48 protein-coding genes and 1 pseudogene (2 of these 49 cut by a window edge) are annotated in these 57,671 nt (G+C 48.9%); 23 read left to right on the top strand and 26 right to left on the bottom strand.

Features of this window, described 5'->3' with window-relative positions; translation table 11 throughout:
- A protein-coding gene (msbA, locus tag ACO6UX_RS07845; RefSeq protein WP_422446461.1) for a lipid A export permease/ATP-binding protein MsbA crosses the window boundary here: on the bottom strand, positions 1-409 show its 5' end (the start). 1,406 nt of this gene lie to the left of the window's left edge; only the first 409 of its 1,815 coding nucleotides appear in the window; the start codon lies at positions 407-409; its stop codon lies off the left edge, out of view.
- A gap of 329 nt (positions 410-738) precedes the next feature.
- Here msbA and ACO6UX_RS07840 point away from each other — a divergent pair, with 329 nt between their 5' ends.
- Together ACO6UX_RS07840 and ACO6UX_RS07835 are read left to right on the top strand one after the other, a co-directional pair.
- A complete protein-coding gene (locus ACO6UX_RS07840) occupies positions 739-1,014 on the top strand; it encodes an AbrB/MazE/SpoVT family DNA-binding domain-containing protein (protein WP_422446459.1) in 276 nt (91 codons plus the stop codon).
- 2 nt (positions 1,015-1,016) lie between these two features.
- Positions 1,017-1,403, top strand: coding sequence for a PIN domain-containing protein (locus tag ACO6UX_RS07835; RefSeq protein WP_269673177.1), 387 nt, complete (start codon positions 1,017-1,019; stop codon positions 1,401-1,403).
- Between the two features lie 19 nt (positions 1,404-1,422).
- On the opposite strand, the gene ACO6UX_RS07830 is transcribed toward ACO6UX_RS07835, so the two are convergent.
- Both ACO6UX_RS07830 and ACO6UX_RS07825 read right to left on the bottom strand, forming a co-directional pair.
- Positions 1,423-3,237: an anthrax toxin-like adenylyl cyclase domain-containing protein gene (locus ACO6UX_RS07830; RefSeq protein WP_422446456.1), complete on the bottom strand. Its 1,815-nt coding sequence runs from the start codon at positions 3,235-3,237 to the stop codon at positions 1,423-1,425.
- Positions 3,238-3,575: 338 nt separating this feature from the next.
- Positions 3,576-4,829, bottom strand: coding sequence for a hypothetical protein (locus tag ACO6UX_RS07825; RefSeq protein WP_422446454.1), 1,254 nt, complete (start codon positions 4,827-4,829; stop codon positions 3,576-3,578).
- A gap of 348 nt (positions 4,830-5,177) precedes the next feature.
- On the opposite strand from ACO6UX_RS07825, the gene typA reads away from it, so the two are divergent.
- A complete protein-coding gene (gene typA / locus ACO6UX_RS07820; protein ID WP_422446452.1) occupies positions 5,178-6,995 on the top strand; it encodes a translational GTPase TypA in 1,818 nt (605 codons plus the stop codon).
- Positions 6,996-7,050: 55 nt separating this feature from the next.
- Here the strand turns inward: typA and ACO6UX_RS07815 are convergent, their stop codons facing one another.
- Positions 7,051-8,025 carry a hypothetical protein gene (locus tag ACO6UX_RS07815; RefSeq protein ID WP_422446451.1) on the bottom strand — a complete coding sequence of 325 codons (975 nt, stop codon included), beginning with the start codon at positions 8,023-8,025 and terminating at the stop codon, positions 7,051-7,053.
- Between the two features lie 334 nt (positions 8,026-8,359).
- Here ACO6UX_RS07815 and pip point away from each other — a divergent pair, with 334 nt between their 5' ends.
- Together pip and dtd are read left to right on the top strand one after the other, a co-directional pair.
- Positions 8,360-9,313 carry a prolyl aminopeptidase gene (gene pip / locus ACO6UX_RS07810; RefSeq protein ID WP_422446449.1) on the top strand — a complete coding sequence of 318 codons (954 nt, stop codon included), beginning with the start codon at positions 8,360-8,362 and terminating at the stop codon, positions 9,311-9,313.
- 38 nt (positions 9,314-9,351) lie between these two features.
- Positions 9,352-9,789 carry a D-aminoacyl-tRNA deacylase gene (dtd, locus tag ACO6UX_RS07805; protein WP_422446447.1) on the top strand — a complete coding sequence of 146 codons (438 nt, stop codon included), beginning with the start codon at positions 9,352-9,354 and terminating at the stop codon, positions 9,787-9,789.
- Positions 9,790-9,854: 65 nt separating this feature from the next.
- Here the strand turns inward: dtd and ACO6UX_RS07800 are convergent, their stop codons facing one another.
- Complete coding sequence (locus tag ACO6UX_RS07800; protein WP_422446445.1) at positions 9,855-10,451, bottom strand: hypothetical protein; 597 nt, start codon at positions 10,449-10,451, stop codon at positions 9,855-9,857.
- Between the two features lie 144 nt (positions 10,452-10,595).
- A complete protein-coding gene (argS, locus tag ACO6UX_RS07795) occupies positions 10,596-12,338 on the bottom strand; it encodes an arginine--tRNA ligase (RefSeq protein WP_422446443.1) in 1,743 nt (580 codons plus the stop codon).
- Between the two features lie 193 nt (positions 12,339-12,531).
- Between argS and ACO6UX_RS07790 the strand changes: the two genes are divergently transcribed.
- The 6 genes from ACO6UX_RS07790 to ACO6UX_RS07765 all read left to right on the top strand — a co-directional run bounded on the left by ACO6UX_RS07790 (position 12,532) and on the right by ACO6UX_RS07765 (position 16,221).
- Positions 12,532-13,125, top strand: a complete 594-nt coding sequence (locus tag ACO6UX_RS07790) for an SPOR domain-containing protein (protein ID WP_422446441.1) — start codon at positions 12,532-12,534, stop codon at positions 13,123-13,125.
- Between the two features lie 104 nt (positions 13,126-13,229).
- A complete protein-coding gene (gene hslV / locus ACO6UX_RS07785) occupies positions 13,230-13,772 on the top strand; it encodes an ATP-dependent protease subunit HslV (RefSeq protein ID WP_422446439.1) in 543 nt (180 codons plus the stop codon).
- A 28-nt stretch (positions 13,773-13,800) separates the two neighbouring features.
- Entirely contained in the window at positions 13,801-15,141 is a 1,341-nt protein-coding gene (gene hslU / locus ACO6UX_RS07780; RefSeq protein WP_422446437.1) for an HslU--HslV peptidase ATPase subunit, read from the top strand.
- Positions 15,142-15,217: 76 nt separating this feature from the next.
- Positions 15,218-15,595, top strand: coding sequence for a DUF971 domain-containing protein (locus ACO6UX_RS07775; protein ID WP_269673216.1), 378 nt, complete (start codon positions 15,218-15,220; stop codon positions 15,593-15,595).
- Between the two features lie 75 nt (positions 15,596-15,670).
- Positions 15,671-15,901, top strand: coding sequence for an antitoxin MazE family protein (locus tag ACO6UX_RS07770; protein WP_422446434.1), 231 nt, complete (start codon positions 15,671-15,673; stop codon positions 15,899-15,901).
- On the top strand, positions 15,898-16,221 hold the full coding sequence (locus tag ACO6UX_RS07765; RefSeq protein ID WP_422446432.1) for a type II toxin-antitoxin system PemK/MazF family toxin: 324 nt from the start codon (positions 15,898-15,900) through the stop codon (positions 16,219-16,221). The genes ACO6UX_RS07770 and ACO6UX_RS07765 overlap by 4 nt, the downstream gene beginning before the upstream one ends.
- Here ACO6UX_RS07765 and ACO6UX_RS07760 read toward each other — a convergent pair.
- Entirely contained in the window at positions 16,156-18,909 is a 2,754-nt protein-coding gene (locus ACO6UX_RS07760) for an ankyrin repeat domain-containing protein (protein WP_422446430.1), read from the bottom strand. The two genes, ACO6UX_RS07765 and ACO6UX_RS07760, sit on opposite strands and share 66 nt — an antisense overlap.
- Before the next feature lie 344 nt (positions 18,910-19,253).
- Here ACO6UX_RS07760 and ACO6UX_RS07755 point away from each other — a divergent pair, with 344 nt between their 5' ends.
- The 3 genes from ACO6UX_RS07755 to ACO6UX_RS07745 all read left to right on the top strand — a co-directional run bounded on the left by ACO6UX_RS07755 (position 19,254) and on the right by ACO6UX_RS07745 (position 26,593).
- Positions 19,254-21,203: a hypothetical protein gene (locus ACO6UX_RS07755; RefSeq protein ID WP_422446428.1), complete on the top strand. Its 1,950-nt coding sequence runs from the start codon at positions 19,254-19,256 to the stop codon at positions 21,201-21,203.
- Between the two features lie 239 nt (positions 21,204-21,442).
- Entirely contained in the window at positions 21,443-22,795 is a 1,353-nt protein-coding gene (locus tag ACO6UX_RS07750; protein ID WP_422446426.1) for an ankyrin repeat domain-containing protein, read from the top strand.
- A gap of 123 nt (positions 22,796-22,918) precedes the next feature.
- On the top strand, positions 22,919-26,593 hold the full coding sequence (locus ACO6UX_RS07745; protein ID WP_422446424.1) for a DUF1601 domain-containing protein: 3,675 nt from the start codon (positions 22,919-22,921) through the stop codon (positions 26,591-26,593).
- Between the two features lie 67 nt (positions 26,594-26,660).
- On the opposite strand, the gene ACO6UX_RS07740 is transcribed toward ACO6UX_RS07745, so the two are convergent.
- From ACO6UX_RS07740 to ACO6UX_RS07730, 3 genes are all read right to left on the bottom strand, one after another.
- Positions 26,661-26,885, bottom strand: a complete 225-nt coding sequence (locus tag ACO6UX_RS07740) for a hypothetical protein (RefSeq protein ID WP_422446422.1) — start codon at positions 26,883-26,885, stop codon at positions 26,661-26,663.
- Positions 26,858-27,172 carry a hypothetical protein gene (locus ACO6UX_RS07735; RefSeq protein WP_422446420.1) on the bottom strand — a complete coding sequence of 105 codons (315 nt, stop codon included), beginning with the start codon at positions 27,170-27,172 and terminating at the stop codon, positions 26,858-26,860. Before ACO6UX_RS07735 ends, ACO6UX_RS07740 begins: the two co-directional genes overlap by 28 nt.
- 75 nt (positions 27,173-27,247) lie before the next feature.
- Entirely contained in the window at positions 27,248-27,541 is a 294-nt protein-coding gene (locus tag ACO6UX_RS07730) for a hypothetical protein (RefSeq protein ID WP_422446418.1), read from the bottom strand.
- Positions 27,542-27,951: 410 nt separating this feature from the next.
- Here ACO6UX_RS07730 and ACO6UX_RS07725 point away from each other — a divergent pair, with 410 nt between their 5' ends.
- A complete protein-coding gene (locus ACO6UX_RS07725) occupies positions 27,952-28,677 on the top strand; it encodes a hypothetical protein (protein WP_422446416.1) in 726 nt (241 codons plus the stop codon).
- Between the two features lie 561 nt (positions 28,678-29,238).
- Entirely contained in the window at positions 29,239-29,820 is a 582-nt protein-coding gene (locus tag ACO6UX_RS07720; protein ID WP_422446414.1) for a hypothetical protein, read from the top strand.
- A gap of 132 nt (positions 29,821-29,952) precedes the next feature.
- Here ACO6UX_RS07720 and ACO6UX_RS07715 read toward each other — a convergent pair whose 3' ends face one another.
- The 7 genes from ACO6UX_RS07715 to ACO6UX_RS07685 all read right to left on the bottom strand — a co-directional run bounded on the left by ACO6UX_RS07715 (position 29,953) and on the right by ACO6UX_RS07685 (position 39,819).
- Positions 29,953-31,548 (bottom strand): WD40 repeat domain-containing protein, encoded by a 1,596-nt coding sequence (locus ACO6UX_RS07715; RefSeq protein ID WP_422446412.1) that lies wholly within the window; start codon positions 31,546-31,548, stop codon positions 29,953-29,955.
- A 240-nt stretch (positions 31,549-31,788) separates the two neighbouring features.
- Positions 31,789-32,031, bottom strand: coding sequence for a WD40 repeat domain-containing protein (locus tag ACO6UX_RS07710; RefSeq protein ID WP_422447899.1), 243 nt, complete (start codon positions 32,029-32,031; stop codon positions 31,789-31,791).
- Positions 32,032-32,168: 137 nt separating this feature from the next.
- Complete coding sequence (locus ACO6UX_RS07705) at positions 32,169-34,364, bottom strand: hypothetical protein (protein WP_422446410.1); 2,196 nt, start codon at positions 34,362-34,364, stop codon at positions 32,169-32,171.
- A 14-nt stretch (positions 34,365-34,378) separates the two neighbouring features.
- A complete protein-coding gene (locus ACO6UX_RS07700; protein ID WP_422446408.1) occupies positions 34,379-34,705 on the bottom strand; it encodes a hypothetical protein in 327 nt (108 codons plus the stop codon).
- Between the two features lie 242 nt (positions 34,706-34,947).
- Positions 34,948-36,021, bottom strand: coding sequence for a hypothetical protein (locus ACO6UX_RS07695; protein WP_422446406.1), 1,074 nt, complete (start codon positions 36,019-36,021; stop codon positions 34,948-34,950).
- Entirely contained in the window at positions 36,002-37,837 is a 1,836-nt protein-coding gene (locus ACO6UX_RS07690; RefSeq protein ID WP_422446404.1) for an F-box protein, read from the bottom strand. The genes ACO6UX_RS07695 and ACO6UX_RS07690 overlap by 20 nt, the downstream gene beginning before the upstream one ends.
- Before the next feature lie 785 nt (positions 37,838-38,622).
- Positions 38,623-39,819, bottom strand: coding sequence for an ankyrin repeat and protein kinase domain-containing protein (locus ACO6UX_RS07685; protein WP_422446402.1), 1,197 nt, complete (start codon positions 39,817-39,819; stop codon positions 38,623-38,625).
- Between the two features lie 384 nt (positions 39,820-40,203).
- Here ACO6UX_RS07685 and ACO6UX_RS07680 point away from each other — a divergent pair, with 384 nt between their 5' ends.
- Both ACO6UX_RS07680 and ACO6UX_RS07675 read left to right on the top strand, forming a co-directional pair.
- Complete coding sequence (locus ACO6UX_RS07680; RefSeq protein WP_422446400.1) at positions 40,204-40,458, top strand: hypothetical protein; 255 nt, start codon at positions 40,204-40,206, stop codon at positions 40,456-40,458.
- Positions 40,459-40,874: 416 nt separating this feature from the next.
- The gene (locus tag ACO6UX_RS07675; RefSeq protein WP_422446398.1) at positions 40,875-42,860 is read left to right on the top strand and encodes a hypothetical protein; all 1,986 of its coding nucleotides are present in this window, start codon (positions 40,875-40,877) and stop codon (positions 42,858-42,860) included.
- A gap of 257 nt (positions 42,861-43,117) precedes the next feature.
- Here the strand turns inward: ACO6UX_RS07675 and ACO6UX_RS07670 are convergent, their stop codons facing one another.
- From ACO6UX_RS07670 to ACO6UX_RS07655, 4 genes are all read right to left on the bottom strand, one after another.
- Positions 43,118-44,194, bottom strand: coding sequence for a class II aldolase/adducin family protein (locus ACO6UX_RS07670; RefSeq protein ID WP_422446396.1), 1,077 nt, complete (start codon positions 44,192-44,194; stop codon positions 43,118-43,120).
- A gap of 147 nt (positions 44,195-44,341) precedes the next feature.
- Positions 44,342-45,526: an amino acid permease gene (locus tag ACO6UX_RS07665; RefSeq protein WP_422446394.1), complete on the bottom strand. Its 1,185-nt coding sequence runs from the start codon at positions 45,524-45,526 to the stop codon at positions 44,342-44,344.
- Between the two features lie 337 nt (positions 45,527-45,863).
- Positions 45,864-46,229, bottom strand: a complete 366-nt coding sequence (locus ACO6UX_RS07660) for a hypothetical protein (protein WP_422446392.1) — start codon at positions 46,227-46,229, stop codon at positions 45,864-45,866.
- Positions 46,211-46,468 (bottom strand): hypothetical protein, encoded by a 258-nt coding sequence (locus ACO6UX_RS07655; RefSeq protein WP_422446390.1) that lies wholly within the window; start codon positions 46,466-46,468, stop codon positions 46,211-46,213. Before ACO6UX_RS07655 ends, ACO6UX_RS07660 begins: the two co-directional genes overlap by 19 nt.
- A gap of 308 nt (positions 46,469-46,776) precedes the next feature.
- Between ACO6UX_RS07655 and ACO6UX_RS07650 the strand changes: the two genes are divergently transcribed.
- The 4 genes and pseudogenes from ACO6UX_RS07650 to ACO6UX_RS07635 all read left to right on the top strand — a co-directional run.
- Positions 46,777-47,646, top strand: coding sequence for a hypothetical protein (locus ACO6UX_RS07650; RefSeq protein ID WP_422446388.1), 870 nt, complete (start codon positions 46,777-46,779; stop codon positions 47,644-47,646).
- Complete coding sequence (locus ACO6UX_RS07645) at positions 47,630-47,773, top strand: hypothetical protein (RefSeq protein WP_422446386.1); 144 nt, start codon at positions 47,630-47,632, stop codon at positions 47,771-47,773. Before ACO6UX_RS07650 ends, ACO6UX_RS07645 begins: the two co-directional genes overlap by 17 nt.
- A 78-nt stretch (positions 47,774-47,851) precedes the next feature.
- Positions 47,852-48,832 (top strand): transposase, encoded by a 981-nt coding sequence (locus tag ACO6UX_RS07640; protein WP_422446384.1) that lies wholly within the window; start codon positions 47,852-47,854, stop codon positions 48,830-48,832.
- A 401-nt stretch (positions 48,833-49,233) separates the two neighbouring features.
- A pseudogene (locus ACO6UX_RS07635) lies at positions 49,234-49,431 on the top strand (chorismate synthase); the annotation flags it as partial.
- Between the two features lie 69 nt (positions 49,432-49,500).
- Here the strand turns inward: ACO6UX_RS07635 and ACO6UX_RS07630 are convergent.
- Complete coding sequence (locus ACO6UX_RS07630; RefSeq protein ID WP_422446382.1) at positions 49,501-51,210, bottom strand: choice-of-anchor I family protein; 1,710 nt, start codon at positions 51,208-51,210, stop codon at positions 49,501-49,503.
- 373 nt (positions 51,211-51,583) lie between these two features.
- Between ACO6UX_RS07630 and ACO6UX_RS07625 the strand changes: the two genes are divergently transcribed.
- Complete coding sequence (locus tag ACO6UX_RS07625) at positions 51,584-52,186, top strand: hypothetical protein (RefSeq protein ID WP_422443857.1); 603 nt, start codon at positions 51,584-51,586, stop codon at positions 52,184-52,186.
- Between the two features lie 93 nt (positions 52,187-52,279).
- Here ACO6UX_RS07625 and ACO6UX_RS07620 read toward each other — a convergent pair whose 3' ends face one another.
- The 4 genes from ACO6UX_RS07620 to ACO6UX_RS07605 all read right to left on the bottom strand — a co-directional run.
- The gene (locus ACO6UX_RS07620; protein WP_422446380.1) at positions 52,280-52,444 is read right to left on the bottom strand and encodes a hypothetical protein; all 165 of its coding nucleotides are present in this window, start codon (positions 52,442-52,444) and stop codon (positions 52,280-52,282) included.
- A gap of 260 nt (positions 52,445-52,704) precedes the next feature.
- Positions 52,705-53,868 (bottom strand): DUF3322 domain-containing protein, encoded by a 1,164-nt coding sequence (locus ACO6UX_RS07615; protein WP_422446378.1) that lies wholly within the window; start codon positions 53,866-53,868, stop codon positions 52,705-52,707.
- On the bottom strand, positions 53,869-57,288 hold the full coding sequence (locus ACO6UX_RS07610; protein ID WP_422446376.1) for an ATP-binding protein: 3,420 nt from the start codon (positions 57,286-57,288) through the stop codon (positions 53,869-53,871).
- Positions 57,269-57,671, bottom strand: partial view of a DUF4194 domain-containing protein gene (locus tag ACO6UX_RS07605; protein ID WP_101744996.1) — the 3' portion only. It continues 215 nt past the right edge of the window; only the last 403 of its 618 coding nucleotides appear in the window; the start codon falls outside the window, past its right edge; the stop codon is at positions 57,269-57,271. Before ACO6UX_RS07605 ends, ACO6UX_RS07610 begins: the two co-directional genes overlap by 20 nt.

Genomic DNA, 57,671 nt, shown 5'->3' with positions numbered 1-57,671 from the left:
GGCCGGAGTTGTTGTTATCAAAGAATGCATTGGGCAGGTTGATCATGCGTTCGAACATCTCGGTTCTCAGGTCATGGATAACAAAGTTCGCGACCTTGGAGATGTAGTAATTACCCAGATAAGAGCCGATGCCCCGAACGATGGCGATAATGACCATCAGTGACGGGATCAGCCAGAGTGATGAAATGGCTGAGTTGGGCAGCCATGCCTGGTTTTGCAGCAGGGTGACCTCTTCGCCTTCCAGCGCCTGGACAAAGTATTCAAGCAGCTTGGCGAAACCGGGCTGGGTCAGGGCAAAGATAGCCAGGCCAAGGAGACTCAGGGCAAAATAGCCGATGTAGGGTTTTACGTAAGTCAGCAGTCGAAGGTAAATCTGCAGACTGCCAGGATTAGGGTTCTGTTCTGACATGGTATTGGATCATTTCCGGCTCTGGACAGACGTTGCCATGAGCGTAAGTGCCGCTTCCGATTAAAAGAAAAGTTTGGCTGGGAAGCACGTTCTGGCGGCATTTTCATTAAAATAAAAATGAACCCGCGAGCATAACAGCGATATCAGCCATTTAAAAAGCCTTTTTACCGGGCGTTTGCGGAAGCGCTTCAGGAAAAATAGCAGGTTTGTTTATTCGGTTGCGGAAAAAGGACAGGCTTAAAACCTGAATGTACTACTTAACCCGTCCGTTTTGACAAGCTGCTGATCAGGTATTACCTTTTGTAATACTCGAACCAGAGACCTCAGCCATGTCAACCAGCTCAATCACCAGCAAAGGGCAGGTCACCATTCCCAGTGCTATTCGGGAAAAATATCAGTTGCAACCCGGTGATAAAGTGCTCTTTCAAGAAAAAGACGGAGTCATCATCCTGACCCCCATGTCTGACGATATTGAAGCCCTTGGTGGTTGCCTGGCCCAGCACACCAATGGTCGCAGGGCATCGCTGGACGATATGGAAAAAGCCATTAAGGCGGGTGCTTCTGAAACCTGGATCAATCAACATGACCAGCACAAAGGCAAGTAGTAATGGACGGTATTGACACGAATATCCTTATTCGCTATCTGGTTCGAGATGACGAGCCTCAGTATCAACAGGTTCTCAACTTCCTCACCGGTTGCCAGAAGTTTTACATCAGCCCTCTGGTGTTGATAGAAACTGTGTGGGTGCTCAGTCATTTTTACAGGGTAGACCCCGAACAGCAATGTCAGAAACTCAGAGCTGTTTTGCACCTGCAAAAGTGCGTAACTGATCATTGTCCGGAAACCCTGAAAGCTCTTGATGATTATCAACAGGGTTATGATTTTGCGGATGCCATGATCGGGCATCATAACAAACAACAATGTGTAACAACCCTGACCTTTGACCGCAAGGCTTCAAGGTTGCCTGAGTTCAGCCTGCTCTGGCCGCAGTGATCGCCGGGAGGTGCAGGTCCTAAGGACCAAAGCCGGAATCATCATCTTCAGAATCACTGTCGCTGAAATCGGAAAGATCCGCTGTTGATGAGTCCCCCTCTGATCCCTGGTCAACGGAGTCGAGACTGCTATTGAAGCTGATAGCGGAATCACGGCGCTCATGAGCGTCACCTTTCAGATAGTCCTCCTGTTCAGAGATCAGCGCTGCCCGGTAATCTTCATCGGGATCGTCCACCCGGGCCATCTGCTCAAGACCCCTGACAAACTCTTCAGGATTGATTAACGAAGCTTTCATACTGGCTGCCACACGGGCCTTGGCATTGAGAAAATTGTGATTTTTCGGACGGGTTTTCCAGAGTGGATTTTGCTGGACTGCATAACCTCGATTCATCAGCTCACCAAGCACAGAGTGAAACTGTTCCTCATTGAAAATCATGCAAATCCCTTCTGCCATATTTAATGAGGCTGGCAGAAAAGCGGTAATGGGATAATTGGCCTGCTCATCAGTGGCCAGACTGTGAACATCAACATTATGATGAATAACCCGGTGTTTTCTGCCCAATGCCCGTTCGTAATAGCTAACCATATTCCGGGTTCGGTTTGACACATTGCCCATATCCGAGTCCTCCCTGAAGAGGGTTTGCCCGGATTCATCTTTTACCGAATAAAAATCGTTCTGCAGTTTTTTTTCCAACTGATCATAGCCAGCCAGTTTCTCCTGCAACACCTCTTTGGATATTTCCCCGGCAGCAAAGGATTTCTTCAGTCTCGCTCGATACTTGTCAACCTGCCGGGTGACAACCTGGTCTGAGACTAAAGGTATGGGTAATCGGTCTAAACGCTCCAGATCCAGTTTCTCCAGGGGAAAAACCTCCATCAGTGGATCAATATCTGCGGTCATGGGCTGTGCCGTGTCGCCTGGCTCTGTTGCCGGCTGCGCAATCACCATAACAGGTGCTGGGGATATATGATCAGCGTCGTAAACAGCCCATTGGCCATCGGGTTCTCTTATCAATAGCTGGGTATGTTCAGGCCCGTCACTGCGATTGCAGGCCCGTGTCTTGAAATAGAGACACAGGTCACCGTGTTCATTGACCTGCTCATTTCGCTGATACAGATAGCCATTGCGTTCAAGCTCCTCAAGGCGGTTCTGGCTGATTCTTAATGGCACAGCCTCGGCGTACGGATTGCCGTGGCGATCTACCCCTTTCAGGCACTTTTCTGCCTGCTTGCTGTATTTTTCTATTTTACTGTCCCTGTCCAGGGCCAGTTTGCTGTACTGCTGAAGCACCGGAATGGTACCTGCCTGAGCCCCCCAGTTACTGCTTTTTGCCTTGATTCTGAAATGTTTGGTGGGCCACCCTTCATCAATCAAGGTGCGACAGACTGGCTCCACAGGTCGGGTAAACAGTGCTGCACCGCGGTGATCAGCGGCCTCTTTCAGCTGGCTCAGAAGATCATAGGGGATTCCCTGGAGGGAGTGTGCTGCAACCCGTTGCAGGCCGGTGATTACTTTGTCCCGGGAAGTATGTTCCTGCACAGGGTCAGCCAGAGTGATCAATGAGTTACTGAGGCTTTTTTGTGAATCTTTATCCAGTCGGCTCGCAGTTCTGTCACTGTTAACACCCTTGCCAATATGGGTATCACTGCGCTCAGTGATCGGGGAAACCTGCCGGGTATTGGCAAACACCCCTCGAGTGTTATCGTTGGCCGGCCTGGGTTTATTTTCTTGAGCTGGATATTGAGTTGGTGTATTTGTGGTAATTTTTTTGGCCATAGTATGCAGGCTTCCCCAGCTCATCCCGTTGCGAGCGAAACTATCAATGTTTTGCATCGGCAGTCTTTGCTCCCTTTAAAGAACAGGGTCTCCACAAATTCTCATGACCAGCATAGATGGTGTTGAGGGTTTGTAATCTGAATTTTTGCGTCACCCATGCACAATGAAAATGCTCGAGGTGCAGGGCAAGCGCAGAGAAGTTTCCGGAAGCGATTGCGAAGTGTTGTCCCGGTTTAGTTGCCCATTAGTGGTCAGGAGTGGTTGGAGCGTTTGCCTGATGGACGTTGTTTAATCTGAAAGGTTTAAGTTCAGTCCTGCGAAGTCTGGCGGGGAAGTTCAAGTGGGAAAGCCAGGGTCTTTCTTTTTGCTGGTTTCTTTTGAAACACATTCAAGATTCAAGACTTGGCACTGGATTCCTCTTTCACCTTATGGAGATAGAACCGCACCTCAATTTTTCCATAATCAACATGGCCATCATTATCGATAGTGGCAGTACGACTGAGCGAGATGCGAGATTGACTGTCATATTTGAGAGGCTCTCCATCAGTAGTTCCTGCCCCCCCCGCAAGGGTTGGAATAGCGTTCATGCGGTAGGTGATGTCAGTGCTGTTGTCGTTACGTATCACATCGATAGCCAGCTCTGGGTCTTGTTGGGTTAGCAAACCCCAATCGGGCATCATGTCAAACAGAGTGCCCTGGATACAGTAGAGCATATGATTAAGCTCGGTCTGGTTGATGTGGCTGAGTATCTGCATCTTTGTTTCGATCGGTAGCCCATCAAGGCTACTGATAATCTCGCCTTCTAACGCCTGACGAACTTCGTTGGCGGCATCCGTCTCATTATGAGCCATCTTATAGTGGTATTCAGTGCATAGAGCACTATTGTCAAAGTTGACTCCATTGTTGTTGTGAATACGTACAGTGTTTCTGATCAAATCGACACCGATCTGGTTGGGGATGACAAGTTGACCTTGTTTATCTAAATCGGCTTTCATGGCGAGCATATCGCTTTCATGGCAACTGTCACTGGGGATTCGCACCTCTCTTTCAATCTCAGCCGGTATGGCCAGATCCTCAAAAATATGGTCTGGAGCCTGCATAGTAGCAATAATCTTATCGTTGATTTTGGTCGCCATTTCACTGAGAAAGCGCTTGTTGGTATTTGGGCTGGAGAGGAGAATGCCTTTGTAGACATTGGGCATGAGAACCAATTGCTCTTGCAGGTAGTCTCGAAACAAAGCCAGTTGCCGGGTCGTGCAGGGTGGATCGTCCAGCATCTCGAGTTCATCCATATAGGCGTTGATGAGGGCCTTGATTTGCTGACACTGCTCTGAACTATTGTGGGTCGTGTCGGTGAGCTTTTTAGTTGAGGTCTGGATTTTCTCCTCGAGAATTATAAGCTGATCCTTCTCTTGTTTATTCTGTTTGAGGTCAGTGATCTTATGGGGTGAAGACAGGGTGATTTGGCGTTTCTCCAGACCAAAATCTGTCCGCTCATTGGATAATGCATGTCCAGCTTTGCCAATTGTTGGCTCAGCATCTGCTATTTGGGAAATTCGGCCTGTACTGGTGTTTTGAGTCTTCTTAGGATTGTTGTTGTTTGGTGGGATGGCTGGCTGACTTGGGGTGCTCTCATCGACCTTACTCATTGGCTTCATCCATGTGCGCTGTTGGGTATCTCCTGAAGTATAGGAAACGGATCAGGCATCTCACGATCAACGACTTTATGGCTTTGAGCGTTAGCAAATCCCTTCGGCTGGTTTCCGTCGCAATGTCAACGTGGTAACTCGGTTATATCTGGTCATATACGTATACCCGTGCACTTAAATGCCGGTAAGGCGGGCAGATATAAGGGTGTATAAAACTTGCGTATGAGTGGCGGAGTGGTAGGATTGCCGCCATTTTAGTTGCTCGGCCTCCTGGAGCAGACAGATTTAAAAGTGTGTACAAATATGTGTACGAAAAAAATTTAAAGATTTTGAAAGGCGGAATAAGTTTTGGAAATTAATAAGTTAAGAAACGTTGCCATTATCGCCCACGTAGACCACGGCAAGACTACGCTGGTGGATAAGCTGCTGCAGCAGTCAGGTACTCTGGGTCGTAAGGACCAGGGCGCTGAGCGTATCATGGACTCCAATGACCAGGAAAAAGAGCGTGGTATTACCATCCTGGCCAAGAACACCGCGATTGAGTGGCAAGATTTCCATATCAATATCGTTGATACCCCGGGACACGCTGACTTCGGTGGTGAAGTTGAGCGGGTGCTCTCCATGGTTGACTCGGTTCTGCTGCTGGTGGATGCCGTTGATGGTCCGATGCCACAGACCCGCTTTGTTACCCAGAAGGCCTTTGAGCAGGGCCTGAGACCGATTGTGGTTATCAACAAGGTTGATCGTCCGGGTGCTCGCCCTGACTGGGTTATGGATCAGGTATTTGATCTGTTTGATCGTCTGGGCGCTACGGATGAGCAGCTGGACTTCCCGGTGATTTACGCCTCCGCACTGAACGGTGTTGCCGGTCATGACCCGGACAATCTGGCTGAAGATATGACACCGCTGTTTGAGATGATTACTGAGCGTGTGCCTGCGCCACCGGTCAATGTTGACGGTCCTTTACAGATGCAGATCAGTGCCCTGGATTACAACAGCTATGTTGGTGTTATCGGTATTGGCCGTATTACCCGTGGTGTACTGAAGCCTGGTCAGCAGATTGTGCTGGTGGATCGTGACAACAAGCAGCGTAAGGCCAAAGTGCAGCAGGTCATGGGGCATCTGGGGCTTGAGCGTGTTGAAGTGGCCAAAGCCCGTGCCGGTGACATTGTCTGTATTACCGGTATTGATAAGCTGAACATTTCTGACACGATCTGTGATCCTGAACGTCCGGAAATGCTGCCACCGCTGACGGTTGATGAGCCAACAGTCAGCATGACCTTCCAGGTGAATGACTCTCCGTTTGCTGGTCAGGATGGCAAATTCGTTACCTCCCGTAATATCCGTGAGCGTCTTGATCGCGAACTGATCTCCAACGTAGCGTTGCGTGTTGAGCAGGGCGATGATGCGGATAAGTTCAAGGTGTCTGGCCGTGGTGAACTGCACCTGTCTGTTCTGATTGAAACCATGCGTCGGGAAGGGTTTGAGCTGGCGGTTTCCCGTCCACAGGTAGTGGTCAAGGAAATTGACGGCGTTAAGCAGGAGCCCTTTGAGCACGTGGTGGTGGACATTGAAGAACAGCACCAGGGACCAGTCATGGAAGAGCTTGGCCTGCGTCGTGCTGAACTGAAGGATATGGTACCGGATGGTAAAGGACGTGTGCGTCTTGACTTCATTATGCCGGCTCGTGGCTTGATCGGTTTCCGTTCCCAGTTCCTGACCATAACGTCAGGCAGCGGTATCCTGACCTCCATTTTTGATCATTATGGTGAAGTCAAGGGTGGGGAAGTCGGCCAGCGCAACAACGGTGTTCTTATCTCCATGGTGAATGGCAAGGTGTTGGCCTATGCGTTGTTCAGCTTGCAGGAGCGTGGCCGTCTGTTCATTAACCCTAACGTTGATGTCTATGAAGGCCAGATTATCGGTCTGCACAGTCGCGATAATGATTTGACGGTAAACCCAACCAAAGCCAAACAGCTGACTAACGTTCGTGCCGCGGGTACCGATGAGAATATCATTCTGACGCCACCGGTTCGTCACTCTCTGGAGCAGGCTCTGGAGTTTATTGATGATGATGAGCTGGTTGAGGTGACGCCCAACTACATCCGTATTCGCAAAAAGTTCCTGAAGGAACATGAGCGTAAGCGCGCAAGTCGTTCGAAGTAATACTGGCGAATAACTGAAATACTGTATGCAAAGCCCCACTTAGTGTGGGGTTTTTTTATGGCCCTAACCAGGGGTTGCCGGGGTATGGGACCGTGGTCGTTAGCTGAGTTATAATTGCTGCAATAACAAGGCATGCCACAAAGGTATAACCCGGTGATGCTATCCAGCCTTCCAGAAAGTGAGGGTTACGTTTTCCCTCCGCTAAAAAGTGTCTTTTCTTTTCATGTTTAACCCGTTTGTTTTTATCTGCCTTGTAGCGCTGTCGCATTTGTTCAATGTCGGCCGTTGTCAGGGGAGATACCGGGGGCCTGTTGCTTTTCTGGCTCAGTCGGTGAGAGACCAGAAAACCGTATTCCAACGGTGAGGTGAGTAATATGACCGGGTTGATGTGCGGGTTGTCGTAGAGTTCAGGAATGGTTGCAAACAGGTCTTCACTATTGTCCAGAACCACTGCTGGCGAGGATGTCAGATCGGTGCTGACGGGCCCCGGGCCCAGTATTTTGCTGGTGGCTATTCGGTTGTGGCTGATATCGATATCAACAATATACAGATTCGCTGACAGGGCGATGCATTGCAAAACCGCATGCCGCTTCTCCTTAACCCCCTTGAAGTTCTCCAGCATTAACATTTCTGGGCAAACCCTGGTGTTGCTAATGGTGGTTCTGGTTAATAGTTCAAACAGGTTGTTATAGAGTTCGTCATCACGGGCGAGATGCTTATCCAGTTCCGTGTGATGGCTTAACCAGGCCGCAAGGTCATCTTTGCTCTGCTCAAGGATGAACGTTTCAAAGACGTTTTTCTCTTTTTTATTTAGATTCAATGCTGGCTGAAGCAGTTGGTGCAGCTCACCATCTGCCGTTCTGCCTGCCGAAATAAGCAGTTGTGAAAGATAGCGATAAAATTGTTCGGGTCGACAGGTATGCAGGGCTTGTAAAGCCGTCAGGGTATATTGCCTGCGATCATTCTGTTGGGTTTCAGGATTGGTTGAGTAAATCTTAAAGCCCGTCCTGGCTACCCATTGCTGAATCATTATTTGATCATCATCAGAGAAGTACCGGGATGCTCTGGCGGGAATTGCCATTAGGATGATCAAAAAGACCACAATTGTTTTAATTACTTTTCCAGGTTGGTATTTCATATTCTTCGGGCTGTTGCTGTTTTATTACCCTCTCCAGAGAGGTCGGTGTACGTAGCTGAATGGCGTGGTGTTATCAGTAGAGGATGTTTATGTTCTAAGTCTCAGACAGGTTGCCGCCGAATTAGTTCAAGTGATGTTTTTAAAAGTGACGACGTGCCCTTTGCCGCAATAACCGTTTAAGGTTAAGGTTAAGCATTGTTCTGGTGTTTTCCTGAAAGGATTTTCCATGCGCACCCTGTATCCTGCCATCAAACCCTACGCTAACCGGCACCTGCAAGTTGATGATATTCATGAGATATACATTGAAGAGTGTGGTTCTCAGGATGGGCTACCGGTTCTTTTCGTGCATGGTGGACCGGGTGCCGGTTGTACAGAGCAGGATCGCCGTTTTTTTGATCCGGAAAAGTATCGGATTATTCTTTTTGATCAGAGGGGGAGTGGCCGCTCCAGACCCCATGCTGAACTGGAGCACAATAATACCACTGCACTGATTGAAGACATGGAGTTGATTCGTGAAAACCTGGGAGTTGAGCGGTGGCTGGTATTTGGCGGCTCCTGGGGCTCAACACTTTCGTTGCTGTATGCCCAGGCGCACCCGAAGCGTGTGTCAGGACTGGTTCTCAGGGGAGTTTTTCTTTCCCGGCAACAGGATCTTGACTGGCTTTATAAAGAGGGAGCCAGCAGAGTATTTCCGGATCATTGGGCACACTTCCTTGAGCTGATACCGGAAGGTGAACGAGGCGATCTTCTGGAAGCTTACTATCAGCGGCTGTTTGGCGAGGATGAACTGGCCAGAATGAATGCTGCCAAGCACTGGTCTTTGTGGGAGGGTAATACGGCAACCCTGCGACCCAACCATGAACTGGTGGATCATTTTGCTGATCCACACCTGGCCTTATCTCTTTCGCGGATAGAGTGTCATTACTTTAAACATAAGTCCTTCATTAACCCGAATCAGATTATAGAGAAGATGAATCTGATATCAGCCATTCCCGGCGTGATCGTGCATGGGCGTTATGACATGATCTGTCCGCTGGATAATGCGCAGGCGCTTGTGGATCACTGGTCGCAGGCAGATTTGCAGATTATCCGGGATGCGGGTCACGCTTCCTGTGAGCCGGGTATTGTGGATGCACTGGTTAGGGCAACGGATGATTTTGCCCGAAGATTGGCTCCATAAAAGCAGAGCGTATTGGAAAAACAACTCGAGATGCATCGATGAAAGGTTTGATTCAGCGGGTCAGTCATGCCAGCGTGGTGGTGGATGGGGAGACGGTCGGAGAAATCGGTTCCGGCATTCTTCTGTTGCTGGGTGTCGAAAAAGGGGATGACCTGGCTCTGGCGGATAAACTGCTGGAAAAAGTGTTGAAATATCGAATTTTCAGTGATGATCAGGGCAGGATGAACCTTGGTTTGCGCGATGTGAGGGGCGGCCTGCTTATTGTTTCCCAGTTCACTCTGGTTGCGGATACCCGTAAAGGATTGCGCCCGGGTTTCAGCGCCGGGGCCTCTCCTGAGCAGGGAGAAAAGCTATATCACTACTTTGTTGAGCGGGCTGAAGCTCTGCATCACAATGTTGCCACCGGCCGCTTTGGTGCAGATATGAAAGTCTCTCTGCTCAATGATGGGCCGGTGACGTTTCTGCTGGAGTCTTAGCGTCAAATACCGAAAAACGGAATGGATCATCAAGCCTGGTAATAGGCTGATGATCCATATTTTGGCTACAGTGCAGCATTATCATCCTCGGCAGCATCTGTTTCGACCGTTTTGAATACCTCCATTTCAAACTCAGGCTTGCCATTGAGGGGAAGCAAGGGTGGCATGCCTTCAGCATCTTCCTTGTTGAAGAAACAGTAAGTAGACTCATCAACAGGGAGTGGCTCGTAGGTGTAATTTACATAGCCCTCTTCCACTCCTTCAAGTTCCACATCTTCAGCTTCCAATCGCGTCGGGTCAAAGTCGCTTTTGTCAAGCTCGGCCAGATAACGCTGATGGTAGAAGTATGGAGTAATTTTATCGGCAATCGCTACAGGCCCCGGGCTTACTGCTGCAAGGCCGGAAAATATCACCTGGCCGGCAGGGTAATAGTATGGGCCAAAAAACGCATTTGCTGTTAGACAGCAAAGCTGCTTTGCAAAATAGCCAGTAACTGTATAGTCGACAACAGCTTTAACAGCCCTGGGGCCAAACTGTACAGTTATACCTCCGCCAATACGTCCAGCTACGAACATGGCTAAAGGTCGAGACACGGGCTCGGAATAACTGATAAACCTCTTGGTTAATCGGGCTATTCCACCTGGTATGGCAGAACCAATCATGGTTAACCTCCTTATTAAAATTCTTTTGAACTATTGTTCTAGACTATGAGGTTTCGGAAAAGTTCCGCCAATGTTGGCTAATTGGGCAAAATAATTGCAAATAAGGCGATAGAGGGCCTGACATTGGGTGTCAGGCGGGTATTATTACATCTGCTCGACGGTTTCAATGCCCAGCAGGCCAAGACCCAGCTTCAGGGTTCTGGCGGTCAGGGCGCAGATCTGCAGGCGGCTGTTGCGCAGGTCTTCAGAAACGCCTTCCTTGTTCACCGGGCATGCTTCATAGAACTTCATAAAGGCACCGGAGATGTCGTACAGATAGGCGCACAGCTGATGTGGCAGGCCTTCTCTGGCAACGGATTCAATGGTTTCGCTGAAGCGGCACAGCAGCAGGGCCAGCTCCCGTTCAGCATCGTTCTCAATCAGGATATCACCAGTGAGGTCAGACTCGCTGATACCGGCCTTGCGGAAGATGCTCATGATCCGGGTGTAGGCATAGAGCAGGTAAGGTGCGGTATTGCCCTCAAAGGCCAGCATGTTATCCCAGTCAAAAACGTAGTCGCTGGTCCGGTTTTTGGAAAGGTCCGCATATTTTACCGAGCCAATGGCCACAGAGCGGATCACATTTACCTTCTGCTCTTCTGAAAGGTCGTCGGATTTGCTGGCAATCAGGGCGGCTGCGCGTTCTTCCGCCTCGTCCAGAAGGTCTGCCAGCTTGATGGTGGTGCCGGCTCGGGTCTTGAACGGTTTGCCATCTTTGCCCAGCATCATGCCAAAGGCGTGGTGTTCCAGTGACGCGTGGTCAGACGCAAATCCTGCCTTGCGGGCAATGGTGAATACCTGGTCGAAATGCTGTCCCTGGCGTGCATCTACGTAATAGAGAACGCGATCGGCGTTCAGGGTATGGCAGCGGTGACGGATCGCCGCCAGGTCGGTGGTCGTGTAAAGGAAACCACCTCCGGACTTCTCGACGATGACGCCCATTGGGTCGCCATCCTTGTTTTTGAACTCATCCAGAAAGACAACCCTGGCACCGCTGTCTTCGCTCAACAGTCCCTGTTCATCCAGCAGCTGAATGATCACGGGCAGGCTGTCGTTATAGGCGCTTTCCCCCATCACATCAGCAGTGGTCAGTGAGACATTCAGGCGGTCGTAGGTATCCTGGTTGTGTGACAGGGTGGTATCCACCAGTTTTTTCCACAGTTTCAGGCAGTACTCGTCGCCGGCCTGCAGGCGAACCACATAGCTTCTGGCGCGGGTGGCGAAGTCCGGGTTGTCATCAAAATGCTTCTTGGCTTCGCGATAGAACGTTTCCAGGTCAGAAAGCTCCATGCTCATGGCTTCCTGGTTCTCTTTCTCCAGTTCTTCCAGGTGGGCGATCAGCATGCCAAATTGCGTACCCCAGTCCCCCAGGTGGTTCTGGCGGATTACCTTGTGTCCGAGAAACTCCAGGGTTCTGGCGGTTGAGTCACCGATAATGGTGGAGCGCAGGTGGCCAACGTGCATCTCTTTGGCAACGTTCGGCGCTGAGTAATCAACCACCACGGTTTGCCTGTTGTCGGTCTGTGCAACTCCAGCCCGGGGATCGTGGACGGCAGACTGAAGACTGCTGGCCAGCCACTGGGGGGCGAGATGAATGTTGATGAAACCGGGTCCGGCAATGTCAACCTTGCTGGCAATGCCATCAAGATCCAGATTGTCGATCACTTTTTGTGCCAGTTCCCGTGGGTTCATCCCCATTTTTTTGGCCGCAGCCATCACGGCGTTGCACTGGTAATCACCAAAGTTCGCCCGTGCGCCGGGACGAACCATGGCCGGGGTCCCCTCTGGAGCACCCGCAGCAATAAGCGCTTTGATGACTTTGTCTTCAAGCAGCTTGAGAATATTCATGCATGAGTCCTTGGTTAAAACTCGCTGGAATTTAAATGGCGGGAATGCTATCGAAAAAGGCCATGTGTCTCAATAGAAGCAATCGCTGTGCTTGAACTTATACCAGTAAGGCTGGAGATAATGGTATCTTTATCCGGGTGTGTTCATAAACAGCCGGACAAACACAGACCTGACAATAGATAAGTTGAGAGATATGACATCCAGATCAAACAATAGCAGGCGGGGAGCCAGTAAATCGACCAATGCCGGTAAATCTGCCGGTGTGTCTCTGCCCAACTGGGCCTGGTTGCTGGCAGGTCTGGTTATTGGTGTGTTTGCTGCTTTTCTGGCAGGGCTGACGCCCTCTGCCAAAGATGTGCGCAGCGTCGCCGGGCAGGTCCAGTCATCGTCCGGGGATGAACAGAAAAAAGATAATCAGCCGGTGTTTGATTTTTATACCCTGCTGCCTGAGTCGGAAGTGACGGTATCCATTGCGGAGCCGGAACTGAAACCGGAACCAGTCTCTGCCAGAAAACCAGAGAGTAAGCCGGATCAGAAACCGGCCGCCAGCGCTAAAAAATATCTGCTGCAGGCCGGTTCCTTCCGCAGCGACAAGGATGCCGAGCGACTCAGGGTGCAATTGCTGCTGGAAGGTTTGAGTCCCAAAGTCGAGAAAGTCAGTGTTGGCACAGGGGAAACCTGGCATCGGGTGCAGCTGGGACCATTTGCCGACCGGGCCTCACTGCACAATGCCCAGGAAGTGCTGGCCAGCAAAAACATTGATAGTCTTTTGTTACAGTTGAAATAGAAAAAGCACCATTGCGGGCGGGTTTTCTCTTCCGCCCCTCTTGATAATTTATTTCCCTGCCCCATATAAGGCCCTGTTATCCGTTTTTTATTAAGGAGCGAGCCTTGGAACAGTATCGTGGCACAACTATTCTGTCGGTACGTCGTGGCGGCAGTGTGGTGATCGGTGGTGATGGCCAGGTTTCGCTGGGTGATGCCGTAATCAAGGGCAACGCCCACAAAGTACGCCGACTGTATAAAGGTAAAGTGATTGCCGGGTTTGCCGGTGGTACCGCTGATGCCTTCACCCTGTTTGAGCGTTTTGAAGCCCAGCTGGAAAAACACCAGGGACGACTGACCAAATCAGCGGTTGAGCTGGCCAAAGAGTGGCGAACCGAGCGGGCCCTGCAACGTCTGGAAGCCATGCTGATTGTTGCTGATGCCACGGCCTCCCTGATCATCACCGGTAATGGCGATGTCATGGAGACGGAAGATGGCATCCTGGCCATCGGTTCCGGTGGTTTTTATGCCCAGGCAGCTGCCAAGGCACTGTTTCATAACACAGAAATGGGTGCCCGGGATATCGTTGAAAAGAGTCTGGGTATCGCCGCAGATATCTGTGTCTACACCAACTCAAACCAAGTCATCGAAGAGCTTCCTGCAGCTTGAAACAATAGCGATCTAACGAGTTTCTGATATGTCAGATATGACACCCCGTGAAATTGTCCATGAGCTGGACAAACATATTATTGGCCAGGACGAGGCCAAACGCGCTGTAGCGATTGCCCTTCGGAACCGCTGGCGCAGAATGCAGTTGAATGAAGATCTGCGTAACGAGATCAGCCCGAAAAATATTTTGATGATCGGCCCCACCGGCGTTGGTAAAACCGAGATTGCCCGGCGTCTGGCCAAACTGGCCAATGCACCGTTTATCAAGGTGGAAGCCACCAAGTTTACCGAAGTGGGTTATGTGGGCCGCGATGTCGAGTCCATTGTCCGTGACCTGATGGATGCTGCCATCAAAATGCTCCGTGAGATGGAGATGGAGCGCGTTCGTCACCGTGCGCTGGATGCCGCTGAAGAGCGCATTCTGGATGCCCTGCTGCCGCCTCCCCGTTCTTTTGGTGAAGAGTCGTCTCAGCCTCAGGACAACTCAACCCGTCAGGTGTTCCGCAAAAAACTCCGTGAAGGTGACCTGGACGATAAAGAGATTGAGATTGATGTGCGTGAAGCGGCCATGGGTGTTGAAATCATGGCTCCTCCGGGCATGGAAGAGATGACCAGCCAGCTGCAGAACATGTTCTCGAACCTGAATACCGGCAAATCCAAAAAGCGGAAGCTGAAAGTCAAGGATGCCATGCGTCTGGTTCAGGAAGAGGAAGCGGCCAAGCTGGTTAATGAAGACGAGCTCAAGACCAAGGCGGTTGACGCTGTTGAGCAGAACGGTATCGTCTTTATTGACGAAATTGACAAAGTGGCCAGGCGCTCCGGGGCTTCCAATGCCGATGTCTCCCGTGAAGGTGTGCAGCGTGACCTGCTGCCATTGATCGAAGGTTGTACCGTTTCTACCAAATACGGCATGGTGAAGACAGATCACATTCTGTTTATTGCCTCCGGTGCGTTCCACCTGGCCAAGCCTTCTGATCTGATTCCGGAGCTGCAAGGACGTCTGCCCATCCGTGTTGAACTGAAAGCGCTCTCTTCTGAAGACTTTATGCGCATTCTGACCGAGCCGGATGCATCTCTGACGGAACAATACCAGGCGCTGATGGCCACAGAGTCGCTCAATATCGAGTTTGCCGAGGATGCCATTCGCCGCCTGGCGGAGGTTTCCTGGCAGGTGAATGAGCGTACTGAGAATATCGGTGCCCGCCGTCTCCATACAGTGATGGAGCGTCTGCTGGAAGAAGTCTCCTTTGGTGCAGCAGATCTGGCCTCAGCCCAGGATGGCGCGCCACTGAAGATTGATGCGGCTTATGTTGATAAACACCTGGGTGAACTGGTTCAGGATGAAGACCTGAGTCGTTATATCCTCTGATGTTTGATAGGGAGTGGTCAGTTGGTCACTCCTTTCACTCTCTTACTCTTTTCTATGAGTGGAACCCCCGCCCGAAATGACTACCCCAATTCCTTCCGCCATTAAACTGCATAAGCGCTCCAAAACCCTGGAGATTCAGTTTGGTCATGACACGTTCCAGCTGGAAGCGGAGTTTCTCCGGGTATTAAGCCCATCTGCCGAGGTTCGTGGTCATGGCAACCCTGTTTTGCAGACCGGTAAACTGAATGTGGCCATCACCGGCGTGGAAATGGTTGGCCAATATGCCATCAAGCTGGTGTTTGATGATGGGCATAACAGTGGGATTTATGACTGGGGTTACCTCCATGAGCTGTGTCATAACAAAGAAGCGATGTGGGATGAGTACCTGCAGGCTCTGAGGGATGCCGGTGCCAGCCGTGATCCGGACGTTTCGGTGGTTCGTCTTTTTCAGTAACTTGACCTTAATGCCCTGCCTGCTACGTTGCATGTGACATAACCACCATTATGAAAACTTAGCCACGGAGGCATTATGTCTACCAATATTAACCAGTCCAAAACCACCTGGAAACGTGTAGAAAGTCACAGAGAAACATTGCGTCAGGCTGGTTTGCGCCCTTTACAGATCCGGGTTCCTGATACACGGATCAAGGGCTTCGGTCTGGAGTGTCAGCGACAATCTGCTATGCTCAAGTCCGATAAACTGGAACGCGACACCATGGACTGGATTGAACAAACCAGCGACGATGAGGGCTGGGCATGAAGCGCGGCGACATCGTTACCGTCTCAATCAAGGGAGACGATGGCAAACCCAGGCCAGCCTTAATCATCCAATCCAACCTGTTTCCAGAACACCCTTCGGTCACTCTTTTGCCAATCACAGGAGAGTTGAGGGATGTGCCCCTATTTCGCTACACCCTGTTTGAAAGTAAAGAAAACGGGCTCAACAAAACCTCTCAAGTGATGATTGATAAAATCACCACTATAAAAGCAGACAGAATCGGCAAAACCATCGGCTCACTCAGTCAACCAGAACTGACAGAAGTCATCCGGCTGATGGCCTTGTGGTTGGGAATGGCCTGAAAGCACTTCATCCACAACGGATTCCCGGGAGCGCGAGCAATCAGCAATGCACGACAATTGCCATTCATCATGGTCAGGATTTCGGCCCAGGGATTGTTCTGCCTTTTCGAGCATCAAGATCAGCTGCTTACGTTGTTTCTTCCTGGCCAGTTCCAGGGGTGTCTGGCCATGGCAATCCCTGGCATGGATATCAGCGCCGCTATCGATCAGAACGGGCAAAGACCCAACGGCATTTCCCTTAACCGCAACATGCAGCACCGTCTCGTCTGTGCTGGTGGTCGCATGGATATTTGCCCCGTTACAGAGCAGGAATTGTGCACTTTCTACCTTGTCTTTCTTTATGGCCATGTGCAGGGGCGTAAAGCCTGCAGCCGACCTGTTATTAACATCTATCCCTTTGTTAACCAGGATCTGGGCACAGTCGATCTGGCCACACTGGGCAGCGATATGCAAAAGAGATATCCCTCCCTGCAACTGATTGAGGGAAATTCCAGTCTTTTCCATCGCATCAAGCAACAGCTCCATGCATGCGGTATAACCAAGGCGGACAGCGTGGCATAGGGGGGAGTAGTTGTTGTCATCCAAGGTAGTGATATCGGCATTGTTGTCGACCAGAACCTGCACACACTGCCTCTGATCGCTTATGGTGGCCAGGTGCAGGGGAGTCTGGCCACGTTTATTCTTGAAGTTGATATCCGCTTTGTAAGCCAAAAGAAGCTCGACACTTTCCAACTGGCCCAACTGTGCGGCTATATGCAAGGGGCTCAATTTCTTATTACTCCTGGCATTGATATACACCGAGTCTTTGTGATTCAACAGCACAGTCATACAGGAAATCCTGCCAAACTGGGCAGCGATGTGCAGGGGGGTATGGCCCATCCCATCCTTTGGATTAATGCTCGCCCTTTTGTCCATCAACAGCAACCGAAGGCATTCGCTGTGACCATGTTTGCTGGCAAAATGCTGGGGCGTCCATCCCCCACCGCGTTGGGAGCTTATGATCAGCGCCTGATGCTCAAGCAAGACTTTCATACATTTCACACTCCCTTCCCGGGCAGCAATATGCAGAGGCGTCAAGCCATAAAGAGTCCTGGCATTGATATCAGCCCCCAGCCTGATCAAGGTCTGCAGATACTCCACACTGTCGAACAGGGTCGTATTATGGAGGGGGGTATTGTGGCCCTCTGTGAGGGCATGGATATTGGCACCATGCCTGATCAGGATGTCCACAGAATTCCGCTGGGGAGTCTGGGTGGCCCGGTGCAGAGCGGTTATACCGTCACGGTTGACCGCATTGACGTTGTGCCCGGCACCAAGCAAAAGCTCCACACATTCAACGTGTCCATGGTCGGCGGCGCTGTGCAGTGGCGACCAGCCAAGGATGGTGCTGGCTTCAAGAAACCCGGCACCATGAGCCAGTAAAAGTTTTATACACTCTGGATACCCTTGATGGGCAGCGTTGCTCAGGGGTGACAGGTTCCTGTTGTTGCGGCAGTTGACGTTTGCCTGCCGGTTCAGCAGTAATTCCACGCACCGGGCCTTGCCAGCCAGGGCTGCCAGGTGCAGGGGAGTAGAGCCGTCGTTGTCCCTGGCGTCAAGCAGGCTGACATTGCGATTGAGCAACAGTTCCATAAAATTCACACCGCCACCAAGGGCGGCAATGTGCAGGGCTGTCTGCCCATTGTCGTCTTTGGCATTGACATCCAGCCCTTGATCAAGGAGCACTTGCAAGAAATCGATGGGGCCACTGCGGGTGAGAACATGCAGGAGTGTCTTGCCCTTGTCCAGAATGGCGTTCACATTGGCACCATGATCGAGCAGGATTTGTGCACACTTGCCATGACCATTAAGAACGGCAAGGTGCAGTGCCGTATGATGGTGATCACAGGTGGCATCTATATTCTCTTCATACTTCACCCAACTCCTCTCACTCCTCTCACCGTGCTTCTCTCTGCGCCCGGTGAAGAGTATGGCTGCCACACAGGCATCATGCCCCATCATAGCTGCGAGATGCAGGGGGGTAGTGTCAAACAGGTCAATTTCATTGCCAGCCGCCCTGAATTCAAGAAAACGCTCCACACACGTCACTTGACCATGCAGGGCAGCACTGTGCAGGGGGCTTCTGCCCATACTGTCCCGGATATTCATATTGGCACCATTATTGATCAATGTTTTGACACACTGCTCGTGGCCATATCCTGCGGCAAAGTGCAGGGGTGTCACGCCGACAGAGGAGACGGCATTGACATTGGAATTATGGTTAACAAGCATCTGTACACACGCCTCATTGCCCGTCTGGGCAGCAATGTGCAGCAGCGTGACATGGCCGCCGTAAAATGCTGAGTAAAAGCTCTGACGGGCCAGCATCGGCTCCCGATCCAGCCAGCCAGACAACGCCTCCATATCCCCGGAACGACAGCATTGCAGGGGTTCATCGAGAACAGCGGCCTGGTCAAGCAGTGGTTCAGCTGCACTGCCATGGCCAGGTACCTGCTGCACAACATCGACACTGCGCTGGGCAATCCCTTTAGAGTTGTTCAGCCAGGGAGTGATGCACTGTTCATGATATCGATGCTGACAAGTGGCAACGGTGATTTCTTGTTGATCAGCAAATGTCTGCTGGCACACGGGGCAGGAATTATTTAAAACGAAAGGGACGGCAGGGGCTGGCGAAATAGCAGTATTCATCAGATCTCCTGACTAATGGTGGATGACCATGGGAAGGCAAGAGAAGCGTAGCAGAGATATTTTGGCTTGCAGGGATTATCGCCAGGGAAAGACCGGGCTGTGTCAGCGGTTGGATAGGAAGAGCCGGATAAGGGAGGCCTTCAAGTCCGGAGCTGTGAGCAATTAATGAACGGTTTGTCACTTTTTTTGTCTTAATTCATGCTTGTTCAGCTGGTTCTGGTTATTAGACTTCAATTGCCCACCAGTTTTCATGCCTGCTGATTGCATCAGTCTTTAATCTGTCCATCCATTAGCCGGGGCAGAGCAAAGCAACGTTAAAACATTATTATCAGAGGAGCTAAAAGATGATCAATTTAACCAATAATCAACGGCCTCCCCAACTTGATAAGCCCGGCTGTCTCGCACAAGTTCATCAACCAAAAAAGGATGTAACCACTAAAGATCCTGAGTCTGCTTTTAACGGAAAGCCGGTCACTCTTGCCGAAGCTACCCACCCAGCCCCGGTGTCGGGATCAACCGTAACAGATATAGCCCCGGAGTTGGCATCAACTGTGATAGATATAGATATGAGACCGGAGTCGACATCGACCGTAATAGATATGGCAATATTGGCAAGGAGTGTAAAACCCACTTCTGAACCTGCCTCATTACCTGAACCACACCTTGATGATCTTGTTTCCTGGTCTCAGTTGCCGCCGCAAATCAAGCAGGAACTAACACCCTGTCATCACCTTCTGTTTGCTATATATCTGGGCTTACCCATAGCGGAAATCAATAAAAAAAATATACAACACAACCTTGAGCACTCAACACAAAAATTTGATTATTTGTCCTGGTATTCACAGCAGCATGGACTGGCCCGGGAAAAACTTACCATACCCCATGGCAAATTGCTGACCATGCTGGGGGGGATCTCAAGGCCCGATCTGGTTGCACGGTACTGTGACATCTTTGGTATTGCCGTTGATCAAAGACAGTTCTGCGGTGAATGGCCTGCCGGTGTCCGGGCTGTTGACGACAATGCTGCACTGAATCATGAACTGGATTTTTTCAAGTTGCACAAAATCTTCATTGGTGATGAATACCTCCGCTCTGTCCCGACCGCAACCGTGGCTTATTGCGCTGGATACCCGGAACTGATGAAGGATAAGGATTTGCGACAACGCTCCATTATTGTTGACAAGTGTCTGTCAACCCCCCTGCTACTGAAAAAAATTCTGGATACCAAAGAGGGGCGAATGACCGTAAATGAGCTGGTAAAAATATTGAGCAATCCTGAAATTATGGCCATCAATACTGCACACCAGTTAATTGAATCCCTGAAAGGGTTTCCACCTCGTTTTAATCTGTCTGAACAACACAGTTTGAGTTTGAAAAATCAGATTCACCATTATGCCTATGATCTTGGAATGATAGGAGTGGATGCTGAATCTTTCGGTCGTGCACTTGGGTTGCCGCTGCACATAATCCAGAAAATTCTCTATAGAATTTGTAAAAAAGAACCCGGCTACCTGTATATCACAAAATTACTGCATGCAGCATTCCGTTGTCTGCCCCAACTTACTTCGGAACATGTTGCGTATGCTTCGTCGCAAGCTGTTAAGTCCAGCAACTGTGTTGAGAGATTAGAGGATTTGATCGCTGGAAAAATAAAACGTTATCCCTGGTTTTGCGTCTCCAGTCCTGAAAAGCCTCCCGTCCTCAAACCGCTCTTCTGGCAGGATGTGCACAATGATGGCACAGACCCGGAGATGACCGGTTCGAAACCGCTGACGCTGGATTTTTTGAGGTATTTGCCATTGAGCCACAACTGGTATTTGATTGGTCTTACCATGGGATTGTCACCGGATGAGCTAAGTCATATTGGCAAAAAAACCAAAGTGGACTTCAGGGTATCGGCAAATGAACTCAGTCTTGCTGCTTCTGAGTTGTCCCGGATACTTTCTCAATCCGAGAGAGGACTGGAAACAGGACATCTCTATCAGGCACTGCAATATTTGGATGATCAAGCGACACTGGCTTACTTTCCTGAGCATCTGTCAGTCCATCCTGACAAACCATTACCAGAGCACATCGCTGAATCCGTTGAAAGTGGAAGATCAATAGCCCATCTTTTGCGCACTTTCAAGACAGAGGAACTGGAACGTTTTCTGAAGTTGTTCAGTAGTTATGAGGAAATGAAATACCAGCTGCCCAAGGTCTATAAGGTATGGGATGGAGTTTGGGAAAAAGGTAAATATTACGAACCCGGTAAACCTTATGTAGCCTGGTCTTCAAGAAGTAAGGCAAAATGAAAGCTGGGGTCTTTATTCTTAACGCAAAACAAGGGAAGCCGAAACTGACTTGGTTCTATCTTTTGAAGCGATTCAAGATTTATGATTAAGGTTACCTCCATGAGCTATGTCTTAACAAAGATCACTCTTCAATAAATCCTCGGGATCGGCCGAGCGACAGGCTTATTTTTGCTTGTCCGGGATAAAAAACAAAATTTGATTGTCTTGTGTAAGTAAATACAAACAGAGGTTTCAAGACCATGAATATCAGAGGTGAACACACTACTGCTGCCAGCTCTTCATCTCCGGCACCTGCTCAAGCCAATGACAAAAAAAACAAACGCAAAAAAACGGTAGCAAAACGCGAAACACCACTCCCGGTTGAACATTCCAGCCAGCCCGCAACGGGTAAAAAAACAAGAAAGATGATTGTACCGGAAAAAATTGTCGAGCCCATGATGTCGTCCACCCTGACCACCTCCAAAGCGTTGAGCGAGCAACAGAAAAAGCTGAGCAAGCAACTGGTTGAGGCGGCCCGAACTGGCAACAAGGAGGCCGTGGAAGCATTGCTTGATCAGGGCGCGGATATCAATATGAACTGGAAGGTACATGAATGTCCCATTGCCGCAGCAGCCCGGGAGGGTCATCTTGAGCTGGTGCGCTACCTCCATGAGAAAGGCGCAAGGACCGACAAGCTTTTTGCATCACCGATCATGGAAGCAGCCAAATATGGCCATGTTGACGTTGTAAGTTACCTGCATCAGGCAGGCGTCAGTGAAGATATCTGCATAAACTGCGACACCCCGATCGATGAAGCCATCGTTGGGGGGCACATTGACGTAGTGAAGTACTTTATTGAACACGGTGTAAACGTCAACGGCTCTATGAAAAGCTTTAACATTCCCCTTTACCTGGCAGCCAGTTCGAAACACCTTGATATAGTGACATTACTGGTTGAGAACGGTGCTGACCTTGACGGTTGCAAAACAGGCCGTAACACCCCGATCTGGATTGCGGCCAAAAAAGGCCACCGTGATATTGTGAGTTTTCTGGTTGCAAAGGGTGCTAACGTCAATGCATTCAGTTCAGGATACGATACTCCGATCTGGGTTGCGGCCCGAGCTGGAGACCATGAGCTGGTTAAGTACTTGCTCGAACAGGGTGCGGATCTGAATGCAAACAGTACCGGCTATGGGACCCCGATTCTTGCTGCGGCCCTGGCCGGTGACCGCAATCTGGTCAAGTACTTGCTCGAACTGGGTGCGGATGTGAATGCCAACAGTGTCGGCAGCCTTACCCCGATCTGGGCAGCGGCCTCGGCCGGTCACTACGAGTTGGTCAATGACTTGCGCCGTGCAGGGGCAACCTTTGAAAAAAACAGCACAAAGCATGAAACCCTCATCTCGGCAGCTGCCATGGGCGGAAGCATCAAACTGGTTCAGGAATTGCTCCAGGAGGGCGGTTACATCCGAACCCGTGGTGACTACATTCCCCTGATAAATCGGGCGAAGGATCATCACCGGACTCAGCTGCAAGAATACCTGAAAAAAGAATATGATCTTTTGCCAGACCCGCTTGGTCCCAAGCCTGGGAAAAAAAGAAAAAAACGCTGATTCGACACCTGCCTATGTGGCAGGACCGTTGCCAGGGTAGCTGATAAACACTTCAGCAAAATGAACTTATGAACCGCACAACAGTCTGCTTTTTATATTTTCATGAATTAATGAAATATAATTATGGATAGAAGTTCTGGTGGTATCAGTGGTAAATGTGCAAGATCAAACAATGATTACAACCGACCGGATGGCCATGCCGCTTCTTCAAGGCATGGGCGATATAGACATGCCACAGTCAGACAATGGAATAATCCCCCCCGCACGGGGCGTAATGAATTTTACCATTCTTCTGGTGTACGCTCTTCTCAACATCTACAGTGCCGTTCGGTAAACCCTGCTCAAGATTTTAATGCCCTCATCAAACAAGAAATAATGGCTGATCTGGTGAGTAAATCTGATCATTTCGGTCATCGTTATGACGGGAGAAATCATGGTCGATACGCCAGTTCAATTAAAAAATACTCGTCAGTTGTTAAAAGACCTTTAAATCGGGATGAACAAAGCCAGCTGATACGTCTGCTGCAAAATTTTACAGTAACGCGGAGCTGGAATTGGCTGAGCCTGACGACAACATTTCATTCATTGACCTCAGCAGGTGTTTTTACCCCTCATAAACCCATGGATGAGCGTTTTAAACGTACTCAAGCTGTCTTATTGTCAGCGCTACTTGATGTAGTAATATTCAAGTGCAACCAAAAACCTGAAGCCAGGGATATTGATGCCCGTGGAATCGCCAACCTGGTGTGGGCCATGGCGAAACTGGTGGACAATGGGCAGGAGCTGACACCAGAGCTCAAACAGGCTGTTACCGCGCTGTTGCCCCACGTGAGCGCACAGAATGACCAATTTATTCCTCAGAATATCGCCAACATGCTGTGGGCGATGGTGAAACTGCTGGACAACGGGCTGAAGCGAACACCAGAGTTTAAAGAGGCCGTGGCCGCGCTGCTGACCCACGTGACACAGAAAGCTAACTTTAAACCTCAGGGTATCGCCAACCTGCTGTGGGCCATGGTGAAACTGGAGAACAACGGGCAGGAGTGGGCATCAGAGATCAAACGGGTCGTTGCCGCGCTGTTGCCCCTCGTGAACGCACAGACAGCTAACTTCAAACCACAGGAAATTTCCAGCCTGCTGTGGGCCATGGCGAAACTGGTGGAAAACGGGCAGGAGCAAGCACCAAGGCTCAAAGAGGCCGTGGCCGCGCTGTTGCCCTGCGTGACGGCACAGAAAGCTAACTTTAAGCCACAGGGTATCGCCAACCTGCTGTGGTCCATGGCAAAACTGGTGGACAACGGACAGGAGCAGACACCAGAGCTCAAAGGGGCCGTGGCTGCGCTGTTGCCCTGCGTGAAGGTACAGAAAGACCAATTTAATGCGCAGGATATCGCCAACCTGCTGTGGTCCATGGCGAAACTGGTGAACAACGGTCAGAAGCGGGCACCAAGGCTCAAAGAGGCCGTGGCCGCGCTATTGCCCCACGTGAACACACAGAAAGACCAATTCAATGCCCAGGGTATCGCCAACCTGGTGTGGGCCCTGGCGAAACTGGTGGAAAACGGGCAGGAGCTGATACCAACGCTCAACAAAGCTTTGGCCGCACTGTTGCCCAACGTGAACGCACAGACAGCTAACTTTAAATCACAGGAAATTGCCAACCTGCTGTGGGCCCTGGCGAAACTGGTGGACAACGGACAGAAACGAACACCAGAACTCAACGAGGCCGTGGCCGCGCTATTGCCCTTCGTGAACGCACAGAAAGCCAACTTTAAACCACAGGGTATCGCCAACCTGATGTGGGCCATTGCGAAGCTGGTGGACAACGGGCAGAAGCAGACACCCGATATCAGGGAGGCCGTGGCCGGGCTGTTGCTCCGCGTGAATGCACAGAAAGACCAATTTATTCCTCAGCAGATCGCCAACCTGCTGTGGGCCATGGCGAAGCTGGTGAACAACGGGCAGGAACAGACACCGGAGCTAAATGAGGCCGTAGCCGTGCTGCTGCCCCACGTGAACGCACAGAAAGACCAATTGACTCCTCAGCAGATTGCCAACCTGCTGTGGGCCATGGCGAAACTGGTGTCTGACGGGCAGGAGCGGACACCAGGGCTCAACGATGCCGTGGCCGCGCTGTTGCCCCTGGTAAACGCACAGAAAGACCAATTTATTCCTCAGCATATCGCCAACCTGCTGTGGGCCATGGCAAAACTGGTGGACAACGGGCAGGAGCGGACACCAGGGCTCAACGATGCCGTGGCCGCGCTTTTGCCCACCATCAACGCACAGAAAGCTAACTTTACACGACAGGAAATTGCCAACTTGCTGTGGGCTATGGCGAAACTGGTGGACAACGGGCAGGAGCGGACACCAGGGCTCAACGATGCCGTGGCCGCGCTTTTGCCCTACGTGAGCGCACAGAAAGGCCAATTTAGTGCTCAGGGTATCGCCAACCTGCTGTGGGCCATGGCGAAACTGGTGGACATCGGTCAGGAGCGGACACCAGAACTCAACGAGGCTGAAGCCACGCTGTTGCCCTCCGTGAACGCACAGAATGACCAGTTTAATGCCCAGAGTATTACCAACCTGCTGTGGGCCCTGGCGAAGCTGGTGGACAACGGGCAGGAGCGGACACCAGAACGCAAAGAGGCCTTGGCTGCGCTATTGCCCCGGGTGAACACACAGAAAGACCAATTCAATGCCCAGGGTATCGCCAACCTGATGTGGGCCATGGCGAAACTGGTAGACAACGGGCAGGAGCAGACACCGGAGTTCAACGAGGCCGTGGCCGCACTGTTGCCCCTCGTGAGCGCGCAGAATGACCAATTTATTCCTCAAAATATCGCCAACCTGCTGTGGACCATGGCGAAACTGGTGGACAATGGGCATAAGCGGACACCGGAGTTCAACGAGGCCGTGGCCGCACTGTTGCCCCATGTGAGCACACAGAAAGACCAATTTAACTCCCAGGGCATAGCCAACCTGCTGTGGGCCATGGCGAAACTGTTGGATAATGGACAGGAGCTGATACCAGGGCTCAATGAGGCTGTGGCCGCGCTGTTGCCCCGGGTGAACGCACAGAAAGACCAATTTAATGCCCTGGGTCTCGCCAATCTGCTGTGGGCCACGGCGAAACTGGGGGAATTTGTGGAGTTGAACGTGGTTACATCCACGTTTGAATCCCTTGTCTGCCGAACCAGTAAACACCCTCAGCTCTCTCATCAAGAGATATCAATGTCTCTCTGGGGAGTAATGGTATGCTGTGCCAGGTTGTCTCTGGAATGCAATGCCAATAAAAATAGTGTGCTTGAAACGCACATGGATGACCTGTTTACTCGCCTGGAAAATACCTCCCCTCCAGACAATGAAGAGGAACAATCCATCATTACCATGGCCGCAAGTTGGCTTGGGAGAGCGTGTCCGGTGGTCCCCCATTACCAGATAATCATTTCAAAGCCTCAAATCATCGTCCGCAATCAACTGCAATCATGCATTCCCTCTTTGAAGATTGAAGAAGAACAAAGTCTGAACTCACTGCCTCCGGTTGACCTGCTACTGCCAGATCACAACATTGTGATTGAAGTTCAGGGACCGTCACATTACGTGGGTGGTGATTTCAAAACCAGAGATGGTTCGACTCTGCTTAAAATCGCACTGCTGCAAAAAGCAGGATTTGAGGTCATTGAAATCCCGGTTAACCAGCTTTTGAACCAAGGTTCAATAAAGCGATGTATTGAACAAATAAAGACCAGGTTATTTCAGGGAAGGAGTGCCAGCGTTTCAGATACAATACAGTGATCTCTGTCCTGGGCTCTTTGGCATTCAGCTTTCTTTTTTCGAGGTCATGTCTTCGCCCCCTTTGGTGTTAATTTTCCAGATTCTTTTTTTCAGGATTTTTCATCATTTTATTATACCGCTCCCTTCTTCGCTGACTTACCAGCTTCCTTTTTTCAGGATCTTTCATCATTTCTCTATAACGCTCCCTTTGGCGCTGATTTCTCAGATTTCTTTTTTCGGGATCATTCATTATTTCTCTAAACCGCCATTTTTGGCGCTGATTTTTCAGTTTTCTTTTTTCGGGGTCTTGCATTCGTTCCTTTGGCGTTGCTTTGTCAACTCTCTTTTTTCAGGATCTTTCATCATTTCTCTATAATGTTCCCTTTTTCGTTGATTTATCATTTTTCTTTTTTCGGCGTCTTGCATTTGCTTTCTTTGGTGCTTAAAAAGAAAACTATCAGCAACTTCTTTCCGTGGGATCGTATGCATATCACTTTTTTTTGGGTTCAGCTTTGTCGGGTTAACAAAAGTAACAGGTGATAAATCTTGTCGGTTAAACAGAACGGCATGAGGATGAGTTAACTGATTATCTGGACTCAAATGCCTGGCAGGTATTGGATCAGGCTCACTAACCGATAAGCATACCTGCTGATCAAAGGGAAAATTTGATATTGATTATATCCCATTATTAATGAATTCATCATCAGAATTCCAGGGCACATATTTATCAAGATCTGATTTTGGTATATCAGGAATATCCGTTCCAAAAGAGTTTTCTACATTGAAGCCTGCCTGAGATACAATATTATATTCACTCAGCGATTTAAGAATGCCTGTTTCATTTTGGTGTATATATGATTGACCATTGTAAACAGGAAAAGGTAAGTTCAGTACCTGACCAGACATGCCTTGATACACTTGCTGTTGTTTGCGGGTATCAAGTTCACAGGATTGCTCTATTTCCTCCATCCATGTGGTCGTGCGCGAGATTCGGGGCAGTTTATGAAATAGGGCGTAGAGCCTGAAAACATCCTGCTGGATGATTTTGGTGGCTAAACCTATGATTTAACAGCTAATGTTACAGAAAGGCCAGTTCTCTTGAGAGCTGTCCTTTTTTATCTGTGTAATCTCTTAATGAAAATTTATAAAAGAGGGAAACTATTAAGAACTTTAGTGCTCTAACTATCAGTGGAAATATCTATGATTCAGAATTTCATACAGAATCTGATATCAGATAACCTTAACAACGTAAATACTGATAAGGAAAGGCAGATATGGACGCAATAAAGTTGGGTGTGCTACCAGCTATGTCACACTCCTGGCATCGTCATGCAGAGTCATGGTTTTTAGAATAACGATTAATTTTCAGGATAGTTGTAATGGATTTCAATAATATCAGCCTCTGCGCTGATCCTACTAATTGTTTCAGTACAGGTCCTCAACCTACTGAGAGCGGGCAAGATATTGCAAGCGGGCAAGCCAATTTTGGTCCCTTTAGCGTAGGTATATCCCCCGCTCGGGCTCCCATTCATTTGTCTCAAGCAGCTGGGGCGGCAACTGATTATGCCAGGGAGTATCGCGACCTTATAAGTAAAAACATTGCTGCTATTTCATCTGATGAGGCCGTCTGCCACCTGAAGTTACCCCATGCATTACCTGCAAACACCAGCGGTATTTTTGACCAATCCAAAAAGAAGCGTTTAAAGTCACCTGAAAAACCCGATGAATTATTCGAAAGACTCACAGGTTTTAAGGATTTTTTCAGAAAAGATTCTAAAGATACTGAAGGCAAGAAAGTTGATTTTCCCTCCGGTGCAGATATATCCCCACATCACGCTTCCATTGATTTATCTCAAGCAGGTAAAGTGACAACTGATACTGTTCTGTATAATAACACCTCCAGATTTGAAAACGGTGGTGCTGTTTCATCTGATGAGGCTGTCAGCCACCGGAAGGTAGCCCGTGCATTACCTGAAAACACCAGCATTATTTATGGCAAATCTGATAAAACGCATGATAAGTTTGCTAGAGAGTTCAATGAATATTTCAAAACACTCACAGGTTTTGAGAATCTTTTCGGCAAAGATTCTAAAGATCAGGAGTAAGTATACATAACAAAAATTCCAGGGAACCGAAATGATCAGAATATTGTTCATAGGATCTGCCATTAAAAATGAACTTGCTCAGGTCTTACTGGTCAAATTTGTACTAAAGCCTTCAAAAAAATAACTGACCCTGGAAAGTACCGTATGACGCCATCTACCTCAGTCCAGCTGAGCTGGCTTGAAAACATTCAATACAATTACCAAACCGAAGGATTGTGGAGCGCCCTGTTCGCTGTTTTCTGTTTCTCTGGCCATTCAAGGACCATCTCAGTCGTCGAGGCTGAGAGTTACATCAACACCTTTCCTGAATCCGGGCTAACACAAGCTCTAAACAGAAAAATTGACAGCAGGAAGGTGACTCTTAGTCCTGCTGGCGACTTGCGTGCTCAGACTACAAAGCCACGGCCTGACCCAAAGGACACTCGGACACCCGTAGCTCAGGAAGCAGGCCGGTCAAACTCACAGTCGGAGGTCAACACAGGCCAGCTATCAGAACAACATAGGTTGGCAGAACAACATAGGTTGGCAGAACAACAAAGGCTGGGTCAATTGCAGGAGAATATGAAAGAACTTGCGAATTTGGCAACAGAGTATGTCGATATCGTCCGTGAGGTAAGTGATATTCCAATGGCTGCTGTTTTTATAGGCCTGGAACTAGCGGCTATTGAGAACGGCGAGAAAACCCTCTCTGCAAAACAAATCATCAGCGATCTGAGAACCTGGAGTAAGGAATTGAAATTTGGCTTTGACAGCATTATGGACTCATCACAAACGATTACTGATGAATCAGCAGCACAGGCCCTGAAGCAATTCAGATCCAGATTCGACAAACTGGAACGCATACTGGAACGCAAACAGGATGCAGGGTATATTCTGAGTTCTACCCATGATGGCGCTGCCCGGCTGCTGCCTGACATCAGAACAAATATCACTGCTTATCAAGTCACGGAATGTATTTCAAATGCTGAGAATACAGTCATTACTTCGGCCAAAAAATTACAAAAGATTATAAACGATGGCCACGAAGTTCTCGACAATGTACTTTCCGTGACACAAGGTAATAAAGATTATCAGGAATTAAAACAGAAACTGGATTCCAGGATACAGAATATTCTTAATATGCAAGGCACTAAACACAGCTAGATATTTTAAATAAACATTGTCAGGTCTTGAATTTTGAATGTGTTCAAATACAAAGGCCTTCCCCTGGCTTTTCGTTTTTCTTGACTTTATTCAGGAATCAAGATCTGATCCTCGCTTATTTGCATTTTTACCTTATCCAGTGATTTTTCTTCTCTTCAGAGGGGGAGAACCAGAAGCCTGCCGTCTATTGGTCGTTGTCGTGACTGAGTTCACCCCGTCCGTGCGTCTATTCCTCATCAGCACCCTTCGCTTCTTGCGCAGTGGTTTGCTCAGATCCAACACCTGGACGGTCTTGTCGTCAGAGCAGGAAGCCAGCCTCCCATCGGGCAACACCTTGACTGATGTCACCCTCCCGGCATGCACCTTCATCGTCGCCACGCATTGCTCTCCGTCGGGCTTGCTCGGATCCCAAACGTTTACGAACCCCTTATTAGCGCAGGAAACCAGCCGCCCATCTGGCAATACCGTGACTGAGAGCTGCCAACCGGTATTCCCTCTGAGCGTCAATACGCATTGCTGTCCGTCGGGCTTGCTCGGATCCCACACCTTTATGGTCCCGGCAGCAGAGGAGGAAGCCAGCCGCCCATCGGGCAATACCGTGAATCTCACACAGTTGGCATGCACATTCAGTGTCGCCACGCATTGCTGCCCGTCGGGCTTGCTCACATCCCACACCTTTATGGTCTGGTCATCAGAGCAGGAAGCCAGTTGGCCATTGGGCAATACCTTGACCGATTTCACACAGCCGGTATGCCCATTCAGCGTTGCCACGCATTCCTGCCCCTTGGGCTTGCTCAGATCCCATACCTTTATGCTCTGGTCAACAGAGCAGGAAGCCAGCCGCCCGTCGGGTAATACCACGACAGAAATCACGTAGTGAGTATGCTCATTCAGCGTCGCCACGCATTCCTGCCCCTTGGGCTTGCTCAGATCCCACACCTTTATGGTCTTGTCTTCAGAGCAGGAAACCAGCCGCCCGTCGGGCAATACCATGACTGAGATCACCCCGCTGGTATGCCCTCTCAGCGTCGCCACGCATTCCTTCCCCTTGGGCCTGCTCAGATCCCACACCTTTACGGTCCGGTCAGAAGAACAGGAAGCCAGCCGACCATCGGGCAATACCGTGAGAGCATTCACAAAGGTCTTATGCTCTTTTAGCGTCACCACGCATTCCTGCCCCTTGGGCCTGCTCAGATCCCACACCTTTATGTTCCCGTCATTAGAGCAGGAAGCCAGTCGCCCGCCGGGCAATGCCGTGACTGAGACCACCCCGTGGGTATGCCCCCTCAAGGTCGCCATGCAGGTTTTCAGGGAATTGCTTTGTGCAATCAGGTAGTTATTGCTGACATATCGAAGGTAAGCCAGCCGTAATAGAGGGTCCTCAATGTCATGGTCAGGAACCGCAGGTATATCCCTGTTTTCAATTGTTTTTCTGTATGCGTCAGAAGCAGTGCCGTAATATTGAGCGGACAGTTTTTTCAATTTTTCTTCGGTATTGAACAGGGTTAGCAAGCGGCTGCTTGTTGAAGCCAGGCGGTGAAATTCGACGAACGTCAGGCTGTCAGCAATTTGAGTCAGCATTTCATCGGGTAATGCCAGTAAAGGCGACACTTGTTTAAGAGGAACCACCGAAACCCCCTCTGTGTTTTTTTCTCCCGGCGGATTACCAGACGGAGTTGTATCCCGGGAGGGATGAGTGGAAGCATTATCAACGGCATTTATAGGCATGCCGCCTTTGACCGGTGAACAGCGCTAAAGTTCCTGCCCGACAATGCAATAAATCTGACGTTAATTGATGGCTGCACATTGGCAAGCACCAACGCGGTAATCCGTCCATTACACCGAATCATTGATGGGAGGCGTCTGTTTTTCCAGACCCGGCCGTAAACAGCTAACCATATGAAATTATATATTTCTGACTCCTTGTGCTGGAAATTTTCAGAATCGATACCATTGGTATTTTTTACCTTATTCAGTGGTTTTTCTTCTCTTCAGAGGAGGAGAACCAGAAGCCTGTCGTCCATCGGTCGCTGTCGTGACTGAGTTCGCCCCGCCCGTGTGTCTATTGTTCGTCATCACCTTTGGCTCTTTGCGCAGTGGTTTGCTCAGATCCAACACCTTTACGGTCGTGTCTTCAGAGCACGAAGCCAGCCGCCCATCGGGCAATGTCGCGACTGAGCTCACCCAGCCGGTATGCCCATTCAGCGTCACCACGCAGGTTTCGAGGGCATTGCTTTTTGAAATCAGGTTGTTATTCTCGGAATTGATCTGAGCAAAAAGAGTTTCCAGTTACATGGAGTGGATGCCAAAGCAGCAATCGACCGGTGGTGTGCCCACATTGCTGGGGATCAGGAAATACTTAAACTTAACTGAGATCTTGCCTTCAATGGCAGATGAGAATAAAAAAAATCTCTATCGCGTAACCAACCACACCGTTCATATTCCTTAATCACCGTATCCGGGGTGACCGGTTGGCCATTCAACGCCAAACCCCTCTGGTAACATTCGGCTTTGAAGTGTGCCAATTCCCGTGTTGCCTCGGTGGCCTGATAATCCTTAACCACTGCATCCGGTGTGACCAGCTGACCATTTAACGGCAAGTCCCTCAGGCAACATTGCGTTTTGAAACGGGCAATCCCCAGTTTACCATCCGGACTGTCCGGGAAATCCTTGACCAGCTCATCCGGTGTGACCGACTGGTCATTTAATGGCAGGTTCCCCAGGTAACATGCTGCTTTAAAGTACGATAATTCAAGTTTCGCTTTGAGTGCGTGATAATCCTTTATCACCGTATTCGGCGAGATCAGCTGGCCATTCAATGGCAGGCCCCTGAGGCTGCATTCCGCTTTTAAACACGATATTCCCAGTTTGCCTTCCGGACTATCCGGGAAATCCTTGACCACCTCATCTGGTGTGACTGGTTGTCCATTCAATGCCAGGCCACTCAGGCAGCACTCCTGTTTGAAGCGTGCCAGTGCCAGTGTTGCCCTGGTGACCTGATAATCTTTAACCACCTCATCCGGTGTGACCGGCTGGCCATTCAATGCCAGGCCCTTCAGGCAACAGTCCGCTTTGAAACGCGCCAGCTCGAGAGTTGCATTGGCGGCCTGAAAATCCTTGACCACCTCACCGGGTGTAAGCTGCTGGCCATTCAACGGCATACCCCTCAGGCAGCATTCCGCTTTGAAGCGCGCCAGCTCGAGAGTGGCATTGGCGGTCTGATAACTCTTAACCACCTCACCGGGTGTGAGTGGCTGGCCATTCAACGGGAGGCCCCTCAGGCAGCATTCCTGTTTGAAGCGTGCCAGCTCCAGCGTTGCATTGGCGGCCTGAAAATCCTTAACCACGTCGTCCGCTGTGAGCTGCTGACCATTCACCGACAGGCCCCTCAGGCAACATTCCGCTTTGAAGCGTGCCAGCTCCAGTGTTGCTTTGGCGGCCCGATAATCCTTAACCACCTGATCGGGTATGACCTGCTGGCCGTTCAACGCCAAGCCCTTCAGGCAACATTCCTGTTTGAAGCGCGCTATCCCCAGTCTGCCTTCCGGACTATCCGGGAAATTATTAACCACTGCATCCGCTGTTATCTGTTGGCCATCCACAAAAAGCCCCCTCAGGTAACATTCCTGTTTGAAGCGCGCTATCCCAAGCTGGCCTTCCGGGCTATCCGGGAAATCCTCAATCACCGCATCTGGTGTGACCGGCTGGCCATTCAACGGCAGGCTCCTCAGGCAGCATTCCGCTTTGAATCGTGCCAGCTCCAGTGTTGCTTTGGTGGCCTGATAACCCTTGACTACTGCATCTGGTGTGACTGGCTGGCCATTCAACGGCAGACTCCTCAGACAACAGTGTTCCTTAAATCGCGCCAACTCCAGTGTTGCTTTGGCTGCCAGGTAATCCTTAACCACGGAATCCGGCGAGACCTGCTGGCCATTCAACGAGAGGCCTCTCAGGCAACATTCCGCTTTGAAGCGTGCCAGCTCCAGCGTTGCTCTGGCGGTCTGATAATCCTCCACCACGGAATCTGGTGAGACCTGCTGGCCATTCAATAACAGGCCTCTCAGGCAACATTCCGCTTTGAAGCGCGCCAGCCCCAGTGTTGCCCTGACGGCCTGAAAACTCTCAACTACGGAATCCGGTGAGACCTGCTGGCCATGCAACCAAAGACTTCTCAGGCAACACTCCGCCTGGAAGCGTGCCATCCCCAGTCTGCCTTCCGGACTATCCGGGAAATCCCCAAGCACCTCATCCGGTGTGACTGCCTTGCCATTCAACGACAGGTGTCTCAGGCAACACTCTTCCTTGAAACGGGCTAACTCCAGTGTGGCTGTGGCTGCCTGATAACCTTCAACCACTTCATCCGATGTGACCCGCTGGCCATTCAACAGCAGGTTCCTCAGGCAACATTCCGCTTTGAAACGTGCTATCGCCAATGTCTGCTTATTGTTTCGATTTGGCTTCCGGTTGAATTCCTGAATGACCTGATCCGGGGTAATTTTTCTTTTATTGTCATGCAGAATGTTCTGTAAGCACAGTTTTTGCATGAAGAAGCCAGCTCTCAGAGATGTCCCGTCATTTCTATAGGCCCTGAGCACGACACCTGAGGTGATTTGACGTCCGTGTAATGGTTTACTTTTCCAAAAGGCATCTTCAATACATTTGCCATCATCAGGGGTACTGGTTCTTCTTCTGTGCAATTGATGATTTGATATTCTTTTACCGATAAATGTACTTCTGGACCGGCCAGTAAATCTGCCTGGGCTGGCTTGCTGGCCAGCCCGGTAGGCAGGCTTTGGATGGGGGGGATTTGATGCTGTCGCTTGCAAAATAAACCCCAGGACGGTATATGCCCATGTTTGACCTCAATATGATTATCAGGTTCCATTCTCAAGGTAGACATTGAGCGCCTGCTCCCGACTTCGGGAAGTTAAAATGGTGCCACGAAGGGTACAAATGTTCATGACGATGGTTTGTCACCCTCTGTCATGAAAGCTTTAGCCACAGAATCACGGAGACGCAGAGGAAAAGCGTTTTTCTGTTCTCCGTGTCTCTGTGCCTCCGTGGCAATTTTCTTTCACGGCAAAGCTCGATCGGAATAGGCCACAATGGGCAAGGTGGGTGGGCCACTTATATTTGTGCATTGTATACCTCTAAAAGCAGTTGATATTCTGGTCTTATGTTTAAGTATCTTCTTGAAACTGCGAACATTCTGAAGTAGGGGTGATCATCTGAATTACTTAAAGCTGAAAACAATGTGGGTAAAATTTTCTGGTTAAAAACAGCTTTAGAGCAAGGTTTATTTTTTCTTGTTTTTATTGCTTTATAAAATGGTTGTTCAGTTTTTTTTAATTCTTCTCCCAATCTTTTTATTTTATCCTTCTTCTCTTTAGTAAAAAATGGTGGAGATTCGTTGTCCCGGGAAAACAGATTTAAATCATTGGCACGTTGATAATTTTTTTTGTTTGCGATTATTGTTGAAGGATCGCCAGTGAGCCATTGATCAAGACTGAATGCACCTACCATCGACTGTAAGATTTCGAAAAGGTTATTTTTTCTGAGAATAACGAAATCATGAGAATATACTTTAACATTAGGAAGTAAATAATAAATCTTATGTATAAAAATATAATTATGTTCTGGGTCACTATTGATGTACGTCTTATATATCTGCTGATCATAAGGGAAAAAAATATAAGGTCTCGAGTACTCTTCTTTAGAGAAGTTTTTTTCAAGAACTGATACCGTCGTGTGGCATGCATCCTCATTGTTTAGTTCATTAATACTCAATTCTAATGCAGATGAAAATGAGTCACTTGCTTTTATGAGAGGTTTTTCAGGCAAGTATTCTTTATCTATATCCTGTTTTTCAGAAGCAACGTTGGATAACAATCTACTATCTACCTTAATCTCATTATGAAGTGAAACACATCTTGCAAATGCGCAGGAAGTTTCCTCTAAGGTTCTCTTAATATGTTGTGATTCTTCCACGATTGTAGTTGATTTTGCTTTATCTGCTCCCGGGGGAAAATTGAGCGATGAAGGTTTACTCTTTTTCAAGACTGTGACCTCTCTACCCATGAGGACGCCAGTTGGTGTCTCTGGTAGAGATTGATCAGTCATATAGATGTTCTCTTCTGAATAAGATGAGTCTGCATTGCTCATACCACGCAGACCAGTGCCTTTAATCCAGCTTGTCAGCATCTCTTGTTTCCCAGATTTGTAGAGTGATATTGGTAATGTCACCATCCGTATGACGGCTCAGGACCATCACTTCATGCTCTGATAGTGGATTGAAGTAGGCTTTCAGGATATCGTCTTGCCTGATAATCCCCTTGAGCGGCCAGTCCTTTTGCTGACTGCGCCCCAGGATGCCTACCATTGTAAGGTTGCTAGTCAGCACATGCAGGCCAGACAGACTGAAGCAGGGGTTAGCGGTTGGATTGCAGTCCCTGTTGATGGCTTGTATTGACCATTCGCCTGCCTGATTCTTCCCCCAGATATAGATCGTACCGGTTTTACAACTGACCAGTAAGTGGCTGTCAGACGGACTGAACTGCGCCTTATCTAAACGAGATTCATGTTTGAGCACTATTACTGAGTCATGCATCGCTGTTGATGGGGCATCCGGGTGCGGCAAGAGAGGAGGATTCAGCCACCAGTCCGACAATTTTTCCGGTCTGGGCCATAGCTGCAAATTAGGGCCACAGGGGTATTTCTTGAACAAGTATTTACCGGTAGAGCTGAATTCAAGCAGTTTGAAGTCCGGGGAAATAATCGTCTCTTGCCATTCTCCCGAGGGTTCCGGGCTGAAAATAGAGACCCTTCCAGTTTTGGGTAAAGTACTGTAGTAACCGACCAGAAGCTGATCCGCCACTGGGCTGAATCTGGAATAATCCATATACTCTATGCAAGTACAGGATGTTTCTAATATTATCTGCGCTGACCAGGCTCCACGATCATTCAGAGATAATATGGTTAATTCATACAAACCTTTCGGTAACAGATGCTGCTCCGATGGACTGAACAGGATTTCAACAATGCTTACTCCAGGGCAGAAGCCGCACACCTCCATTTCCTGCCACTGGTTATTTCCTTCCATGCGCCAGATTCTCAGAGGGTTGGACCTGCTGTAGGTCGCCATATAGTTCCCTGAAGGGCTGAATTGGACGACCTGATTGGACAGCATTATTTCTTCGCCAACCTCTTCCCAACAGCGGTGCGCCGGGTGCAAGGTATTAATGTAGCCCGCACTGCTGCAGGTTAACAGGCGATTTGTGCAAGCACTGAAATTTGCCGCGGTAATCACCCGACTGCCGCGGTTATCGGACCAATTCAGGGGCTGTTGTGCCCATTGCCCCCGGTCATCCTTGGCCAGAATTCGAGCGTCATTAAAACAACGACCATAAAACAACAGATGACGACTGGACGGGCTGAAGCGAACAAGATCAGGATCGTCAGAATCTTGTTGCACTGCTTCAGACGTGGGGAGAGTGACTTTAAATCGCGGAACCATACGATAAGCCGGGCACGGTTCCATCTTCCCCAGGGTGGTAAGGCACAGTAATGCCGACATCTGAGGCAGATTGTTTATTATCCTGTCCCTGAACCATATCCTCCTGGCGTTCAGCGGTGCTGAATGATCAAATGGATGAAAGGGCAGGGATTTTTTCTGCCACCGGGCCGTTGGCTGGTACTGTTCCCGAAAGCTCAGGGGAAGTCGGGCAAAATAAGACAGTTCCTGGATGTATTTGTATTCTATGACCACATCCCGAAATGCCAGACAGGTTGCATTGACATGCCGAATATCATCGAATTCCAGGTAGTCAAAAATCATGACTAAAAGTTCAGGAGGAAGTTTGGTAATCGTTCTTTGCCACAACGGTTGTGTTTGCGGGCAGACCTCCGGGCATGCGACAGTGGGCGGGGATTTGGAGCGTATGGTTTTAGCAGGCGGATTTACAGGGCAATCCGGCACCTTGGAAAGGCCGGCAGCGGTTGCATAGAGAGGGTTGCTCACTGGCTTGTACCATTCCTGTCTTGGCCAGTGATTACCGGCATGATCATTAGTTTCATGTCTTAATGGACAGGCCAAAGGCCGGGAAGTTTCCGGGCAGCTTCCAATAGGCACTATCATAAAGAGTGAGTTTGATCATCAGGTTGTGAATGTTTTCAAAATACGTGTTGTCTGCAATTCGGGGTGCCAGCACCTCTTATTTCCCAAATTTGTAGCGTGATATTGGTAATGTCGCCATTCTTGGTACGGCTCAGGACCACCACTTCATGCTCTGATAGTGGATTGAAGAAAAGCAGGGGGCCGGTCTTGCATTGTGCAAATGTCTTTTCTTATTAGTATAAGCAACAGCTGTCACTCATAATTAAAGACCTAATGGAATGGTCCGCCCCGCTCCCAAAACGGCTTCAAATGAGCCAAGATAGAATGAGTTTTACGGAACATCATTCAGAATAAGAAACGGAGCGAACCATGGGCAAGCGTAACAAATCAGGAACTAATAAAAAGGTCAGGTAGCTTTTTTCGGAATTGATCTGAGTAAAAGAGTTTCCAGTTACATGGTGTTGATGCCAAAGGTCATGTGGCTCTCAAAAAGAAACTTAACCGCAAGGAACTCTTGCCCTTTATGGCTAACCTGCCTCTCACTGGAACGGTGTCGTATTCCAGTAAGCATCATACCGGTGTTTGGCCGTTACCCTATACCAGGCCGGGCGAAATTTGTTGCTATGGGGCATTCCGTGGAGCGCAAACTCTGAAAAGACAGTCAGTATGAGACTTTCACCCAATCATGTTTAGATCTTTAACTGCGTTAATTCATCACCTCTCTTTGCATCATGCATTAATAATGTTTCAATAATGCTATCACACCCTTTAATATAAGCAGTATCCAGTGGAGTTTGGCTATCTTTATTAGGTTCGCTGACATCTGCCCCATACTTTACAAGTAATTTAACCATTGGTAGATCTCCATCAAAAACGGCCCTCCATATTGGTGTTGAATGATAAATACCCGATTTTGAGTTAACCTCAGCACCGCAATCTATCAGATACTCTGCGATATCAATATTTCCTCGGAACACAGCTTCCATCAAGGGAGTTTTGTCATGTTGAGATGATCGTAAAGTATTTAACAACTCAGTGGTGACACAACTTTTCAAAGCATCCAGATTTCCTTCCTTTATAGAATCAAATATGGGGTGACGGCTCTCAATAGTTCTTAGCTCATAGTCTGTTCCATATTTTCCACTAATACATGCAAGGGCTAATCTATAGTCATGAAAATAAGACTGATGTTCGGTAAGAGGAATATAAGCTGCTTCCATATTACTAAAAAAGCTTCTAGCCATTAATTCAATATCACCATCAGTCAATTTATCCTCGTCAAGGCAAATTTTGGAATGCTCAAAGTCAATAAATACGATTGACCTTTCTTGTGGGTTGAATAAAACATTATGAATATGGAGATCCAGATCAATGCAAGTATTGTATGTGTTATGAAAATCCCTCAATGACATAGCCGCATCTATCGCAACATATTCATCAAGGGCCTGCCTTTCAACATCACTCAAGCTTGCAAGAGACTTATAGGGAGGTGGGAAATACTCAATCGCAATCGCCCTCTGTAAATCATGGCGGTCTGTTTTCTGCTCAGAATGCAGATCTTTACCCTCCTCTATAAAATCAAGAACCACATCGCTATCCTCAGACTCTCCAACCATTCTTACGTAGCATTCACCGTAGAATTTCGGGATGTAAGTCGGCCACTCTATTCGCTTCTCTAAACAAACACTCTGAATGTGCCGATAAATTAACAATTCTTTTTGGTAGCTATTAAGAGTCATATTGTCCGGTTTTATGATAAGTCGAACCATTGATTCATTCTCACAAACTCTGATATATCGACTTTTAAAGCCAGTGCTGATCAATTCAACAGTTTTAAAAACACTTTGGGTAGTTTTACATTTATTAAAGTCATTAATTGGAATCATATTCATTGCTCAATCTTAAAAAATAAAACATATGGAATATAATTAAAAAACACATGCATATGCAAAATCACTAACCGAGTAGCAAGTTGTTATAACATACGCGATGTTCGACTTTTTAACTGGCCTGAAAAGGCATGACTGACTTTCTTTTCTGCTATTAGAATCAGTGGGTAACAAGAAGGGTGCTCTCTCGATTTGATAACTGACTCATTCGTCAATTAAACCTTGCCTGACAATACGTTTGACCAAAGTTGTTCCCAGCGACCTTTACTCTGGATCAGAGACCTTGTCACAATAGAACTATGGACTGTAAATGCCGACGTTTGACCTTATCGGGATTATCAGGTTCCATTCAAGGCATGTCCGGGGGGAGATGATTCGATTTTGTCTGGGTTAGCTGCCGACTCTTCTTCTCCTTCATTTCCTTATACATCGATTATAAAGGACTTTTTAAATGCTTTTTTGTCGGCTTCCCATGCCTTGCCTTTTTCGGTTTGGTGGAATCTGGCTTCGATCTCCCTGAGTGTTGGGGAAATGCGCAAATCTTTTTTAAACTTAACGCGCACCTTTTCAAGCGTAACGTTTTCAGACTCACCAGAGACAGAAGATCAGTTGCCTGAGGAAGTCGTAACTCTTTAGTAGTAGCTGGTGAATTGGATATTGAAAAATCATCGATTGAAAGGGGGGGAGATGGTGTCTTCTGGTTAGTTACTTCCTGCTTCAGGTAGTTTTCACGGGCTGAAGTGGGTATTTGTGCAAAATAGCCAGCAGTCGTGGCTGTAGACTCGAATCTTCAGTAGGTATGGAATTTTCTGAAAGAACCTGTTGGCAAGGTTGATTAGCGTAGAGTGCTGCTTTTGAGTCTGCAAGAACTCTGTCCATTTGAAAATTAACCTGTTGGTTTGTTGAATTGTGAAACTATAACTGACTAATCACTTTTTTCTGATAAAAGTTCCGCATTTCCCCAAATGTTTCAATAGCCAATCATTATCAATTGAACTTTTAGCCAACCAGGCAATCTAATAAGGAAAATTTGTATTTAGAGCTGATCGATTATGAATATTACCAAATCAAACCTTCAATTCATTCCCCAAAATCCATTGCTACCACAACCCGTTGGCAGCCAGGCAGTCAGGCGAATTGAGCGCAGTAACATAACGCACATGGATCTTGCTAAATTCCTGCAAAACAGGAAAGTAATGGAGGTCCAAGAGATCGCTAGAAAACTCTGCACGGCAGCGGATCCGGATCCTGGCTTCAAAATTAAAGCACTGAGAGAGCAGCTCAGGGTTTCAGGGTTTGCCAATATTGATAAGTCCAGTTGTCCTGGCGGCGAAAAGCGCCAGCTTATTACCGGGCTGCTCCAGCACCTCCAAAAGGAATTCCTGAATCTTGGGGAGGGCGTTGAAGGGCCTGAAGCGACAAAATTTTGTAAGCTTATCCGGGAACCTAACAGCTGCTTGAGCATGGGAATTGATTGCCTGATCGATGAAATCAATGTGCATAAGCGGGAGCAGGAAGCCGGTGAGCATGGTTTACCCGGCATGTCCGCTGGTCTTCCTTCAAGTGAGGGATTTCCTTCTGGTGATGGTGGTACCACCGGCCAGGCAATGAATCCTGATGTTTTTCAGCAGCTCCCCAGGGAACAACAAGCCCTTCATTATCCACCGGAAAATCCAGCCCCATCAGCGCCCCCTGCCTATGACGATGCGATGGCGGGGAGCCGGGCAAGTGAACTCCCTGAACAGCAGCGATGTAATAAAGGCCTTGATTTGTTTACCCGTCAGCTTGAGCATTACTCCCTGGACCCTTCCGGAACCGGGACTGCCATGAACAACATGGCTCAAATCCTGACGCGTATGAGTGGCCAGTGCACACAGCCGAAGACGACTACAGTGGCCAGTGGGGAGCGGTTAACTTCCCTCGCTGAGCAGGTCCGGATGACTTCAGTAAACGTATTTCGCAACGATTCCGTATCAACGGCCGATATTGGCGTGAGTGTTGTCGGTAACAATCAGGACATTCAGCCTGTTGTCAACGTTTCATGGCTAACGCTGGATAAATTTCCTGTTGAAGTTCAGGAACGTTTGCAGCTTGCGGGTATCGGGGATCATGGCAAAAAAGATGATACGAATATACCCATCGTTCAGGTGTATCTGTGCGCCAGTAGTGAAAAGGCACTGGAAGGTTCTGAATTCACTGTGGATCTGCACAGCACAATCAGAGCGAGGTATCTGTCGAAGTTCTCGCCCCGGGGCATGGATAAACTGATTCCCCTCAGTGTGGCGCTGCGTATGCCCAAAGGGCTGCATCAAGGTGCTGACTTTCATCATGTCGGCTTTGCCCTTCACGAGGTATCGCGGTTTGGAGGGGAACGGCCATCGTCTTCGAGAGCGCTTTTTTCCCATGGACAAGGGCGCAATGATTCAGAAAGGCACAACATTGGCATTCAACAAGTGGCACCCATACTGGAAGCCATGGGGGTTGACCGCAAAACGGCCATGTCCAGGGAGGCCGGACTGGCCATTCCCTTCGGATTTACCTTGTTGAAACAGTCAGAGGATGCTTTGGTGCGAGAAGCAAAGGTGTCAAAAAATATGTTGGGGTCCAGAGAAATGTTTGATTTCGGAAGCTTGTTTGGTGGGGCCAACTCTCGTGGAGGCACCTTTCGTGGAGGCACCTTTCGTGGCGGCAACTTCCGTGGAGGCGAATCAGCTGACGTGCCTGCCTACGACGAATTCGACTACCCTCCGGCAACTGGAAGAACCACCAGGGGGTTCTCCACGCAGACTGATGGAGTTGAGCCTGAGGCCAACGAACCGATTACCAGTGGTATTAATCCCCTGGCATGCACAACGGAAAGAGAATATACGTTTGTAAATGATGGGGCACCAACGGAAGCTTTTGCATGGGTTGGTGGCCTTATCTGGGTGCAGACCGTCACCAGTTTGCCGGGCATCGAAACCAGCGAAGGCCTGAGACAATGGGTAGATAAGCAGAAAGTGGACCCATTAAATCCAGTGCTTCCGGGTATCTTGTAAAAATTATTCCGGGCCAGGTAGCCCCAAGGCGGTTACCGTTCTTTTTTTCGGTACCGCCGCAGTAGGGCAGCCTCTTACGGTAGACGTCAAGGGCATTAGCAGCGAAAAATCCACCGGCTTACTCTGCATCCATGCAGTCGCCTGTACGGAATGACAGCGGAGTATAGTTACCGGTTTTCTGTGATGAATTCCTTAATATCTTCCTTGGGAAGAAACATTGCAACAGTCTCTTACTGGTTCATCGAGAATCAGTTGCACTAATGATATCGGTTTAACGGATTAACCGAAAATAGAATATTGTGTAAGCTGTTGTCTAATGTATCTATTTTTTTTCTGTTTTGTTTGTTCAGGGTAACAATTAACAGGTGAGATCTGAAAACTTCTTCCATCTCATGGGTGATTTTTAAATTGGTAGATACAAAGTAGATGTTATCCTGGTACACCACGACACCTGGCAGAAAATTATTATTATGGATTTTAAAATCCACAATCTCCTGAGCCGATAACTCGTTCAACTCCACCGGCAGAACCGCATTATACACATATTGATCAGGATAACAGGGAGTAAAGAAAAAGGCCTCTTTGTCATCACGGTATACCTGGTTGATGGTTTGGTCGTTGCAACAGTGAACTATGCACTGAATGCCAGTTATTGCGCTATAGAGTTCAGCAATTTTTGTCGCATTTTTCATGTGGCTGTAATCAACTGCAAAGTATTTTTCAGCAATAGCCATCATGTTTTCAACAATGGCCATTAAGCCTTCGACAGTATCATAACCAACCATAATGCCATGATTTTTCATAAAGTAGAGATGCGGCTTCTCTGTGAGGCTTTGCATGTACTGGGCGAAAAGAATGGACACTTCCAGCCCGGGGGCGGCATACCCGACAAAACCGGCATCCGGGTATAGGTTTGATATGATTTTTTGGGCATCACGGTTTATCAACAGGGCATTGATAAGGACAGGATGCAAATGCAGGGTGTATTTAAAAGGGAGGAGGGCATGAAGAAAGACTTCGGCGGTGGGTTTTATATCCGGCAATTCATTAGCTTCCCTGATCGCTTGATTGGCTATTTTAACACTCTCTTTCAGGCTGTATTTTTTCAACAGGTCTTCGTTATCTAAAACGTCCAGTATTTTTTTACTGTCAACGGTTACATAACCATGATTCAATTCCGTTTCTGAAAGGACGCAACCCACTCCCTGAGAGACCAGCAGTTTGCCTGTATCCACTTTAGCCCCGGCATTCCCCCCGCCAGCCTGAACAAGGTCGAAGCGGCCACCGGCGTACTTGCAAATTTTTACCAGGTCTTTAATAACATTATTTTTCATATTCATATCCTTTTGAAATTATGCATCATTCATGCTGTAAGTAGTTGGCCAAATGGAATCGTATATTTCTGGCTAAGTGGGCAGTTGCAACGCCGCAGAGTGACTGACAACTTAGTCAGAAATATATGATTTCATTTGGTTAACTACTTATAGCTCAGCGACTATCACCGCAATGGAAAAGAGAATAATTAAAGTGAAAGCTATTTTTCCGCCAGGTAACTGATAACTGCTTTTGATACCCTTGTTTCTTCCGGCCCAGGGCAGTACGGCCGGAATGATGCCAAAGACAACAGCAGAAAATATTGCGGCATAACCAAGTGCCGTTAAAAATACAGTATCCAGCAATATGACTATCAGAGCAGGTGGCACAAAAGTCAGTAAAGTCAGGGTAAACTTGCCGGGTTTGATATTGTTGGCCTGCAAACCATCCGAAATAAGATCAAATGTTCCCAGGGATACACCAATTAATGACGTGGCAATGGCTAAAAAAAAGAATGCCTTGAATATCAATACAACATTGTTATTGTCTGTGAACTCTGCCATGGCCCGTAAAATGCCTGTTGATGGGTCACCAGAGTGCAGAATGCTTTCTATACCGTTGTCACCATTAACAGGTATTACACCAATGACAATCGTTGCCCATAAAATGTACATGATCAGTGGTATAAGGCTACCAACCACACAGGCAATCTTTATTTTTCTCACGTCACTGTGTAGATAGCTTCGCAAAGTGGGCACTATGACCAGATAGCCAAAAGAGGCAAAAATAACCGGCAATGCTAAGAATGGTGGGTTGAATGTTGTTATTTCCAGCCTGTCAGCCTCCACATAGGGCATGGAAATGAAGGCAAGAGAGATAAATATCAGCAAAATACCCATCACAAAAACGCGATTGATGTTTTCTGACATTCTTATGCCTGAATATATTAAGCCAGAGGCAATAGCCGTAATCACGACAACGGATGTAGTCTTGTTGACGTCAAGAGGAAGAATATATGACAAGGAGTAGCCTGTTAACTCCCCCAGGCCAGACAAATAAGCAGCAAGAATGCAATATAGAAATAATAGGCAGCTTCCCCACCCTATTATCTCTCCGGGTCGCCCCAGAGTGACCGAGATCATCGTGATCAGGTTGGCACCCTCTTTGTGCTGGAGGTTAGCTTCCAGCATAGCGAAGGCGATGACCAGTGAAGCAAGCCAGACGGTGATAAACATAAAGAGGGTCGCTGCAAACCCGTAAGTGCCTGTGGTTACCGGCAGCGCGATCATCCCGGCTCCAACAGTGGTTCCCGTGACCAAAAAAATGCTGCCAATCAGGTTGTTTTTTTCCATGATTTTTCTTTTTCTCTTTTAGTGCATGACGGACTATATCGACCGTGGTGGGCACATTTGCATTATCAGATCATTGATCAATGTCATTAGCAGTGTGAGCGTTCATTCAGTGCGTCTTCAAAATCCTTCAATGGATTGCTATTCAAAAACAGGACAAACACTGAATGTTGAGGTGATGGTGTGCTTTAAGACTGCTTGTCCTCACTGGCGGGCAACCGGTGATGACTGGGTTACAGGCACTGCCTGAGTGCTTTGGTAGCGGCGGTTGCGGTGTTTTAACGAATCTCACGGAGAACCGGGGGCATAGATGACACAGGTTTTTTGCCCCCGGTTTTTGTTAGTCAATAACCTTGCCACGATTCAAGACCCCGGTAGTTTTCTCCATGATTTTACGCCCAAGGAGAATAGAAGGTCTGTATGGATGCAGTGCTGCTTTGATGCCTGAAGGGTTATAGTCAGTGCTGTCAGAATTGTCATCTAAGTGCACAACACCAATATTAGCTCCTCCTCCTCCTGCGAGGAATACCAGGATAGTTACCGCAACGATGGCAACACCGACGAATATGGCTTCAGATCCACGTTTTGGCAGTGTGTAGTAAGGACGGGAGAGATAGTTGAAGGTCTCTCTGCCAGCGGTGATGGTATATTCATGAAGGCTTTTATGTGGTTTTCCACTGGCAACATCTACAGCAATTTTGGCCATGCCAAAGACAGTGCCTCCGGCGCAAGCCCGGTAGCAGCCAGGGCGGTCACATAATAGGCAGCAAAAATACCGCCATTAAGCACCGTTGAGGCAAGTCGGGATGGTATGACAACAGCCTTGCCAGCAGCCCTGCCGACTTTTGACAATAAGGAACGCTTGCTGTTTTCCTCCATGGCCGGAGCAGGCAAGCTGGAAAAATCCTGCCAGGAAGCGCTTGAGGGCAGTATCGGATTGTTCATAATTCAACCTCCTTGTTGGTATATGAAAACGGATAACGGTTTTTGATGAGCTTTAGTTTATTAATATCTGTGGTTTGATTCACTGACATGGGTGTTAGGGGAGAAACAGTGTCTTGAATCTTGAATGTGTTCAAATGGAAAGGCCTGACCCTGGCTTTTCGTTTTCCTTGACTTTATTCAAGAATCAAGACCTGACCCTCGCTTCTGTTTTGGAACTTTCTTTTAATTTAAGACTCTGATGAATATGAATAACCTTTGAGGACTGACTTTCAACATGCTCAAGTACAATTAAAGATAGGAGAAAAAACATGGACCCATTATTTAAAACCTCATGCAATCAGGGGGGAAATTATTTTGCCCCCTATGCTGAAGCTTCAGAAATGGCTAAAGCGGAGCATAACACTGTCTTCGGAAGGATCGTCAGTCCTGTCAGCGGTGAACCATCTGCAGTTAATCACGTAAATTTAGATTTCACAGCAGATTCCGCAACAGGGCAAAAAGAGATTGGGGTTTCTTCCAGAGCAGTTGCTTCCGATGAAGATACCAGTGATGCGGTTAACCGCAAACCAGGTCTAAATACCTTCGTAGGCAGAATCAATTACGCCTTCGAAGAACTGGATAAACAAAATTTCAGCAATGCGGAAAGGTTATTCCGGGGCGTCTACTTGGAAGAGGATCTGGACGAATTGGAATACCATAGGTCACTGGTAGGGCTTGCAAGGTCACTAGTAGAGCAAAACACCTACAAGAAACTGACGGAAGCCCAGCATCATCTGCAAGTTCTCAGGGGTTCTGAATGGTGCACTACATCCGGGGCTTCGATCATTCCTGACCTGGATATAACCCTGAGCCGATGCGAACAAGAACTTGGATTGCCCATTCAGGCTGAGGCTCGGCTCCTGACTCTGAGAAGAAAAAGCCTCCATGCCGATGAGAAGGCAATGTGTGAGCCTTCAGATAATTATCATGCTGATATTGCTATGGTTCGGCAATGGCAGCTTATGAAAAAACCTAAGCTTGCCTTAACACTGCTACAGAACATGAGAGCAGAGTCAACTTTAAGGCTGACAAAGGAACGTTGGCCGTCGAGCCCAGCATGTGCTGCAATAGAACTTCACGAATGCCTGAAAGAGGTAAATATGATGCTGGCGACACTGTCAGGTGACGGGCAAATCTGAACTGACTGAAGAGCAGCTGCTGAAGATGAGTGGCATGCTGCCCCCGGTGACAGTGCTGACAGACTGCGCCATCACGCTGTTACCGACGACTTGGGGTGAAATAAAAGACACCCAAAAATTTGATTAATCGGCCACACCGTCTGTTTTTCTTCTGGAACCTCTTAAGGGTATTAAGGAAATCTACCCAGTAACCAAAAAAAATGACATGACGACCGCCCGAAAAAACCTCATAGATCCAGCCAGTACGCCCTACTACCACTGTATGGCACGCTGCGTTCGCAGGGCCTTCCTATGCGGCAAAGATAATTTCTCAGGCAAAAACTATGAGCATCGCAGGCAATGGGTGGTTGATCGGTTGAAAGCACTTTCCGGTATTTTTGCCTTGGAAGTCTGTGCTTATGCGGTGATGTCGAATCATTATCATGTGGTGCTCCATATCAATAGTCAGCAAGCCAAAAAATGGGACACCAAAGCAGTCTTACAACGCTGGACGCAGCTTTTTTCAGGCCCGCACCTGGTTCAGCGTTTTCTTGTCGGCGATCAGCTGGGCAAAGCAGAGCTGCTGCGTGTCGAAGCATATGCCCAGAAGTACCGAGGTCGGTTAATGGATATCAGCTGGTTCATGCGCTGTCTCAACGAATATTTAGCCCGGCTGGCCAATAAAGAGGATGAGTGCAAAGGGCGCTTTTGGGAAGGTCGTTACAAAAGTCAGGCTTTGTTAGATGAGGCAGCATTGCTGACTTGCATGGCCTATGTCGACTTGAACCCCATCCGGGCAAAAATTGCCGCAACGCTGGAAACCTCAGAACATACTTCTATTAAAGAGCGCATTGAGTCATACGACAGCGCAAACGGAAAAAAACAAAAGACACACTTGAAACCGTTAAAAGCTCAGGGTCAAAACCCGGAACAGGCGATTCCATACCCACTCATTAGCTACTTTGAACTGGTTGACTGGTCTGGCCGAATTGTCCGAAAAGGCAAACTTGGTCGTATAACTGACGATGTACCACCTATCCTGGAGCGCTTGGGTATTGACCCAAAAGAATGGCTGGAGACTATGCGCTGGCATAATCGTTTTCACCGCGCAGTCGGCAAGCTGGCCTCACTGAAGGCTTATGCAGAAAGCACCGGAAAATGCTGGGTTCATGGGATGTCTGTGAGCGGTGCTCTCTACCCTGCCTGATCAACGTATTTTCATTTACTTTAATGTGGCCAGAATCTTCTGAATGCTCTTTCTTATATTGTCTTGATAGTGTCTTCTATCTGGCTGTTGCTGAGTGCTTTTTATACGCTTCCTGTTTGGTATGAATGAGAAATTCTTCTTTTTATTCTTTGAATGAGACATTCTTACAATGATCAATACTATCCCACTTTCACCACCAAAATAACGTAATCATTTGATTTTGAACCATATATTCTATTCGAATATATGGTTGGCACGATATTTAATCGTTTAAAATCAAAATGTTACCAAGGGGTGGTGAAGGTCGGATACTATCATTTAAAAAATGAATAAATGATGTACTCTTCACTATTTAAAAAGTGGGTGTCCTTTTTATTCTTTTTATTGTCCTCTTTTTATTGTCCTTTACCACCTCAGGAAAGTTGATTAATAGTCAGGGCAAGCCGGTGGAGGTCGTCACCAAGGGGTGCCATGATCCCTGCGTAGGTATTCGTGCAGTACCCATTGCTGAAGCGATGATGGCGATTACCCTGATGGATCATTTTCTGCGGCACCGGGCACAGAATGCCGATGTCGTTAGTCCGATACCGGTTGTTTAAAGCATAAAAAAGGCTTCCGGGTGGAAGCCTTTAAACGTTTAGCCTCCCGGGAGGCTGTACGAATAGTCGTTAAAAGATTTCATAGACAAGGGTTGATCCAGAAACCTCATGGCCAATGATCAGCAAAGGCTTGCCAGTGGGACTGTCCGCTTCTGCCACAAAGACCATACCCTCCGGTGAAAGGTCACCAGCCAGTTCAGGCTGCTCGGCCACATTCACGGAAAAGTCCCGGTTATGGATATAGCGGACATATTCAGGTGATTCCGGACTGGTGATGTCGTACATAAACAGGCCGCCGGTACGCTCAAGACCAACAAACGCATAGTGTCTTCCATTGATTTCACCAATGGCCAGGGCTTCAGGCTCCGGACCTTTGTCATCACTGCGGTTATCGCCTTTGGTTTCATCGTCATTGTTATTGAAGTCAGACTTCAGTATTTCTGCCGTGATGCGCTCGAAATCATCGCCAGAGTCAAACACCAGATTTCCGGATTCATCCCAGATGGCGAAGGAACGGGTACCGTAAGCATAAAGCTGTTCAAACTCACCATCGTTATCACTGTCTCCCAGAGTGTTGGTGATTTTCAGTTGAGCCATCCCGGCTGAATCTTTTGCTTTGTCGGCATTTGGGTGCTCATCAGCCACCTTCACCTTTTTCACACGGAACTCTTCAGTATAAGCAAGGCAGCCGTCGTCTTCATCAAACTTCAGGCCGCCGGAGTTCAGACAATCTGTTCTGGAAGGGCTGTCATACCAGTAATCACGGGCATCACCTTCGTTGGCAGAAACAACATAGGTTTTGCCATTGGCTTCATAAGAAGCGAGGGTGTCTGGCTGATACATACCGTATACACCCGCCCAGGTTTTCAGATTCACGCCACCATCCCTGTTACTGATATCGGCGGTGTATTTCCCAAAATCTTTGTAGCCCAGGGGGAAGATCTTAACGACTTCAGCTGCTTCAATATCAATGATTGCCTGAGCATTATTTTCCTGCAGGCTGACATAAGCCTTTTTAGAGTCATTGGATACGGTGATGAACTCAGGCTCAAGGTCTTGTGCAACGGTGGCATTTCGGCCAAATACCCGAACTTGCTCGCTTAACTCATTGTGCCTTGGACCGTATTTATTAAACTCAGTAAAGCCAACTTGTCTGACCTCGCCTACGGTACCGTTATCGTTGATCTGGATAATGCTGATGGAACCCTCAGGATCAATTTTGTAATCTTCAGAAGGCTCACCTTCATTGGCAACCAGCGCATATTTACCATTTGGGGTAAAGGTCACCATGTCTGGCAGTGCTGAAGTGTGGACATAATCCCGGTAGGTTGCATTACCTTGATCATCGATGTTGAACAGAATAACAACGCCGTTTTCCTGTTTGATGTCAGCTTCAACGGCAACAGCCAGCAGGCCATCATGTAATGACAGGCTGTTTGCAGCACCGAGTTCGATGTCTGGCAGATAGCTTTGAATATCAATGCTGCTTCGTTTGGTCAGGTTTGAATCGGTCAGTGGGTTAGCGAGAGCCTTGCTGGTTAATTGGCTGGCATCCAGAATATCAATCGTTTTTTCTCCGGCATTCACGACAAAAATCGACTGACTGGTTTTATGCCAGCTGACAATTTCTGCTGCACCTTCAAAGAAAGTGCCAGATGCATAGCGACCAACCGGTTGCATATCCGGGTGGGTTACGCTGGCAGATTGCATATCCAAAGTACAGCCTGAAATGATCAGAGCTGCCAGTAATGGAGCGGTTCTGCTGAAAGGGATTTTCATCGGCCTTGCCTGTCATGTCCTGTTTTAGTTGCTGAACAGTTATAACGGGAAATGATGAAAGAAATATGACAGCTAAATCATCACGGTGTACCGAGACAGAGAAACAATCAGAATAGGGCGGTTGATATAGGTCCGCATGATGCGTGCGGGGATCAGGTGCCGCCAATGGCCAGCAGAAACACAAAAGGGTCAACCAACACGTCAAAAAGGGAATTTAAGAATCATGAGGGTCAAAGTCTCATACTGAGCACAACTACAGACCCTGGAGCACAGGATTTACGTCCCGGAGCCAAAATACCCGAACAAGAAAGGCGACCAAACGCAGCTATGATTTTCATGTGACAAAAGAATCATCTGCGAGAGGCCGCCCTCCATGGAAGTATGTCACCCACTGACCATTCCCGCTAGTAATCACTGCCCTGCAATCGAGATGCTGCAACATCGGTTATCTCTTCTTCGCCAGTCATGCCATGAGCTCCACTGGGAGGATTACGAAAATGAACTGCATAACCTCATGGCTCTTGCAGAGCAGGAGATTCTCTCTGAAGACCTCCAAAAACTGGACGTCAATGAACCTTCTATTGAGGTCAAGGGCACCGTTTATCGCAGGGTGGCTCAAAATCATCAAACATACCAATCTGCTGCTGGCTCTGTCCGGGTAAAGCGAACCCTGTATCGATCCGGCTCAGGAAGCAAATGTATAGTCCCCCTGGAACTCCAGGCAGGGATTGTTGAAGGGTTCTGGTTACCCAGGGCGGCAAAGCAAGCGGCATGGATGGTGGCTCAGTTGCCACCAACCGAAGTGGCAAGCCTTCTTGAGTTGCTGGGAAATATGAAACCGTCGGCCAGTACTTTGGCTCGTCTTCCTGCAAAACTCAGTGAACGGTGGGAACAGTATCTTGAACCTTTTGAGTATATGTCTGGCAGACAACTTTCAGGTTCCAGCCAATGCTGCGACGGTAGCGGCCTCTCTTGATGGTGTAATGCTGCCTATGAAGGGCGGAAAGCGTCAGGAAAAACGGGACAAGGGAGCAGCTGAAGGCAAGCTTACCAGAGGCCCTGCGGGTTGTCAGGAAGCCAGTTGTGGGACGCTGTCGCTCTCTTCACTTTTTAAAAAGTGGGTGTCCTTTTTATTGTCACCAATAATTTTGGATAACAGCAGCAGCTCATCTTCAGTTGCCTGATTGAGTACGTCGTAAAGATTTCGATCTTGTCGGGTGAATACTATGCTCATTTGCAAAACTCAAATTTCAAAGCTCAATGCTTCCGTACACTTGCCAGCTCTTAAGTACTGTACTGGTTGGGAATGAAATCTCGAATAATACCTGATAGATGTTATACGGAAAGAGAAGCTGGAGGTTATATATGGTCCGCCCCGCACAAGAGAAACCAGTGTTAAGAAACCATTAAGAAACCAGTGTTAGGTCTTGAAACTTGAATGTGTTCAAAAAGAAAGACCTCACCCTGGATTTTCGCTGCTAATGCTATCACAGGTCAAAGTGCATCCAACAGCCAGCCATAACCAACACGCTCCTGTTCCAGACGCAGGTTTTTTCCGAAGGTATTATCTTTCAGGGCCGCAAACACTGGCGATTCATCCGGGGTAAGCCCCGGCAGTTCACCAGTAAAACGCTTGCTGTCCATCTCCTCTGTACACAGTGCCAAATGCGTTTGCAGGGTGGCTTGGTCCATCAACAAGGAGCGGACTTGCGGAAAATGCTGGCGCAGGCGGGAGAGAATGGCAAAACCGTGGGTGTCAATATCCCCCCAATAGATAATCTCTTTTTCCTTCAGCCAGCCAATGGAAGACAGTGACTGAATACCATAGCCCAGCCCAAAGATGACAATGGCATCCGGTACTGGTGGAAAGGCAAGACCATTGACCTTGTTTTCTGTGATAAACACCTTGCCGGTTCCCGGATCTATAAATTGCGACACCGGAACCGTGATATCCGTCACCGGGCCGGGATGATCCAATAACCGGTATCGCACCAGCGGCTCATCAAACCGTAAACCAAAGCGGCGCTCAAAACCGTTTTCCGCGAGCCCGGCGATGGTCCCATCAAAATCCTCCGGTTCAAGGGCCAGGCTCAGCAACTCCGAGAGAATGCCCTTGTTATTTTCAATAAATTTGCTGTCAACACTTTGGATATCCAACTGGCGGATGTAACGCCCCGGTTTTGGATTCAGCTGAAAATATCGGCAGACCTTCAGCAACCGGGGCCAGCTATCAACCAGCTCCAGGGCTTTTAACGGTTTATCCAGCAGCCAGGGCATTAACTCTGGCAGCTGTCGTCTGGTTGTGCCCGCCAGTTCATCAAACTGGCGAAAGGCTTTGATCTTGCCGATAAAACCCAGCCAGTCTTCCCGGTGTTCAAACACAATGCGCTGGGGCAGGCGCTGGGTACCGAGCTGCTGATGGTTGATGCTGCGATAATCCAGCCGATAACCACTGCCTTTTACCGCCTTGCTATTGCTGTGTAACAGGGCTATCCAGTCCCGCACTTTGGCAAACTCCTGGCTGAGCACTTTGCCGGAAGGTTTGCGAAACGTAATTTCCAGCGGAAACAGGGATTCTCCCTGCAACACACTTCTCAAAAACGCCCCGGAACTCCAGGGGCGCAGGGATTTTTTTTGCAGTTCGGTGAGGGTAATCATTTAGCTAATGGCTTCTGCCCGGTTCTGGCTTATGGTTTCCTTAAGCAGACGCTCCTGCTCCTGCTGTTTCTCCTGTCGGTATTGTTCAATGGTCAGGTTCCGGAGCATAGAGTGGTTCCCGCCCTGGTTATGAACAAAGTGGACAGAGTTCACATAATCTTCAATCACATGAATCTTCTGCAGGGGGGTGACAATCAATAATTGCAGATTCAACCGGCGAAACAGCTCCAGCCCGTAGCGGGCGGACTCGTCAGAACCCCGGCCAAAGGCTTCGTCGATCATAACAAAGCGGAAAGAGCGGGAATGGTTTTCGCCCCACTCCAGACCCAGCTGGTAGGCCAGTGCTGCCGCCAGGATGGTGTAGGCCAGTTTCTCCTTTTGCCCTCCGGATTTGCCACCGGCATCGGAATAGAACTCTTTTTCCGAGTCATCTTCTCGATAGCGTTCCGAGGCATTGAACAGGAACCAGTTGCGCACATCGGTCACTTTGCGGGTCCAGCGTTTGTCCAGTTCGCTCTGGCCTTCCCGGCCATTAAATCGTTCGACAATGGTTTTCACCTGCAGGAACTTGTTTTCCGCATAGGCATCATCGCTGTTATCGGCGGTCAGTGTATCGCCGAGGCAGTTTCTCAGGTCGATTTTGAACTGGTTGATCTCCGGGTCCCGGTGATTGTCCGCCACCAGTCGTATATAGGTGCCGTCGCTGTAGTCAATAGCGGCCAGAGAGCGGTTAATGGTGGCGATTTTATCCCGAATGGTTTGTTGCTGATGATCCAGCCAGTTCTGGAACATGGCCATGTTGTGGATGGTGCCTTCATTAAGCATCTGTTTAAACCGTTGCTCATGGCGGGGCAGGTCTTCCCCTTGCAGGGTTTCCAGCATGGCGGTGAATTCCGCAACTGAGCCCATGGAGGCGTCCACTTCACGGGTTTCCTGGGGATAGGCGTTTTTATAGTCCGCCATCTGCCCGGTAATCCGGGCCGCCAGTTCCCGGGACTTTTTCTCCCGGCTATCCAGGCGATGCTGCAGCCAGCTGCGCATGGTGGATTGGGAGCTGTCGCAGTTTTCAATGGTGATCTTTTTGTCCCCCAGGGCTTCATGTTCCATTTCGGCAAGCGTGGGAAAGCATGACTCCCGGGCGGTTTCCGGAAGCTCTGAAAGCTGTTGTTCAGAAAACTTCAGCAGTTTGTGATCCTGTTTCAGCTTCTCTGCAGCGGTACCGGACTCCCTGGTCAGTTTACGCTCCTGTTCCTCTTTTTCACGAGTAGCTGCTTCACAACGTTCCAGGCGTTCGCGCAAGGTGCGAAGAATGTCGGAGCCTGTTTCAAGCTGCTGCTTTTCCTGTTCCAGGCTGTTGATTTGAATGGCCAGGGGCTGCCAGTTGATTTCGGCAAAATCCGCGTATTTCAGCAGCAGCTTCAGATCTAACTGCCGCTGGTTCAGCTGGTTGATCTGCTGGTTAAACCGCATCTCAGCGCTGGCGGATTTCTGAATGTCGGCTTCCAGCTGTTTACGGGTGGCTTCCAGGGTGAAGATTTTTTCCCGGTTGCTCCAGCCCAGGACAAAACGGGAACGGTCATCAATACGGTAACGGTCGTCTTTTTCATGGCGGCTGCCGCCACTTTTGATCTGTCCGGCGGTGGTGATGGCCCGAACCTCCCGGCGGAAGTCGGCCAGCTGATCGCAACAGATATAGTCAAAGCGCTGGGACAGTTCATGCTCAAGCCAGCTGTAAAACTGGCTGTCGGTCTTGATCGAGACCTTGCGGCACAAGGAGCGAGGGTCAAGGGTATCGGCCGTGGCGCGGGCGGGCTGGCGAACCCGGTAATAGACCAGACGTCCCTTGAGGTGGGTGCGATCCACATAGTCAGCAACGGACTGGTAGTGCTCATCGGGCACCAGCAGGCTCAGGGCAAAATTATGGAGTACTCGTTCAACCGCCCCTTCCCAGTGTTTGTCTTCTTCGCGAACCTGGAGCAGTTCACCGGCAAAGGGCAGGGTGGATTCCGGCAGGTTGAGGGATTCACTCAGGGCCTGACGGATGGCCAGGTTGCGGCTGGGGATATTGGACTGACGACTTTTCAGCGAGGCGATCTCTGCTTCCAGTTCATCGTGCTGACTGCGCAGTTTCTGGAACTCAACGCGGTGTTCCACTTGCTGGTTTTGCAGATCGGCCTGCTGTTTCTCCAGGGATTGCAGTCCGGTTTCCGCCTGCTGCCGGTTATGAAAAAAACCATCGTCGTCTGCAGGTTGGGAGAATTCCAGGATGTTGCACAGTGCCTGGTAATCATCACAGGCTTTGGCGATGCGGTTCCGTTCCCGTCCCAGTCGTTCCAGTTCTGTTTTTAGTTCGGAGAGGCGCTGGCCACCATTCTGGTCAATGGCCCGTTCCAGTTCACGGCTGGTGGTGCGCAGGTCATCAATGGACAGACGCAGCTCCTGCAGGCGGGATTCGAGTTTTTGCTGTTCCTGTTCCCGGCGTTGGATGCGCTCCGTCAGCAGCGTGATTTTTTTATCGGCAAAAAAACCGTACAGCGCTTCTCTGGACTGGCGCAGGGCCGCAATGCTTGACTCAATGCTTTCATACTGGTTGCAGTTGTCAATCATGGGGGCGAGGCGGTCAATTTGCTGGCGAGCTTTCAGTACCGCCTCGTGAGCCCGGTTAAGATTGTCAAACTGACGACTGAGTTCGTTGACTTTCTCTTCGGCATCAGTGCTTTCCAGCATGTGGCTGCGGACAAACTCGGTCAGGTTGCCCACGGATTTCATGGAGACGGTCTGGTAAAGCAGCTCCAAAGCCTGATCGTTGTCAATGCCCATCTGGCGACGGAACTCGGCCTGGTATTGGCTGAAACTGTCAAACAGCTTGATGTGCTCCTTTCGTTTCAACTTTTTTTTCAGGTCACCAATATCACTGCCAAAGCCGCTGAAGTGTTTGGCAATGGATAACGGTTTTCGTGCCACCAGATAGAAGCGCTCCGGCGTATTGCTGTTATCCCGGCTCCAGAATACCTGGGCCAGGGTGATGGTCTGGTCAAACCCTTCGTTGACAAAACGGGCCAGCAGGACGCTGTAGCTGTTATGGTCGCGCAGGGCCACCGCTTTGGCGCTGAGGGTGTCGTCATCCTTGGCGCTTTTGTAGTATCCGCGCACATAGGAGGTGAGGTTGCGCTCTTTGGTTTCCGCACCCGCCGCCTTGTTGTAGGTGATTTTCTGGCTGGGGACCAACAGGGTGGTGAGACCATCCACCAGGGTGGATTTACCGGAACCGATATCCCCGGTCAGCAGGCTGTTATCACCACCGGGGGTGGCGACCCAGATTTTTTTGTGAAAGGTTCCCCAGTTCAGCACTTCCAGGGCTGCCAGACGAAAGCCAGCCCGTTTTGTGCTGTCGGAAAAATCAAACGAGTGTGTCTGCATGGTCCCGGTATACCTTGAGTTTGTCGTTAAAATCCGCCAGCCAGTCGGCATCCACCAGTGCCTTGATGATGCGTCGTACTTCCCAGGCGGGGGGATTGCCGGACAGTTTTTTCAGGAAGCCAAATTCGGCCACTTTATTGATGTGGGTATCGATCTGGTCAAACAGTCGGGCTTCATTGGCCCGGTCCGGCAGGAACACCCGCATCATCTCAACGATCTGTTCACGGTTCAGGATCAGCCGGGCATCACCACCGCTGGCGTCCTGCTCCACCATTTTTTTGCGCAGCAGTACGCAGAGCAGGCTGACCGGAAAACTGAGGGGGCGACGGGCCACCAGTCGCGGCAGCTTTGTCTTGTCGTCGTCTGCTTCGGTGGTCTCTTCA

Source organism: Endozoicomonas sp. ALB091 (assembly GCF_049310265.1).
In the GTDB taxonomy this organism is placed as follows: Bacteria; Pseudomonadota; Gammaproteobacteria; order Pseudomonadales; family Endozoicomonadaceae; genus Endozoicomonas.
This window is presented reverse-complemented; position numbering and strand designations above follow the sequence as displayed.

Excerpts from the sequence above, each read along its gene's own strand:
- ACO6UX_RS07840 (WP_422446459.1), top strand. The coding sequence starts at position 739 with ATGTCAACCAGCTCAATCACCAGCAAAGGGCAGGTCACCATTCCCAGT.
- ACO6UX_RS07835 (WP_269673177.1), top strand. The coding sequence starts at position 1,017 with ATGGACGGTATTGACACGAATATCCTTATTCGCTATCTGGTTCGAGAT.
- ACO6UX_RS07830 (WP_422446456.1), bottom strand. The coding sequence starts at position 3,237 with ATGCAAAACATTGATAGTTTCGCTCGCAACGGGATGAGCTGGGGAAGC.
- ACO6UX_RS07825 (WP_422446454.1), bottom strand. The coding sequence starts at position 4,829 with ATGAGTAAGGTCGATGAGAGCACCCCAAGTCAGCCAGCCATCCCACCA.
- ACO6UX_RS07815 (WP_422446451.1), bottom strand. The coding sequence starts at position 8,025 with ATGATTCAGCAATGGGTAGCCAGGACGGGCTTTAAGATTTACTCAACC.
- pip (WP_422446449.1), top strand. The coding sequence starts at position 8,360 with ATGCGCACCCTGTATCCTGCCATCAAACCCTACGCTAACCGGCACCTG.
- dtd (WP_422446447.1), top strand. The coding sequence starts at position 9,352 with ATGAAAGGTTTGATTCAGCGGGTCAGTCATGCCAGCGTGGTGGTGGAT.
- ACO6UX_RS07800 (WP_422446445.1), bottom strand. The coding sequence starts at position 10,451 with ATGATTGGTTCTGCCATACCAGGTGGAATAGCCCGATTAACCAAGAGG.
- argS (WP_422446443.1), bottom strand. The coding sequence starts at position 12,338 with ATGAATATTCTCAAGCTGCTTGAAGACAAAGTCATCAAAGCGCTTATT.
- ACO6UX_RS07790 (WP_422446441.1), top strand. The coding sequence starts at position 12,532 with ATGACATCCAGATCAAACAATAGCAGGCGGGGAGCCAGTAAATCGACC.
- hslU (WP_422446437.1), top strand. The coding sequence starts at position 13,801 with ATGTCAGATATGACACCCCGTGAAATTGTCCATGAGCTGGACAAACAT.
- ACO6UX_RS07775 (WP_269673216.1), top strand. The coding sequence starts at position 15,218 with ATGACTACCCCAATTCCTTCCGCCATTAAACTGCATAAGCGCTCCAAA.
- ACO6UX_RS07770 (WP_422446434.1), top strand. The coding sequence starts at position 15,671 with ATGTCTACCAATATTAACCAGTCCAAAACCACCTGGAAACGTGTAGAA.
- ACO6UX_RS07765 (WP_422446432.1), top strand. The coding sequence starts at position 15,898 with ATGAAGCGCGGCGACATCGTTACCGTCTCAATCAAGGGAGACGATGGC.
- ACO6UX_RS07760 (WP_422446430.1), bottom strand. The coding sequence starts at position 18,909 with ATGAATACTGCTATTTCGCCAGCCCCTGCCGTCCCTTTCGTTTTAAAT.
- ACO6UX_RS07755 (WP_422446428.1), top strand. The coding sequence starts at position 19,254 with ATGATCAATTTAACCAATAATCAACGGCCTCCCCAACTTGATAAGCCC.
- ACO6UX_RS07750 (WP_422446426.1), top strand. The coding sequence starts at position 21,443 with ATGAATATCAGAGGTGAACACACTACTGCTGCCAGCTCTTCATCTCCG.
- ACO6UX_RS07745 (WP_422446424.1), top strand. The coding sequence starts at position 22,919 with ATGGATAGAAGTTCTGGTGGTATCAGTGGTAAATGTGCAAGATCAAAC.
- ACO6UX_RS07740 (WP_422446422.1), bottom strand. The coding sequence starts at position 26,885 with ATGCAAGACCCCGAAAAAAGAAAACTGAAAAATCAGCGCCAAAAATGG.
- ACO6UX_RS07730 (WP_422446418.1), bottom strand. The coding sequence starts at position 27,541 with ATGGAGGAAATAGAGCAATCCTGTGAACTTGATACCCGCAAACAACAG.
- ACO6UX_RS07725 (WP_422446416.1), top strand. The coding sequence starts at position 27,952 with ATGGATTTCAATAATATCAGCCTCTGCGCTGATCCTACTAATTGTTTC.
- ACO6UX_RS07720 (WP_422446414.1), top strand. The coding sequence starts at position 29,239 with ATGAAAGAACTTGCGAATTTGGCAACAGAGTATGTCGATATCGTCCGT.
- ACO6UX_RS07715 (WP_422446412.1), bottom strand. The coding sequence starts at position 31,548 with ATGCCTATAAATGCCGTTGATAATGCTTCCACTCATCCCTCCCGGGAT.
- ACO6UX_RS07705 (WP_422446410.1), bottom strand. The coding sequence starts at position 34,364 with ATGCAAAAACTGTGCTTACAGAACATTCTGCATGACAATAAAAGAAAA.
- ACO6UX_RS07700 (WP_422446408.1), bottom strand. The coding sequence starts at position 34,705 with ATGGAACCTGATAATCATATTGAGGTCAAACATGGGCATATACCGTCC.
- ACO6UX_RS07695 (WP_422446406.1), bottom strand. The coding sequence starts at position 36,021 with ATGCTGACAAGCTGGATTAAAGGCACTGGTCTGCGTGGTATGAGCAAT.
- ACO6UX_RS07685 (WP_422446402.1), bottom strand. The coding sequence starts at position 39,819 with ATGATTCCAATTAATGACTTTAATAAATGTAAAACTACCCAAAGTGTT.
- ACO6UX_RS07675 (WP_422446398.1), top strand. The coding sequence starts at position 40,875 with ATGAATATTACCAAATCAAACCTTCAATTCATTCCCCAAAATCCATTG.
- ACO6UX_RS07670 (WP_422446396.1), bottom strand. The coding sequence starts at position 44,194 with ATGAAAAATAATGTTATTAAAGACCTGGTAAAAATTTGCAAGTACGCC.
- ACO6UX_RS07665 (WP_422446394.1), bottom strand. The coding sequence starts at position 45,526 with ATGGAAAAAAACAACCTGATTGGCAGCATTTTTTTGGTCACGGGAACC.
- ACO6UX_RS07660 (WP_422446392.1), bottom strand. The coding sequence starts at position 46,229 with ATGGCCAAAATTGCTGTAGATGTTGCCAGTGGAAAACCACATAAAAGC.
- ACO6UX_RS07655 (WP_422446390.1), bottom strand. The coding sequence starts at position 46,468 with ATGAACAATCCGATACTGCCCTCAAGCGCTTCCTGGCAGGATTTTTCC.
- ACO6UX_RS07650 (WP_422446388.1), top strand. The coding sequence starts at position 46,777 with ATGGACCCATTATTTAAAACCTCATGCAATCAGGGGGGAAATTATTTT.
- ACO6UX_RS07640 (WP_422446384.1), top strand. The coding sequence starts at position 47,852 with ATGACGACCGCCCGAAAAAACCTCATAGATCCAGCCAGTACGCCCTAC.
- ACO6UX_RS07630 (WP_422446382.1), bottom strand. The coding sequence starts at position 51,210 with ATGAAAATCCCTTTCAGCAGAACCGCTCCATTACTGGCAGCTCTGATC.
- ACO6UX_RS07625 (WP_422443857.1), top strand. The coding sequence starts at position 51,584 with ATGGAAGTATGTCACCCACTGACCATTCCCGCTAGTAATCACTGCCCT.
- ACO6UX_RS07620 (WP_422446380.1), bottom strand. The coding sequence starts at position 52,444 with ATGAGCATAGTATTCACCCGACAAGATCGAAATCTTTACGACGTACTC.
- ACO6UX_RS07615 (WP_422446378.1), bottom strand. The coding sequence starts at position 53,868 with ATGATTACCCTCACCGAACTGCAAAAAAAATCCCTGCGCCCCTGGAGT.
- ACO6UX_RS07610 (WP_422446376.1), bottom strand. The coding sequence starts at position 57,288 with ATGCAGACACACTCGTTTGATTTTTCCGACAGCACAAAACGGGCTGGC.